33 protein-coding genes and 4 pseudogenes (2 of these 37 running past the window's edge) are annotated in these 57,671 nt (G+C 32.0%); 20 read left to right on the top strand and 17 right to left on the bottom strand.

Annotated features, from left to right (window positions below):
* The 5 genes and pseudogenes from H526_RS30440 to H526_RS30435 all read right to left on the bottom strand — a co-directional run.
* A pseudogene (locus H526_RS30440) lies at positions 1-62 on the bottom strand (IS1595 family transposase); its annotated part reaches 365 nt to the left of the window's first position; the annotation flags it as partial.
* Between the two features lie 304 nt (positions 63-366).
* Positions 367-1,350 carry a type I phosphomannose isomerase catalytic subunit gene (locus H526_RS0127865; protein ID WP_027395936.1) on the bottom strand — a complete coding sequence of 328 codons (984 nt, stop codon included), beginning with the start codon at positions 1,348-1,350 and terminating at the stop codon, positions 367-369.
* Between the two features lie 527 nt (positions 1,351-1,877).
* Positions 1,878-3,065: a glycoside hydrolase family 130 protein gene (locus H526_RS0127860; RefSeq protein ID WP_027395935.1), complete on the bottom strand. Its 1,188-nt coding sequence runs from the start codon at positions 3,063-3,065 to the stop codon at positions 1,878-1,880.
* A gap of 12 nt (positions 3,066-3,077) precedes the next feature.
* Positions 3,078-4,472 (bottom strand): MFS transporter, encoded by a 1,395-nt coding sequence (locus tag H526_RS0127855; RefSeq protein ID WP_027395934.1) that lies wholly within the window; start codon positions 4,470-4,472, stop codon positions 3,078-3,080.
* Between the two features lie 34 nt (positions 4,473-4,506).
* Positions 4,507-5,655, bottom strand: a complete 1,149-nt coding sequence (locus H526_RS30435; RefSeq protein ID WP_051336404.1) for a glycoside hydrolase family 26 protein — start codon at positions 5,653-5,655, stop codon at positions 4,507-4,509.
* A gap of 536 nt (positions 5,656-6,191) precedes the next feature.
* Here H526_RS30435 and H526_RS0127845 point away from each other — a divergent pair.
* The 4 genes from H526_RS0127845 (at position 6,192) to H526_RS31370 (ending at position 15,605) form a co-directional block, all read left to right on the top strand.
* Positions 6,192-9,392, top strand: a complete 3,201-nt coding sequence (locus H526_RS0127845) for a SusC/RagA family TonB-linked outer membrane protein (RefSeq protein WP_027395933.1) — start codon at positions 6,192-6,194, stop codon at positions 9,390-9,392.
* 17 nt (positions 9,393-9,409) lie between these two features.
* On the top strand, positions 9,410-10,984 hold the full coding sequence (locus tag H526_RS0127840) for a RagB/SusD family nutrient uptake outer membrane protein (RefSeq protein WP_027395932.1): 1,575 nt from the start codon (positions 9,410-9,412) through the stop codon (positions 10,982-10,984).
* An 11-nt stretch (positions 10,985-10,995) separates the two neighbouring features.
* Entirely contained in the window at positions 10,996-12,051 is a 1,056-nt protein-coding gene (locus tag H526_RS30430; RefSeq protein WP_035086871.1) for an IPT/TIG domain-containing protein, read from the top strand.
* A 296-nt stretch (positions 12,052-12,347) separates the two neighbouring features.
* Positions 12,348-15,605 (top strand): right-handed parallel beta-helix repeat-containing protein, encoded by a 3,258-nt coding sequence (locus H526_RS31370; RefSeq protein WP_051336403.1) that lies wholly within the window; start codon positions 12,348-12,350, stop codon positions 15,603-15,605.
* 690 nt (positions 15,606-16,295) lie between these two features.
* Here the strand turns inward: H526_RS31370 and H526_RS0127825 are convergent.
* From H526_RS0127825 to H526_RS30420, 4 genes are all read right to left on the bottom strand, one after another.
* On the bottom strand, positions 16,296-16,634 hold the full coding sequence (locus H526_RS0127825) for a hypothetical protein (RefSeq protein WP_027395931.1): 339 nt from the start codon (positions 16,632-16,634) through the stop codon (positions 16,296-16,298).
* Between the two features lie 61 nt (positions 16,635-16,695).
* Positions 16,696-17,109 carry a hypothetical protein gene (locus tag H526_RS0127820; RefSeq protein ID WP_155839803.1) on the bottom strand — a complete coding sequence of 138 codons (414 nt, stop codon included), beginning with the start codon at positions 17,107-17,109 and terminating at the stop codon, positions 16,696-16,698.
* 59 nt (positions 17,110-17,168) lie between these two features.
* Positions 17,169-17,438 carry a hypothetical protein gene (locus H526_RS0127815; protein ID WP_162144519.1) on the bottom strand — a complete coding sequence of 90 codons (270 nt, stop codon included), beginning with the start codon at positions 17,436-17,438 and terminating at the stop codon, positions 17,169-17,171.
* Between the two features lie 35 nt (positions 17,439-17,473).
* Positions 17,474-17,680, bottom strand: a complete 207-nt coding sequence (locus tag H526_RS30420) for a hypothetical protein (RefSeq protein WP_027395928.1) — start codon at positions 17,678-17,680, stop codon at positions 17,474-17,476.
* Between the two features lie 346 nt (positions 17,681-18,026).
* On the opposite strand from H526_RS30420, the gene H526_RS32060 reads away from it, so the two are divergent.
* Together H526_RS32060 and H526_RS31365 are read left to right on the top strand one after the other, a co-directional pair.
* Positions 18,027-18,200: a hypothetical protein gene (locus H526_RS32060; protein ID WP_155839801.1), complete on the top strand. Its 174-nt coding sequence runs from the start codon at positions 18,027-18,029 to the stop codon at positions 18,198-18,200.
* Between the two features lie 231 nt (positions 18,201-18,431).
* Complete coding sequence (locus tag H526_RS31365) at positions 18,432-19,010, top strand: hypothetical protein (protein ID WP_155839800.1); 579 nt, start codon at positions 18,432-18,434, stop codon at positions 19,008-19,010.
* A gap of 356 nt (positions 19,011-19,366) precedes the next feature.
* On the opposite strand, the gene H526_RS0127800 is transcribed toward H526_RS31365, so the two are convergent.
* Positions 19,367-20,248, bottom strand: coding sequence for an AraC family transcriptional regulator (locus H526_RS0127800; protein WP_027395927.1), 882 nt, complete (start codon positions 20,246-20,248; stop codon positions 19,367-19,369).
* A gap of 146 nt (positions 20,249-20,394) precedes the next feature.
* On the opposite strand from H526_RS0127800, the gene H526_RS0127795 reads away from it, so the two are divergent.
* Together H526_RS0127795 and H526_RS0127790 are read left to right on the top strand one after the other, a co-directional pair.
* On the top strand, positions 20,395-21,858 hold the full coding sequence (locus tag H526_RS0127795) for a T9SS type A sorting domain-containing protein (protein ID WP_027395926.1): 1,464 nt from the start codon (positions 20,395-20,397) through the stop codon (positions 21,856-21,858).
* Positions 21,859-22,073: 215 nt separating this feature from the next.
* Positions 22,074-23,252, top strand: a complete 1,179-nt coding sequence (locus H526_RS0127790; RefSeq protein ID WP_027395925.1) for an AGE family epimerase/isomerase — start codon at positions 22,074-22,076, stop codon at positions 23,250-23,252.
* Positions 23,253-23,495: 243 nt separating this feature from the next.
* Here the strand turns inward: H526_RS0127790 and H526_RS30410 are convergent.
* Positions 23,496-24,230, bottom strand: a pseudogene (locus H526_RS30410) (IS982 family transposase); the annotation flags it as partial.
* Between the two features lie 690 nt (positions 24,231-24,920).
* On the opposite strand from H526_RS30410, the pseudogene tnpA reads away from it, so the two are divergent.
* Both tnpA and H526_RS0127780 read left to right on the top strand, forming a co-directional pair.
* Positions 24,921-25,371 (top strand): annotated as a pseudogene (gene tnpA, locus H526_RS31590) (IS200/IS605 family transposase).
* A gap of 506 nt (positions 25,372-25,877) precedes the next feature.
* Positions 25,878-27,200 (top strand): right-handed parallel beta-helix repeat-containing protein, encoded by a 1,323-nt coding sequence (locus tag H526_RS0127780; RefSeq protein WP_027395924.1) that lies wholly within the window; start codon positions 25,878-25,880, stop codon positions 27,198-27,200.
* Between the two features lie 500 nt (positions 27,201-27,700).
* Here the strand turns inward: H526_RS0127780 and H526_RS0127770 are convergent, their stop codons facing one another.
* The 3 genes from H526_RS0127770 to H526_RS0127760 form a co-directional block, all read right to left on the bottom strand.
* Positions 27,701-28,804 (bottom strand): hypothetical protein, encoded by a 1,104-nt coding sequence (locus H526_RS0127770; protein WP_027395923.1) that lies wholly within the window; start codon positions 28,802-28,804, stop codon positions 27,701-27,703.
* A 475-nt stretch (positions 28,805-29,279) separates the two neighbouring features.
* Positions 29,280-32,732, bottom strand: a complete 3,453-nt coding sequence (locus tag H526_RS30405; protein WP_051336400.1) for an Ig-like domain-containing protein — start codon at positions 32,730-32,732, stop codon at positions 29,280-29,282.
* Positions 32,733-33,059: 327 nt separating this feature from the next.
* Positions 33,060-33,722 (bottom strand): hypothetical protein, encoded by a 663-nt coding sequence (locus H526_RS0127760; protein ID WP_027395922.1) that lies wholly within the window; start codon positions 33,720-33,722, stop codon positions 33,060-33,062.
* Positions 33,723-34,733: 1,011 nt separating this feature from the next.
* Between H526_RS0127760 and H526_RS0127755 the strand changes: the two genes are divergently transcribed.
* From H526_RS0127755 to H526_RS32700, 9 genes and pseudogenes are all read left to right on the top strand, one after another.
* Positions 34,734-36,410 (top strand): tetratricopeptide repeat protein, encoded by a 1,677-nt coding sequence (locus H526_RS0127755; protein WP_081415726.1) that lies wholly within the window; start codon positions 34,734-34,736, stop codon positions 36,408-36,410.
* A 1,490-nt stretch (positions 36,411-37,900) separates the two neighbouring features.
* Positions 37,901-38,596, top strand: a complete 696-nt coding sequence (locus H526_RS0127750) for a hypothetical protein (RefSeq protein WP_155839799.1) — start codon at positions 37,901-37,903, stop codon at positions 38,594-38,596.
* A gap of 26 nt (positions 38,597-38,622) precedes the next feature.
* Positions 38,623-39,330: a hypothetical protein gene (locus tag H526_RS0127745; RefSeq protein ID WP_027395919.1), complete on the top strand. Its 708-nt coding sequence runs from the start codon at positions 38,623-38,625 to the stop codon at positions 39,328-39,330.
* A gap of 30 nt (positions 39,331-39,360) precedes the next feature.
* The gene (locus H526_RS0127740; RefSeq protein ID WP_035086867.1) at positions 39,361-40,053 is read left to right on the top strand and encodes a hypothetical protein; all 693 of its coding nucleotides are present in this window, start codon (positions 39,361-39,363) and stop codon (positions 40,051-40,053) included.
* A gap of 1,121 nt (positions 40,054-41,174) precedes the next feature.
* Positions 41,175-43,589 carry a T9SS type A sorting domain-containing protein gene (locus tag H526_RS0127735; protein WP_027395917.1) on the top strand — a complete coding sequence of 805 codons (2,415 nt, stop codon included), beginning with the start codon at positions 41,175-41,177 and terminating at the stop codon, positions 43,587-43,589.
* Positions 43,590-44,035: 446 nt separating this feature from the next.
* A complete protein-coding gene (locus tag H526_RS0127730) occupies positions 44,036-45,280 on the top strand; it encodes a helix-turn-helix transcriptional regulator (protein WP_027395916.1) in 1,245 nt (414 codons plus the stop codon).
* A 147-nt stretch (positions 45,281-45,427) separates the two neighbouring features.
* Positions 45,428-48,412, top strand: coding sequence for a glycosyl hydrolase (locus H526_RS0127725; protein WP_081415725.1), 2,985 nt, complete (start codon positions 45,428-45,430; stop codon positions 48,410-48,412).
* A gap of 145 nt (positions 48,413-48,557) precedes the next feature.
* Positions 48,558-48,836: a transposase gene (locus tag H526_RS32705; RefSeq protein ID WP_211237864.1), complete on the top strand. Its 279-nt coding sequence runs from the start codon at positions 48,558-48,560 to the stop codon at positions 48,834-48,836.
* Positions 48,829-49,041 (top strand): annotated as a pseudogene (locus tag H526_RS32700) (hypothetical protein); the annotation flags it as partial. The gene H526_RS32705 and the pseudogene H526_RS32700, both read left to right, overlap by 8 nt.
* Here H526_RS32700 and H526_RS30400 read toward each other — a convergent pair.
* Positions 49,015-50,427, bottom strand: coding sequence for a hypothetical protein (locus H526_RS30400; RefSeq protein ID WP_051336399.1), 1,413 nt, complete (start codon positions 50,425-50,427; stop codon positions 49,015-49,017). The pseudogene H526_RS32700 and the gene H526_RS30400 sit on opposite strands and share 27 nt — an antisense overlap.
* A gap of 184 nt (positions 50,428-50,611) precedes the next feature.
* On the opposite strand from H526_RS30400, the gene H526_RS30395 reads away from it, so the two are divergent.
* A complete protein-coding gene (locus H526_RS30395; protein WP_051336398.1) occupies positions 50,612-51,496 on the top strand; it encodes a hypothetical protein in 885 nt (294 codons plus the stop codon).
* A gap of 95 nt (positions 51,497-51,591) precedes the next feature.
* Here the strand turns inward: H526_RS30395 and H526_RS0127710 are convergent, their stop codons facing one another.
* Both H526_RS0127710 and H526_RS0127700 read right to left on the bottom strand, forming a co-directional pair.
* A complete protein-coding gene (locus tag H526_RS0127710) occupies positions 51,592-53,901 on the bottom strand; it encodes an RICIN domain-containing protein (RefSeq protein ID WP_027395914.1) in 2,310 nt (769 codons plus the stop codon).
* Between the two features lie 1,215 nt (positions 53,902-55,116).
* Positions 55,117-57,671, bottom strand: the 3' portion of a protein-coding gene (locus H526_RS0127700) for a CBM35 domain-containing protein (protein WP_027395913.1). 1,150 nt of this gene lie beyond the right edge of the window; only the last 2,555 of its 3,705 coding nucleotides appear in the window; the start codon falls outside the window, past its right edge — the gene reads right to left on this strand; its stop codon occupies positions 55,117-55,119.

The raw sequence follows: 57,671 nt of genomic DNA, 5'->3' as shown, positions 1-57,671 counted from the left end.
TCAGTATCACTTTTGAACCGATCAGAGAACTCTAGAAGGTTTTGGCCCTTGAAAACATCCATAAATAAAGTATTTTAGTGACTTAAAGATATGTATTTAAATACTGACCTCTAAAAATTTATTTTCATGGCTCCCTTTTTATAATTTAAAACGCTTTTCCGAATACGTCTTTATCTTTCGTTAATTTTTAATATCCCGAAGGAAATTACTTTCATTAACCATATTTAATCGATTTGAATTTTGTTAAATCCCTTTTAATACTGAAACATTTGAATGCAAAAATGGTTAATCAAGTTCAATTAAATGGTTCTAGATTTTAGAATTTTAAAGATTCTTGAACAATATATTTAACTATTAGTTAACATGTTACAAAGTTACTTGGATTAGAACAACTTTCTTCGAGGTAATTTTTACTTTGTTGATTGTGGCTGGTAACAAAATAGTTTCTCCTGTTTTCAAATCGTATTCAATTTTATTATATTCTAATTTTAATTTTCCGCCTACACATATGTAGATGACAAAAGAATCAATGTCAGATAGATCAAGAACTAATTCTTTATTAATTCTCAAAATATGACTTTTAAAGTATGGGGAATGTACTAGGGGACTATGAGTATTATTTAGTATATTATAATTTGTTTTATGTTTTTTCTGAAAAGTATAATCCATAGCATCAAGTGCTAATTCAGTGTGTAATTCTCTTTTTTTTCCTAGTTTAGAATCTATTCGGTTGTAGTCATAAATGCGATAGGTTATGTCTGAAGTTTGTTGAATTTCTGCTAATAATACTCCGGATCCAATTGCATGAATTTTTCCCGTTGGAATGTAAAAAGTATCTCCCTTCTTTACTTTCTCCTTATTAAGAATTTCTAAAAGGGAATTATTTCTTAAATGATTAGAATAAGTATTTTGATCAACTTCTTTGTTAAATCCAATAATTATATTAGCATCATCGTCTGCTTGCATTATATACCACATTTCATTTTTTCCAAAAGAATTATGTCTTTCTTTTGCTAACAGATTATTAGGATGAACTTGAATAGATAATGGTTCTCGTGCATCTATAAATTTTATTAAAAGAGGAAACTCTTCTTTAAACTTATCATAAACTTCTTTGCCTAGTAATCTCTCTTTGTATTTTTTTGATAATTGCTTAATAGTGAATCCTTTAAATTTCCCATTGGCTACGACTGTCTGACTTTCTTTTATATCAGATATTTCCCAGGATTCTCCAATGTTCATTTCAGTATATTGTTTGTTCAATACATTTTTCAATTTTTCTCCACCCCACATTCTATATTTGAAAATTGGACAAAACTTAATAGGATATAACTCGTCTTTATTATTCATCTATTCAATTTTATATTATCAAGAAAATGTTTCTATTGAAGAGACTAATGGGTTTAATCTTTCAAATTATTTGTATTATCTCCTCATTAAAATTTTAGTTTATGTTCTTCTATTAATTTGGCTGTTAAAGACAAAATATTCTTAAGCACTCACTGATTTATACATCAATTTTCCTAAAGATTCGATGTTGCCTGATTCGACTAATAGGAGTAGAGTTAAATTTTTTGACCAAACTCTTATTAAAGATTTTAGTAATTCACTTATTGATAAAAGGAACGAACCTAAACGAGGTACGAATATTAGGCTCCTTGTTTTGAATTTCAGTAGCGATTGCACTCAAATATTTACTTTATTTATAAACGAATTACTAGCAAATTTATTCCTTACCATCACATCGGCAATTTTAAATATTTTAATATTTATTTTTAGTTCATTAGGACTAATACATAAGGAAAGGTAAAGTATTTTGGCAACCCAATTATTTTAAAATTAAAAATATTCTTAGTTTTTGTAGGAAATAGAAAAATCTAATATAGCCCCTGATTGTGTCTTATTAACTTATGAATCGTTTTAACTGATTCTGAGCTGCTATGCGCATCTGCTGGTGTGTTTTTACAGTAATCTAATAATTTATCTATTGATGAGACTGCTACGTGCATCCTTACGTCAGAGGAAGCATAATAAATAAAAACGGTTCCATCTGGATCTTCAATCCATCCGTTACAAAATAAAACGTTACCTACATCTCCAATAATCTCTTCATCATTTGGAGCCATAAAATATCCGCCAGGGCAATATTTTATTTTAGTAATATCCTTTAAATCAGTAATAAACACATATAGTACATACCTTAATCCCGCTGCAGTATTTCGAACCCCATGAGCCATATGTATCCATCCATCTCTAGTTTTAAGTGGAGCAGGACCTAAACCATTTTTAAGTTCATATACGGTATGAAATTTTTTATTAAATATGACATTTTCTTTTTCTATAATTGGATTTTCCATTGAATCAGTATACCCTATGCCAATTCCACCTCCCGCTCCAGTTGTTATAAATCCGTCTTGGGGCCTTGTATATAGACAGTATTTCCCATTGATAAACTCAGGATGAAGTACCACATTTCTTTGTTGATTAGAAGGAGTTATTAAGTCAGGTAATCTTTCCCAGTTTATTAAGTCTTTTGTGCGAGCTAGTCCTGCACTTGCAATTGCACTAGATACATCTCCCGCTGGAGCACTAGGGTCCTTTCTTTCAGCACAAAATACACCATATATCCAACCATCTTCGTGAGATACTAATCTCATATCATATATATTAGTTGTTGGATTGTTTGTTTCTGGAATAATTAAAGGTTTATCCCAAAATGAAAAATTATCAATTCCATTTGGACTTTCTGCAATTGCGAAAAAGGATTTTCTATCAAATCCTTCCACTCTAACACATAAAATGTATTTGTCACCCCATTTAATTGCTCCAGCATTAAAGGTAGCGTTGACACCAATGCGCTCTAATCCCATAGGATTAGTATTCTCGTTTAAATCATATCTCCAATGTAATGGAGTATGCGCAGCAGTTATTATAGGCTTTTCATATCTTTCGAATACTCCATTGTTGTTTTCTATTGGTCTGTTTTTCTGTTCAATTAATTCTTTATGCGTTTTAAATAATTCTTCAAAAGTTTTAGAGAATGGTTTTTCTATTTTGTTAATCATTTTAAATACTTTTTAATTGTCGTTTTTCCTTCTCGCTATTAACTCAGTATTAATTTGTCGAACAAATTTGTCATCTAATTTGTAAAAAAATATGAAAATAGCAGATAGCAATGCTCCTGCCGCAGGTATAAAGCTTAGCATCATTCTTATTCCTGTAGTGGCAGATTCTGTTTGCGAAGTATTGGCTTCAAATCCATAATAAGCCAACATCCAGCCAGTTAGAGCCCCTCCAAGAGTCCATCCCATTTTTTGCGACATAGATGATGATGAGAATATCAAACCAGTAGCTCTTCTGCCAGTCTTCCATTCTGAGAAATCTGCTATATCAGCGTACATTGACCAGAGTAAGGGGAAGATGATTCCAGCGCTAATACTAATTAATGATTGGAATAAGAATATTAATATTAAATCACTTTCCTCAAACCAAAAGAAGATACAGCTCATTGTTGTGGCAAAAACCATTGAAAGTAGGAATGTGTTTTTTTTTCCTATTTTATCAGATAAAGGTTTAGCTAAAAGAACTCCGATGATGTTAAATGCTTGCCCTAAAACTAAATAAAGTGTACTATAATTTATAGCGACTTCGATTATGGAAAGCTTAAATGCTTCTTGATTGTTAAAATAATATTTAAAATAATAAATAGCAGATCCATCTCTCAATGAATTAAAAATCAACGAAGATACTCCTGCACCTAATAGGATAAACCACGGTTTATTGTTTGCTAGGTTTTTTAAATCTGTTTTTAAAGAATTTTTCTGTTCTTTAGGAGGTTTTACTCTTTCTTTGGTGTAATAAAAAGTAAGATAGAAAAGAACAGCTGCGATAACTCCATACACTATCAAGGTATATTGCCACCCTTTTTGAGTATCATCAACTCCAGAAGCAGTTTTACTAAAAAAGCTAACTAATGGTTCGGCAAGAGCTAATACAAGAATGCTTCCAGCAAAAGCGAATACAAATCGGAAAGTAGCTAATGATGTTCTATCTTTTAGATCAGAAGTCATAACTCCTAATAAAGATGCATACGGAACATTAACGGTTGTATAAACGATCATCATTAAAGCGTATGTGATGTAAGCGTAAATGAGTTTTCCCGAAGTGCTTAAATCTGGTGTGGTAAAGGTTAGTATTCCAATAATAGCAAAAGGGATCGCCATCCACATGAGGTAGGGTCTAAATTTACCCCATTTTGTATTAGTTCTATCGGCAATAATTCCCATAATAGGATCATTGATACCGTCAAAAACTCTTGTAACTAAAAACATTGTACCTACCATAGCAGCAGAAATCCCAAAAACGTCTGTATAAAAGAAAAGTAGATACATTGAAAATATCTTCCAAAACATAGATGATGCAAAATCACCTAATCCGTAAGCGGCCTTTTCTTTAAATTTTAATTTATGCATTTTTGTTTATAATATTTGTTCTTAAAATGAATATTTATTTTATTTTCTTTAAATCGTTTAAGAAAAGTACGTGAGGTAATTTTTGATACTGAATGAAATTTGAACTAGTCTTTTGATTCTTATAAGGCACATAAAAATGACTTTTACGAGCGTTTCTCCATAGTAAAACCCAAGATATTCCTGAATCTTTAATATTCTTGTCAAGAACATTTGTCCACCAATCATCACTGCTGTTTAGACCGTCTAATCCTGCTTCAGAAAGTGCGTATGGCATGTTTTTTTCGTTACCTATCTTTTTTAGGATAGCTAAATCTTTCTTTAAAGTATTCGCATAATCTTCGTCAGAGGAATATTGGTAGAGGTCAATACCTAATAAATCCACATATTTGTCTCCAGGGTAATAGTCTAAAAACTGCTGACCTTTGTTTAATAGATTGGGAGAGTACATAAATAAGACGTTGTGTACATTATATTCTTTTATTAATAATGTTACAGTTTCTCTCCATAATCTTTTGTACTCATCAGGCGTACAACTTTTGTTACCCCACCAGAACCACCAGCCATTCATTTCATGAAAGGGACGAAATACTACTGGTACATCTTTACCTAAAAATTTATTTAATTGCTTTAGATATTTAGCAACGTTTTTTAGGTATTCCTCTTTGTACTTAGAATGTAATATCCCTCCTTTAAGAATGTCTTTCACGGTAGATGTTGTGTCCCAACTGCTTTTATTGGTTTTAGGATTATTTGGGTGCCAACTTAAAGTGATAATTCCATTGTCTTTGTGGGCCTTGAGTATCAATTTTTTCATTAATTTAAAGTCGACCGTATCTAAATTATGAGGTTGTTTAGTTTCTATATGACCAATGTCGAAACCATATACACCGGGAAAATCACCAGCAACTAGATTCACATCACTTTTATATATGGAGCCATTATTTTTCCAACCTATACCATACGCGGTAGCATCTTGATGACCAAAAGCATACCCTTTTTTAGTTATACTTTTTATCTTATTATATAAGGTATGAACTTGACTTTTAGCATTTGAATCTACAAGTAATAAATGGGACTGAGATAAATTATTAACAGATTTGCACGAACAAAAAAATAATAACACAGAAAGATAAAAAATGGGAAGTAAGTAATTGTCAAAGTGAATTTTTTTTGTATAAATCATAAAATTTTGCAGATAATATAATTTTGATTTTTTTTGAACAATTCTCAAATAAAATTATGGGAACGTCATCGTATGTTAGTTGAAAACAAATATAAATTCAGAATAATCAAATTGTTAATATTATTTTATCAATTCCTAATTAAATTTCTATTAAGACTCTTAGACTATCTCTAAATCAGAACATTCGCTAAATTTCTTATATGCCTTAAGGTCTAATATAGGTTTTATTCCATTTGTAAATTTACTCTTACAATTTGATGCGAAAAAAAGGTTTTTGTTCCGAGACAACATCACTAGTTTTTTAAGAGGTTTTCGAATTTAGGAATATTGGCATAAAACTCTTTGAATAATTAATATTTATCATAATAAATAGTATAAAAGTTTTTTTTCGATAATGATTTAGGAATAATATCACCAAATGATGAAATAGTATTAAGGAATAATTAACGTGAATACTAAATTAGCATTTAGAAAACTATGAAGTTTTTTTTAATTCTGTATCGTTATAAGGTTTAAAATTAATTTAAAATATTAATATGAAGGAAAACAACTCGAAATTTATCTATAATCGCAAGGGAAGTGTTTTTTTGTTTTGTATTTGTGTGTTGTGTTTTGTTATGCAATCTTTTTCACAAAAAACGGTAACAGGGCAAGTCTTACATCCGTCAGGTGAACCTATACCTGGAGTAAATATCATTGTAAAAGGAACAAATATTGGAGCATCTACGGATTTTGATGGGAATTATGAAATTATTGTCGAAGAGAATAATATCTTACTTTTTAGTTATATTGGTTTTAATGATTTGGAGGAACGAGTTGAGAAACGAAAGGTAATTAATGTAGTTTTAGAAGAGGATGCAGAGGGGTTAGAACAGGTGGTTTTGATAGGTTATGGTTCTCAGCGAAAATTAGACGTTAATGGTTCGATTTCCACAATAAAAATAAAGGATATAGCAGATGTACCACAGCCTACGGTTGATCAGTTATTGCAGGGAAGAGCTGCAGGTGTTACTGTTACTCAAAATTCAGGAAAACCTGGTGGGGCTATATCGGTTAAAATCAGGGGGCTAACATCGATAACAGGTAGTAATGAACCGTTGTATGTTATTGATGGTGTTCCAATATCTGGGGATTCACGTAATTCTAGTACTAGTGGAAGAACAGATGCTTCGGCTTTTGGAGGTAACGGTCAAACAGGGTCAAGTCCTTTAGCTCTTTTGAATCCTGGAGATATTGAATCAATTGATATATTAAAGGATGCTTCAGCTACTGCTATATATGGATCTCGAGGTGCTAACGGAGTTGTAATAATAAAGACAAAAAATGGAAAGAAAGGTAATATAGGTAATGAGGATAGTAAATTTAATTTTAGTACATTTTTGACTTTACAAGAACCACAAAAATTATTAGATGTAATGGATCTTCCAACTTATGCGGTTCTTCAGAATGAATTATCTGACGCATATCAAGTGCCAAGAAGACCACAGTTAGCTAATCCTAACTTATTGGGAGCTGGAACTGATTGGCAGGATGCGGTTTTTCAACAGTCAGTAATGAAAAATTATCAGTTATCTTATTCTGGAAATACTGATAAAATGAACTATCTTATATCAGGAGCATACTTAGAACAAGAAGGGACAGTAATTGGTTCTGGTTTTGATAGAGTTACTTTTAGAGTAAATGTAGAGGGTAATGTAAAAAGTTGGCTTAGAGTAGGTGCAAATATAACTGCTGGTAGAACCGATGAAAAAATTACTCTTAACGGAGATAGGAACGGTGTTGTTAGTTTGTCTTTATTACAAGCTCCAGAAGTAGCTGTAAGAAATGCTGATGGAACTTTTGCAGGACCTCCTTCTGATCCTTCCGCGAACGAAGGAAGTATTAATCCAGTTGCTTTGGCTTTAAGTATAACTAATAAATTGAGGAAGCATTCTGCTTTAGGTAATATATTTACAGAGTTTGATATTACAAATGATTTAAAGTTTAGAAACGAAATAGGTGGAAATTTTGATTTTTTCACAAATTCTATTTTTACTCCTACGTATGAATGGGGGCGTTTTATTAATAATAATGCAACACTCCAAGAAAAGCGAGCGGAAAATCGTTTTTGGATTGTAAAGAATTATTTGAGTTTTAATAAAACATTAAATGAAATACACAATTTGTCTCTATTGTTAGGACAAGAAGCTCAAGAGTCTTCTTGGAATGGTACGCAAGTTACTGGTCAAGGTTTTGTTAATAATAATGTCCAAACCTTGAATAATGCAGGTGAAATTGTAAGTTCAGATTCTTATAAAAATAGTACTACTCTAAATTCTTACTATGGTAGAGCAATTTATTCCTTGATGGGTAAATATGGTTTAACAGCTACGTTTCGTGCTGACGGTTCTTCTAAATTTGATGGTTTAGGGAACAATAAATGGGGCTATTTCCCTTCTTTTTCTGCGTCTTGGAAAGTATACCAAGAGCCTTGGATGGAGAATGTAAATTATGTTGTTGATGATTTAAAGTTAAGAGTTGGATATGGCGTTGTTGGAAATCAGGATATACCAAATTATTTATATGGTTCCAGTCTGGACGATGTTCCTACGGGTTTAGGTTTAGGCTTTTTAGTACGAAACATTCCAAACCCAGATTTAAAATGGGAAGAAACTAGGCAGACCAACATAGGCCTGGATTTTACAGTTTTTGATAGTAAATTAAATGCAACTATCGACGTTTATAATAAAGATTCGAAAGATTTTTTGTTCCAGCTTCCTTTACCTATTTATGTTACGGGTCCTTCTGGTGATGAAGCTGATTTGGGAGGTATTAGAGCTCCTTTTGTTAATTTAGGAAGTATGAATAACAGAGGAATCGATGTTAGTTTAGCTTTTTCAACCGATCCATCGAGGAAATTTTCCTGGAATACTAGTTTAAACTTTTCGCATTACAAGAATGAAGTCACAGACTTAAATCAAAATAGTCTGGAAATTATTCGAAGTGTAAATACTTCTTTTTTATCTACACCAGTTACAAGAACAGTAGAAGGGGAGGCAATAGGTCAATTTTGGGGGTATAAAGTAAAAGGTTTATTTAGAAGTCAAGATGATCTTACTGGTGCACCAGTTCAGTTTGGAATTCCTTTTTCCGATAGTTTGGGGGATAATTATCTAGGAGATGTTCAATATGAAGATCTTAATGGAGATAGTATTATAAATGAGGAAGATAGAACGTTTATAGGTAACCCTCATCCTGACTTTACTTTTGGGTTTAATAATAATTTTAGATATCAGAATTTTGACCTAAGTATTTTTCTTCAAGGTTCCTATGGAAATGATATTTTGAATTTAACAAGAAGAGAATCCACGTCGTTGGCAAGATTATTTACGAATCAATTGACAGAAGCGCAAGATTTTTATACATCTGATAATATTGATGCGGAATTTCCTAGACCACGAAGAGGAGATGATAATCAGAATTTATTTATTTCGGATCGATATGTTGAAGATGGTTCTTACTTACGAATTCAAAATGTGACTATTGGTTATAGTTTATCTGATGATCTTATAAGAACACTTGGAATTCGTAAATTCAGAGTATACGGAACTATTAACAATTTGTATACTTTCACGGATTATACAGGTTACGATCCGGAGATAGGTTCTTTTAATGGAGATGCTTTACAAATGGGGATAGATAGGGGTAGATACCCAAGTGCGAGAACATTTACTTTTGGTGTTAACGCAGAATTTTAATTTTAAATAATATTTTTATGAAATTTTTAAATATAATAACGGTAGTGCTGCTTATTGTTACTTCAATGGTTTTCATGAATTCTTGCAGTACTGATGAGTTTTTGGATCGCCCTCCTGAAGATTCGATTACTTTGGACAATTTTTTTTCTAATGAGGAGGAGCTGGTAGCTGCTACTAATGCTTTGTATAGTGTTCCTTGGTTTAATTTTAATAATAAAGCTTTTTGGTCTATTTCGGAATTACTTTCAGGAAATGCTAGAACGTTTTCGGGAGATATAGTAAATTATGGTAATTTTTCCATTACTGGTGATAATTCGGTTTTATCCGACGGATGGGAATCTTTATGGGGTGTTGTTGCTCAGAGTAATGCGATTATCAATTTTTTACCGGATAGAGTTTCTCCCTCTATTTCTCAGGAGGTCGTCAACAATACATTAGGCGAAGCCCATTTTATGAGAGCAGTCGCTTACTTTTATTTGGTAAGAACATGGGGAGCAGTTCCAATTATTGAAAATAATTTGGATTTAGCGAATAATCCTATAGTAAATACTAATCAGGTATTAGACATTTATCAGTTTATCGAAATGGATTTACAATTTGCAATAGATAATTGTTACCAAAAAGTAAGAGGAAGTAATTATGAGGATAATGGTCACGTTTCTAGCGGATCTGCTAGAGCGTTTAAGGCTAAGATCCATTTATATCAACAAGAATATGGCGAAGCTAGGATAGAGGCTGAAACAGTTATTAACAGCGGTGAGTTTAAATTATATGGACAGGATATCCCTGGTACTACTTATGCTGATCTTTTTCTTACAGTTAATAATAATAATGAAGAATCTGTTTTTGCATTACAATGGGAGCCCAATCGTTATGGAACAGGAAATTCAATGCAGGCATCTTTTGCATTAAATTCTACAATTACTGGAACAGGAGATGGTTTTTCAGTTATTGGACCTACGATTGATTTACAATCTGCATATGAGATTGGAGATCTTCGTAGACAACCAACAATTATGTTGGCAGGAGATGTTTATCCCAATATTTTATCAACTTCAGGTGGTTTTACGGTACCTGACGATGTTAATGTTCAGAATACTAGAGCAGCTATTAAGAAGTATGTTGTTGGTACGCCAGAGGATAATGATGGTGAAGGAATAAGTCAAGGGACGGCTAATAATACTTATATTATGAGGTACGCAGAAGTTTTGTTGATTCATGCTGAAGCTATTTTAGCAGGAGGAGCATCCACTTCCGATCCGGCTGCACTAAATTCATTTAATAGTGTTAGAACAAGAGCTGGTTTAGGCAGTTTCCCGTCAATCACTTTTGATGATATTTTAAAGGAAAGAAGAATAGAGTTGGCTATTGAAGGTGATTATTGGTTTGATCTAGGAAGAATTGATCGATCTAAAGCTATTGATATTATAAGTAATCAAGAACGAGGAACATTTAGTAATGATGATCCTAATGTTATTTTTTCTGAAAATTATACACCATCAATAGATGATTTTATATTAGCATATCCTGCGAGTGACGTTGCAATAAATCCATTATTATTGGAACCACCAGTTCCATATGATTTTAATTAAAAAAAAGAGCTATGAAAAGATATTTAATCTTAACTGAAGAAAGGTTTACTCTGGTAAATAAGTTGTTTTTACTAATTGTAATTTTGTTTTTAACTTCCTGTGAAGGTGATGATTCAAGGGAGCTTTTTTCAAATGAACCGCCAATACTTATGGAAGTAAGTTTAGTTGAAACTAGCGAACTAGTATCTTCTGGTTTTAGAAATAGCTTTTATGCAATTCGCGGACAAAATTTGGGGTCTACTAGAGAGGTCTTATTTAATGGCGAACCCGCGTTTGTAAATCCTTCATTTGTAACCGAATCGACAATAGTCATTTCAATACCGGAAAATGCACCTTATGGAGTTTCTGATAGCATATTAGAAGTTGTAACTAATTTTGGAACAGCTACATTACCTTTTTCTATTAATCAACCAAAGCCTGAGATTAATTCGATTTTTCCTTTGGCTGCAGGTGCAGGTGAAGAGGTTACCATAAACGGCGATATATTTGATGGTCTTTTGTCTGTTAAGTTCGGTGATGTTGATGCAGAGATTGTTTCTTTTTCAAGTACTGAAATTAAAGTATTGGTACCAGAAAATATAGTGCAAGCTAAAATCTTCGTTGAAACTCCTGGTGGTGTAACAGAATCCGATGTAGCTTTTGGATTTAAATTTGTTATTTATGATGATTTTTTAGCTATTGGATGGTGGATTGGAGGATGGGGAGGATCGCAAGTTTTCGATAGCACTACTCAAGTAAGAAGAGGAGAATTTTCAATTGAAAGGATTACCGATAGTTTTTCCGGATTTCAGATAGGTAATGGAGGTGCTCCGTTACAGATATCAGATTTTACAGCAATAAAAGTATCATTGTATTATAATGGAGTAGGAGGTACTGATGTTAAAATAGTTGTTAATGAAAAATTTGATGATGGAAAGATAGTAACATTACAAGGTGGAGAATGGTTAGATTTTACATTTACATTGGAAGAATTAGGAATTATTGATGGAACTATGGATCAGTTCATTATTCAGGAGTTTAGTGGTTCGAGCGTTACTATTTATATTGACGATATAGGTATGATATAAAATGTTTATATAAAAAAGAAAGTTGTGTGATAGTTGTTTTAAATTGTTTTTAGAAGGATGTTTTTGTTAATCACAAGAAATTACCCGGTTTAACTTAATCGGGTGAGTCCTTCTTTATCAGTTGGATCAACCCTTTTCAAGAATTTTATTGGAAAAAAAGAGGCTTTTTAGATCTCAAATCGTTGTTCGATTTAACGAATTCTAGCATAATACCTGCGGTTAATAGAACAAGTAATACAGAAATAGGCAGTGATGTTATATTTTGAAATTGAATTAAACCAACTCAACAATTAACAATGAAAAATAATCAAACTTTTAAAATTTTTTTTCGAAAATGTATATGGATACTCTTATTCATATTTGTGTCTTCTTTACATGCGAAAAATATTTATGTAGCAAAAAACGGAAATGATTCAAATTCCGGAACACAATCAAGTCCATATAAGACAATTGGAAAAGCATCTGCAGTAGCACAAGCTGGTGATGTTATTATTATTGGACAAGGAACCTATGAAGAAATTGTTAGACCAGCTAGATCTGGTAGTGCGGGTCAACCGATAACATATATTGCTAAAAATGGAGAAAAAGTAATTATTTCTGCTATGCAAGCTTTAAGCGGTTGGCAGAAAGATAATGGAACAATTTACAAGATAAAAGTAGATTGGGATTTAGGTCAGGAAAATTTTGTGTTAAATGGTAACACGGCTATGGATCTTGCTAGGTGGCCTAATAACACAGATGGTACACCTTTTACGTTGAATTCTCGCAGAAACGATGGAGGTAGTGGAGGTAATGTTGTTAATGGTGCATTTTTGACATCATCCCAAATCCCTAATATTAATTGGTCAGGTGGAACTGTATTTTTTTATGGAGATAAACCTGGGTCTGGATGGATTGCTTGGAAAGCACTTATTAATAGTAGTTCTCCCGGAAGAGTGAATTTCAAACTAGATAAAAATCCAAACTGGATACGTACGTTTCATGCCCCAAAAGATAAAGGAGATTTTTATTTGGAAGGAGTAAAAGGAGCATTGGATTATCAAAATGAATGGTGGTTTAATTCCCAAACCAAAGAATTATTTGTTCAAATGCCAAACGGTTCTGCACCGTCTAATGGAGCTGTGCAGATGAGAAGAAGAAAGGTAACTATTGATCTTTCTGGTAGAAGCTATGTACATATTAAAAATTTAGCTGTATTTGGGGGATCAATCGACATGCCTAGAAATTCGAATAACAATTTGATTTATGGAGTTTCTTCTTTTTATGGGAACCATATATTAGGTGTTCAAAAAGGATTTTCAGCCAATAAACAAAGTGTATTAATGGAGGGAAATAACAACGTAGTTGAACGTTGTGAAATAGCCTTTGGAGCAGCAAACGGTATTAAAGTAGGTGGAGATAAAAACAAGATTCTAAATTCTAGAATTCACGATTTTAATTACTTGGGATCTTATGACGCGCCAATAAATGCCAGAGGAGGTAAAAATACTTTGTTTAAGAACAATACTATTTTTAGAGGAGGAAGAGATGGGATTCAATTTTTTAATAATAATAGTGAATTTTCTTATAATGATATTTATAAGGCAAATTTGATTAATGATGATTGTGCCCTATTATACACTGTAGGAGGTCCTCATAATGGTAAGATTCATCATAATTGGTTTCATGATAATGAAGGTAGAGGAAAATTACGAAAAGCAGCTGGGATTTATCTTGATAATGATGCAGAAGCTTTTTCGGTTCATCACAATGTGGTGTGGAATGTAGAATGGACCGGAGTTCAGATCAACTGGAATGGTAAAGACATTGATGTCTTTAATAATACTTTGGTAAAGGCTAAAGGTGGAGCAATGGGAGCTTGGCATAAGGAAGGAACAGCTTTTTCAAATGTGAAAGTATGGAACAATATTGCTGATGTTAGAACTGAGGATGACCCTTCTACACAAGAGGATGAAGGTACTTTCGAAAGAGATGCGGATAAACAAAATAATGTAATTACTCAATCAGGGTATACGAATTATAATGGTAATAAATTTACACTAAGATCTAATTCTCCTGCTGTAAACGCTGGTAGAAGAATATCGGGTATAACTGATGGTTTTGTTGGATCAGCACCAGATGCAGGTGCATATGAATTTGGAGGAGAAAATTGGGTACCAGGAATTAACTGGAATCCCGTTTTAGGTCCTGCAGGTACTGGTTGTTACGGACTACCTGGTGAGGATTGTAATGATACTACTATTCCTGATGAGATAGCATTTGTAAATGCAGCAACATCAATTCAACCTCAAACCTCATATGAGTTTGATATTAAATATAGTGCACAAACAAACAGAGAAATTGTTGTTGAGTTCTGGTCAGGAACGAATTGGCTTGCTCAAAAAATGGTGTCAGTAGAAAAAGGATCTCGGAATGTAACTATTACTGTTGATCTTCCTGTAGCCCCAGCGGTTGGTACAGGCTATGCTTATAAAGCACATATTAGGCCTGTTGGTAGTAGCTGGCAAGAAGCTTTGGATAGAGATCAAATCAATAATGTAAGTGTAGAGGAACAATTACTTGAAGATAAAATTTCTTTTAGTAATGCTCCTACAAGTATTGTACAAGCAAACTCATATCAAATAGATGTAAATTATGAAGCATCTACGAATAGAGAAATCATAGTAGAATTTTGGTCAGCTACCAATTGGATCGCTCAGCAAAATGTTACTGTTTCTGCAGGAAAAGGAATAAAATCAGTTACTGTAAACCTTCCCAATGCTCCACAATCTGGTTCGGGATATATTTATAAAACTCATATTCGACCATTAAATACTTCTTGGCAAGAAGCAATTGATAGAGATCAGATTGATAATGTAACTGTCACTGGGGCATTTACACAACTCATAATAAATGGTTCATATCAAATAGAGTCTACGCAATCTAATCAAAGATTGTTATCAAGAGCTAATGAACAACATAGTTCGATTATGAGTAGTCCATATCCTTATAATGACCAAGTATGGGTTTTTAATCATAAAGGAGATAATGTGTACACCATAAGAAACTTGGGAACTAATAGATTTTTAGAAGTTCCTTATGCACGTTGCGGTAACGGAGAAAACGTTGCTACTTGGACAGGTTCGGAAGGTAATCATCAGAAATGGAAAGTAATTAGGAATGGTAGTAATTCATTTAGTTTAAAACCGATGCATTGCATATCAAGTGCATTAGATAGAGCTGCTGGTGCTATTGATGCTAATGTTCACATTTGGGGTTTTAATTCTGAAAACAACAATCAGAAATGGAAAATTGTTTCATTAGGTAATCGAGAAAAGCCAGAAGAAGTAAAATCAGAAATTCTATCAGTGTATCCTAACCCTTCATCTAATTCTATAATAATTCAAGGAGTGGAAGAGAACGATGTTCTAACTATATATGACCTAATGGGCAAGGTTATTAAGCGAACTAAATTAACCACTAATAATGAATCATTGATTATTTCAGATATGGCATCTGGGCTTTATATTTTATCAGTATTTGGTAAGGATAAAGTACAGTTCGTCAAAGATTGATGGAAAAGACATAAATAAAAAAGGAGGTTTGAAAATTTTATCTAAGTTTTTGAATTTTTACGTTCGACGTTAATTAGACTTTTCCAGCTATGAGGTTAGTAGACATATTCATAAAACAGTAAACCCCTTGTAAATAGTATGATTTCTTTGTAAATTAAGTTGAATAAAACCCCGAAAACAGCTATCAGGAGCAAAAAACGGGGTTTTACTTTTCATTGATTATGAAATTACATAGAATAAGTTAGTTTCAGCATCATTTTTCATTTTTATCTGTTGAAGAAAATTTTGATTGATTTTATGCTCGTTTCTTACAGAGTTATTTAGGTAAAATTTATATCGCTATCTGGGGTTCTCTTGTCGAAATTTTGAAGCTTAAAGAGCAGCAATCGGGTTTTGAAATGTTATTTAGTCTCTAGGAGAAAACTCGATTATTTTGATTTTTTAGCTTATCAATTTTTAGTATTAGTGTCAACACCTAATTGATTTTCGTTTTTTTTGGTTCTATACTGGTTTTAATTTAGAAAATCGTGTTTTCTCTTAATTTTAGTACTTTTAGGCATAGGTATCCTGTCTTTACTTGTTAGTTAGCTGTTTATATAATCAAGCAGCAACCTTATAGGCTTCTCTTGGCTCTTTCTTTAAGCGTTTCCGCTCTTGTTTTATTAATTCCCTTCTTATTCTTTTGAGATTCTATGCGGTGATCCCTATACTGACATACCGTTTAAACCCGTGATATTCCTTATCAGGACAGCGGTCCAGTCCACAATGCTCCAGTTCATTGATATTGGATTCTACTGCGCTATACTTATTTTTGAGCGTTTTGAAAGCAGGATCGGTTTCTTCTATGGTTTCCGCTTTAGTACGTTTTCCTTTCTTAGGCATCACCACCAGTGCTACCTTTTGCTTAAGGTATTGTTTGTTATCTGAATGATAGTATCCTTTGTCAAAACTCCAACTTTGTATTTTGTATTTGCAAAGTAAATCAGCAGCTGTTTGGATCACAATTTGGGAATCTGATTCATTTTCCATCACTCGATGATCGATAATCAGTGCATATTGATCCGTAGTGATAGATATTTTTGACCCAGTTTTACATTGGGGCGACTTTTACCTTTGTTAATCCACTCAGTGTAGTCTTCAAAGATGGAAAACATTTTTTCCCGTGAGGGATTTGCTCGCCTTGTAATAATCGACGATCTACTAAATCTATATGTTTGTCTAATAATTCAGTAAAACGCTCTAATTCTAACCCTAATGCTAATGTTTGTAGATCATCAGCAATCAAATTTATATGGGTAGTGTGATTTTTTTTACTTAAAACTCGTGCTTTATCAAGATAATCCTCTATTGTTCTTTTGACACGTTGTTCTTTGTTTTTACCTCCAGGGGCACTTGCTTTACCCAAAGCACGGCAACGATTTTTGAGCGCCCGCTTCCAGTCCTTAGTTTTTCCCCAGCCTGATAGGTTGGGGCAACGCTCTGTAATCTTCTCTATAGTGTCCAAAGCTTTACGGCCACAATCCCATAACAAGTTGTAATCGGTAGGAAAATGAACGGTACTCTCTAAAACATAACTATCCCTTTTGACAAATAATGCTGCCGCTTCTTTTTTTTAAACACTTCTTTATGACCAAATTCAACGATCACATCATTGATTTGGTTTAGAGTCTGATCATCCAGTAAACGAACATTATCCACAATATGATCATAACTGAAATCAATAAAGGTATCTGAATAAAAATCAGTATTGTTTTCTATACCAAGGAGTTGACGTAAACCATTATGAGAAGAAACCATCTCATCTAAACGATCATAATCAATTCCTAAAGCCAAACGAAACTGAGCTAAAACAAAAATTTGCCACAAATTTAGTCCAAAACGACCTGTAGCTTTTTTACCGCTAAGCAGTTTTGTTCTAAAATATAAAAAATCTTCTCATTATAAATTGGGGTAGTATAAATTAATAATAGGGGTTTAATCAAGGCAGGGATATCATCCCGACTTTTTACCCGTACAGGAGTTTCTGCAATAGGTTTTACTCCTAATTCCATTTGTTGCTCGAACCGTTTACGCATCTGTCTATAAAATTGATTAACAAAAATAAAATACTTCGAATCTAAATCACATGAAGCCAATAAAAGCGTCTTTAAAACTAATTTAACACCTTTATAGCTAAAACATTCAAATACTAAATCTCTTGTTAAACCAAAAATAACAACAAATCTTTTGGATTACTGCGGGTACTATTTAGCACAAAAGAGGGGATAGGCTCAATGATTATAAAGCATTATGCCTGTTGTTCAGATAAAAAACTCATCGAACAACTTAATTCTAATATTGATTATCAATTTTTCTGCGATATTCATTTAGGATTGAAATCGTCTGACCAATTTTAAAATAGTAAGTCAGATTCGTTGTGAATTGGCAGGCAAACTAGATATAGACACCTTAGAAAAAGATTTATTTGCACATTGTAAGTCTTATATAGATAGTAAAAATCAAATTACTGTAGATGCCACTTGTCATGAGAGTGAACTTCGTTATCCTACAGTACAAAAATTACTTTGGGAAGCGGTAGATTGGTTGTATGGATAACTTAAGAAAACCTATAAAATTGTGTGAGTAAAAATGGTTCGTTCCAAATATATTAAATGGAAAAAGCGCTATATTAGATTTAGTAAAATGTGTCATAAAACTACTAAAAAGCGAAAGCCATTTACTAGAGCTTTGTTGCATTTATTCTAGGATGGTTTAACACCCCGAGGCTTGCCTCGCTAGTAAATGTTTGAAGTTTGAAAACGTGTTCCTTTAAAATGCTCCATGGGCTTGCCCCGAAGAAATTTATTAAAGAAGCTTAACGACTTTGAAAAATGGCTTCGTAATTCTCACAAAATCGTCTTTACTGTTGATTATTATCGCAGGGTGGCAACCATTGAAAAAATACTCGAACAGCAAAAATCTTACTTTAAAACAGGGATATCTCCTAAAAATAGAATTGTTAGTATTGTTAAGGATTATATCAGACCCATTATAAGGGTAAAGCAAGTAAAACCTGTAGAATTTGGAGCTGAAGTAAATAAACTACAGATTGGTGGCATCAATTTTATAGAACATTTAAGCTTTAACGCTTTTAACGAAGGTACACGGCTACAAAGCACCGTGCATAAGACACAATCACTTACCAAAACCAAGCTTAAGATATTAGGAGCAGTTGCTATTTATGCCACTAATAAAAATAGAAATTTTGTTACTAAACATTACATTCAAACAGATTTTAAACGCAAAGAAAAACTTCCAAAAAATTATAAAGAAGAAAAACAACTAAAAGCTATAATTACCAAAGAAAGAGCGACTCGTTTAGAAGGTAGTTTTTGTAAAGAAAAATTACCACCTCAAAAAGATTAACTCTAAAACAAAGGCTACAGAAAAGCTCTGGATCTTCTACGGTATACATACAACAAATGCACTAGAAATAGGCTGACGAATACAAAACAATCAAGCATAAATAGTAGCCTAAATTCAAAGAAACACAAAAAAAAAATACTAGGGATAACTATGTCTTGTTTACTCTGAAAACATCAAATCTTCGGCTAAACAGCCAAAAAACAGAAAATCCAAAATCTGAATTTATCAAATCTTGGATTTTTTGTAAATAGAACTTCTCGATAAACCTATTTTCTGAATACGCTTTGGTAAACTGTTTTAGTAAAGCAGTAAAACGTTCTCCTAAGTAATTTTGAAAATTTCACACATTAATAAAATTATAATACACGTTTAATACCTTCGAAATTATGTTTATATTCCGTTGGTGTTAATCCTTTGGTCGATTTAAACACCCGGTTAAAATTAGATACGTTATTAAATCCACAATTGTAAGCAATTTCTGCAATCGACTCGTCTTTTTCTATAAGCCATTGTGAAGCAAAGCCTATTCTAATATCATTTAAATACTCAATAAATGTTTTACCTGTTCTTTTTTTGATAAACCTACTGAATGATACCTCTGTCATATTTACAAGAGTTGCTAAATCTTTTACTTTAAGCTTTTTGCTAAAGTTTTCTTGGAGATACTCATATATTATTTTTATGTTATCACTATTGTGAAAATCTTTTTTAATCGATGAATAGGCAGATAGCTTAGTTTGGCCTTCCGAAATTGATAATAGATGTAAAATTGAAATAAATTTCAAAAAATAATCTAATCCTTTAAGTTTAGAAAGTTTATTAATTTTTGGATATATTTTCTTTGCAGTGGATTTGGTAAATAAAATTCCACAGGAGGATTGAATAAGCATTTCCTTTATTGGTTTCATAATGGCCCTACTCAGCAATTTATTATCGAATAGATCATTATGAAATTGTAAAGTGATTTCATGAATTTTTGATTCAGTACAATTATTAAGCATCCAACCATGAAATAAATTTGGACCAACAAGTACAAGTTCGTAATTGTCAATTTCTGCGATATGATCACCTACCACTCTTTGAATTCCTTTTCCATTAAAAATAAAGTTAAGTTCATATTCTGGATGGAAATGTATGGGAAAAGTAAAATCGCTTTTTGTTCTATCAAAGATCAAAAAACAATCTTTAGAAGTTAATGGAGTAATTTCTCTATGGACGTTTTGAGTTAAAGATTTCATTAGTAGAAAAAGGGTTATAATTTGATAAAATACTGTTAAGAATTATTGGTATTAAAAATTAATTTTGATCGACCCTAGATTTAGATAAGTAGGTTTAGGTTTTATAATCCCTAAATTAAAAAAAAAATCTAAATAATTTAAAAAAAATGAAAACTAAAAACACAAGATTTCTGTCGTTACTATTACTAACATTTTCCTGCATTTTATCTGCTCAAAACCTAGGAAAAAGAGAATGGCACAATCACGAGAATTACAAACAAGAAATAATTGAAAATATTAAAGCTTCTCCTTCTTTAATTAATAAAAAACTATCTTTTGGCTCACTAAAAAGGTCTGAAAAGGAATTAGGTAAGAGAAATAGTTTTCCGAACTTTGAAATAGTTAATGGAGTAAATATTGCCTGGGTAAATTACGGAAGAGATATTGGACTAGAACAAAACGGGACTAAATACCATCCGAATTTGGAACAATTCGGAAATATTATGGATAAAGTAGCGGAAAGTGGAGGCAATGTTATTCGATGGTGGTTTCATACTAACGGTTCAACCAGCCCTGTTTTTGATGATAATGACTCGTTTGTGGCGGATAATCCAGATTTCTTTGCAACAGATTTAAAGTCTATTTTGGACCTAGCTGTCGAGAAAAATGTGCAGATCCAAATATGCTTATGGTCCTTTGATATGTTAAAAGGAGGACAGTGGAATGTTAATTCCGCTAGGAATAAGAATATCCTTGTTTCAGAAGCCCATTTACAAGCCTACTTGGATAAATGTCTAATACCTTTGGTAAGTGAAGTTGGTAATCATCCTGGACTATATGCTTGGGAAGTTTTTAATGAGCCAGAAGGGATGACAACGGAGTATGCAAGTCATTGGCCAGATTTTACAGATAAAGTTTCAATTGTGGATATACAATGGTCTGTAAATAAAATAGCTGGAGCGATTAGAAATGCACAACCTGATGTTAAAATTACAAATGGAGCTTTAGGTTTTACTTCTATGGTAGATAATGATAGTAATGGATATTATAATAATTATACAGACGAAAGATTAATCGAAAAGGGAGGTGAACTCAATGGATATTTAGATTTTTATAATATCCATTTTTATAATTGGGCTGGTACTGAAGGCTCTCCATTTCATCAAAATTTTTCAGATCAGAATTTGAATAAACCTACTGTTGTTGCAGAGTATTATCCACAGGATACCTTTGGGGTAAATGCATCTGATTTAGGTATTGAGTTAATAAATAGGGGGTGGCACGGTTCATTGGTATGGTCTTGGACTGATAGAGGATGGGGACCTATGCAGCCCGTTGTACAAAATCTCTCAGATCATATGTTATTGTCAGTTGATGATTTAGATGATTTGGATAAGTTAATTATTTACCCAAATCCAGTAAAAAATAAATTAATTCTATCTAATTTGCCTTCTAATCTTAGGCGAATTAGAATTTACGATATGTTAGGTAGTGAGGTGATTAATAATTCTTTAGAGGTGTCTGTTAATAGAATTAGGTTAGATTTTTCAATGTTCCAAAGTGGGGTATATTTGGTTTGCTTAGAAACAGAAAGCAGCAGAAGTATTAATACAAGAATAGTAAAATATTAAATAATAATAGTTTCATCGTCAAGAAGAATCAGTTTAGAATTTATAATTATTTGTTTTTTTGTTTAGCTTATGTTATTGGTTTTGAATTAGATGATAAATTTTTTGTTAATTAGTTTTTGCCCTCTTTTTTTGCCAAAGGTGTCGAGTCCTCTTGTTTACAAGAGGGTTCTCCACTTTATTAAGTTTAAGAATAGTATTTAAAAACATAGGAATTAATGGATAAAAAGAAATATTTAAAAAAATCTTTGGAAAATGAATTAGAGAATATTTTACATTATTGGAAAACTAATGCAGTAGACTATGATAATGGTGGATTTATAGGTCATATTGATTATCCTAACTTAAAAAGAACAGAAAATAACAAAGGAATAATATTGAATGCAAGAATTTTATGGACATTTTCTGCGGCTTCAAATTTTTATAAAGATCGTAGGTATATAGATTTATGTAGAAGGAGTTATAATTATCTTGTAAATTTTTTTAGAGATATTAAGAATGGTGGTGTTTTTTGGGAGTTAGATTACAAAGGGAACGTTGTTAATAGGAGAAAGCAGGTTTATGCACAATCTTTTGTGATCTATGCTTTGTCGGAATATTATGTCTTGACACAGAATGAATTTGCCAAAAACTGGGCGATAGAAATTTTTGATTTTATAGAAAGCAAAGCATACGATAGTGTGAATGAAGGATATCTAGAAGCCTTTAATGACGATTGGAGTGTCGTAAAGGATATGCGCTTAAGTGAGAAGGATGTTAATGAGCCTAAAACAATGAACACTCATTTACATCTCTTAGAAGCATATACTATATTATATAAAATATATAACAGCCCAAAGCTTAAAAAAGCATTAAAAGCATTAATCGACTTGTTTCTAAATAAATTTCTGTCAGAAACAGGTCACTTACATCTTTTTTTTAACGAAAAGTGGGATTTAAAAAGTTCTATTTATTCCTATGGACACGATATAGAAACCGCTTGGCTATTAATGGAAGCAGCTAATGTAATAGGTGATTCTAGTTTAAGGGACAAGGTAAATCAGAGGGCACAACATATAGCCGATATTTTTATTGATGAGGCTATAGATTCTGATGGAGGAGTGGCGAATGAAATTAATTGGAAAACTGGTGAAATAGATCATGATAGGCATTGGTGGCAGCAGGCTGAGGCAATTGTTGGGCTTTATAAAATGTATCAATTAACTAGTGATGAAAAATATATTAATGCAGCTTTATCTATTTGGGAATTTATTAAAAATAATATAATAGATCATAAGAATGGAGAGTGGTTTTGGTTGGTTGATAAAGATGGTAATTTTAATGATAAAAATGAAAAAGTAGGGATGTGGAAGTGTCCATATCACAATAGTAGAGTTTGTATTCAGGTCAATCTATAATTTCTTTGTTAATTTGACTGTATAGTAAATCATTTTTATGGAACTTTTCGTTTCGGGTCTATTACATTATTGAAATATAGTTTTAAAAACGTTTTTTTAATATAATAGGATTAAATGTTGAAGTAAATTTCCAGTTTGATTAAAGAGATTATTCTTTGAGAAATTTTTATCCCTAGATCTTATCCCAATTGAAAATACCTAATATGCTGCCTAATAAAGCTATTACTTAGATCGAACTCACGTTATAATAGCTCTTTTTCTAAGGATTACCTTATCCATAAAGTCCATAGCTTTCTTCTTCATATTTTTACGCACCTTTGTTATAAGATGTATTCCATCTACGAATAATCTATCGAATAAATCTTTACCAATATAGCCTTTGTCACCAAAAATCTTTCCGAATATCTTATCGTGAAATTTCTTTTGTTTAAGTGGAAACCTATCATCTACATTGGCTGGAGTAAACATGAAATCAACTATTTCACCTTTATCATTGCAAACTAGATGAAGTTTAAACCCAAAGTACCATCCCATTGTTCCGTAACTTTTTTTGGCAATATCCTTAAAGACTTGATGTTGTTTTTCTCTTTTGTAATGACATACTTTTAAAGGTGTTGAATCAATAAAAGAAATGCCTGTACAATCACCTAAACAGTTTAACTTCATAAAAACAGCCAAGGGTTGGGTTACCTTTTTTTGGAGCTCTACAAATCGATTATAAGAAACACAATCGGGGAACATATCAGTCATATATTTACATACGTGATTTAAGTAAAAATGTTTAAGATTTCTATAAGACTTTAAGTGAAATATGATCAGTATGGTCATAACTTCACTATCGTTCATTTTAAACTTTCTATTGCGTTTTTTTATAGTCGAACCATCAGAAATACTATTTTTAGATATAATAGCGTCATATTCTTTAGAAAAATCATCTAATTTACAGAAAATTTCAATAGTTTTAAGTTCAGAAATCATAAGCAGAATGTTTTTAATTCATTAAAATTCAACACTTTAATTTACTAAATATTCTGCTTTTTCTTTGGTTTAATTCTGAGTTTTTTACGTCGAACTCACGTATTAAAAAGAAAATATAAGTGAAAGAATTGTGGATTTATGAAGTGAAACTGTACTAAAAAAGGTTTGCATTCACAGTGGAATCTTCTTTAAGGTAGAGCTTTATAATCGTTACATAGGCTTAATTACAACCGCTTTATCAGATCCCATTTTAATTAAAAGGAAAAATTTACTTTTTTCGAGTAGATCTATCTTTTCAATTTCTGAGTAGTAAATAATTTTATCTTTTGATAAAAAATATTGACGTTAAGCAATTATTTAGAAAAGCTGCAGTATAACGTATAAATAACATCTCTCACAGTCACTCGAAAATTGAATATATTGAGCAGGGAAGTTTTTTTTTAAAAAAAAACTAATCTCAGGATTAAAAGTTTATACTTTTTTCGCTACAAACCATATGTAAGTATTGACAATTCGAAAAGAATTGAATAACTATAATGTAGAACTAATTTTGTATTAATTATAAGCTAATCCTTTTTGTGACAATGGACTGGTTTTTCCAAGATATTTTTATTCTATGAGGGTTTAAAATCCGAGGCTTTTCTGGCGCGAAAAAAAATAGTAATCTTGAGAGTGAGCTCAAGTTCCTAGATACACAAAAGTCATAACGTTTCTTTGTTGCTATATCATTTGGTTGGCTCTACAAAATATCGTCGTTTCGTTTTAAGTCTAAAGATTGATCGAATTTTGAAGCGAACTCCTCTAGCTATATATAACATAGGTATGAGATTAATTTTTTAGAAATAGGATCATACAAGCATCACATTCATTTTTTTACTTCAAAGTTTCTCAACCCAAGGTCCAACTAAAATAACTAGGACAATTAAAATTATAACAGCCAAAGTGATTTTTTCTCAAGCTCTCTCAAGCTCCTGAAGTTAAAAGAGCTCTTTGGGGCGGTTCATTTTGGGGCAGTCGTTTTTATATAAATACAGTTGGTCTGCATCGTAATGAAAAAATAATAGCTCAATATGTCAAAAATCAAGGAAAAGAAAATGAATATGAAATCTTACTTGGAAATGATCAATTGAATTTATTCTAATGTAATGTCTCAGGGCTTGCCCTGAGGATTATTTACTAGTAGGTTTCTGAATATTCTTAATTTATAATTTCTTTTATTACTTGCTGTAATGACATTTGCTGAGACTAAACTTTCATTTAGTTGGTTAGTCTATTTTTTATGAATCGTAATTAGCTCTCATGTTATCATTCTATTTTGTACTATGGATTCTACAGCCTCCACTTTTATTTTAAAAACCTGAAATTTTAGAGCTAAACAGTCTATTAAAATATTAAAGTTTTTAGTTTTCTATTAGGGTTCACTTTTGCTTATAAAATGTAATCTTGATCCCCAATTAACATCTTTAGGGGGAGCATATTTTAAAATTAATACGGTAAAAACGTAATGAATTGATAGTGTAAGTCTTGAGTCTTTAAAAGTAGGTTAAATTAAACTGTAGACTAACATTTTACTAACCTTAGACGGTCATTAAATTTTCTTTCAATTGATAATTTTGTAGGAATTATTAATCAACTAAAAATTAAATTATGAGAAATTTTAGAATTTTACTTTTAATCATTACATCAGTTCTTATAGTCAATTGTGAGAAAGAAGATGACAGTTTTATTAATGACCCTTTTATAGAGAAGTCACATTCAGTATCAGAAGGTAGGTTGATCACAATTGATACTACAAAGAGAATTTATATCTCTCTTCCGGAAGCAGTCAATCAAGCCAGAGCGGGTGACACGGTCTACATACCAAAGGGGATTTTTTTTACTTCTGATGCTGTGATTCTTCCATCGGATAAGCCAGGAATTGTAATTAAAGGAGCTGGAATGAACAAAACAGTGATTAAGTTGGATAAGAATATAAATGGTGGTGGTGTGGTGATTACAGGTTCTGATAATACAACTTTTCAAGATTTTGAAGTTAATGCTAATAATATCAGAGCAAATAGGATTGCGGCAGTTACAACAAATGGGAAGAGTGGTGTGAAAGCACTTAGAATGCGTTTTAAAAATGCAATGTTTGGTTTTGGGACACCTAACAATGGAATCTATGTAAGCCCAATTACAAATAATTCGCAAGGCACAGGATTGACGATCGAAGGATTAATTGTAAGAGATAGTGAATTTAATAATTGCACCTTAGGAATTGCTTTTAATAGATTTTATGGAAGACAGCCAATTATAAAAATGACTGGAATAGAAATCACAAACAATGTTTTTGTAGGCGATATGGAGGTAGGTATAACTATGGATGCAGGTAACGATGGTTCTGATGGAGCTGAAAATCGTAGAAATCATCCTAGTGCTGAAGTAGCTAAAAATGTGGTTACCAATCTACAAGGTATAACGATCAGTAAGAATATTTTTGATAAAGCGACGAAATATAATGTAGCGCTAGCCAAGGTGAAAAATGTGATAATAAAAAAAAATGTTATGTTTGGTACAACAGGAGGGGCTTACACAGAAAATATTAATATAGAGCATGAAGCTTCAAACGTTCATCTTCTCAATAACATATTGATTAATGACGGAGAGAAAAGTAGCCATATTTCGATTATTAGTTTCAGAGATCATACTTTTCTTGGAAAAGTACCATTGTTTGAAAATGGTTGCCAAGATATCTACGTAAGAAATAATACTTTAATAGGGCCAGTTAGATCCTCTATTGCTGGAGAACAAGCTACCAATATATTTATTACTGAGAATGATTTTCTCAGTACTGAGGCTTCTAGCGGGAAATATATTAATTTTTGGAAACCTCAAAATTCTTTAGAAAAAGGTAATATAAATATAGTGCAATGGGGCAATACAGAAGGCAACGATCTGATACCAGATTCAAGTGTACAGATTATTGAGTAAAGTATGAGTATCAGATTAGTAATCCATATGGGTTCTGCAGAAAACTGTATGATAAAGCTATTGGATGTAAAAAATTGAATAATATTCATTTGGATTATGAGATTCACACTAATTTTTTTGTTTTATTAGTTCCAGTAACTTGTATGTCTGCTTAAAATGAAGCATCTTATACTAAAATGCAGGTTGAAAATAAATTAAATTTATTGATAGATTCTGATGACTTAGACGATAAGATGCTTCTAAATTTATATAGAAGATCTCTGGTTTTAAATAGTAGATCATTTCAAATACCACTAACTAAGGAGCTTTCTGAATTTTTTTTTTCGATTCCAGAATGTCGTTTTAATCTTTAAAAGAAGATCTAATATGGAGTGCTATATCTATAATGTTTACTAGTTTGGGAAAGCGGAAGTGACAGTAAGAATAATCACAGCAAAACCGTTTTATCAAAATCATATAAAACTAACACTAAGTTTATAATTCAATTATACTATGATTTTTTATAGTGGAATCTTAATTCCTGAGATAAAATAATCTGGATTATCAGTTCCAAAAGCCATAAATATATATAAGGAGTTGTTTTTAATTACAGGTGATGCAAATGCTCCTAAATGGTCCCAAGCCCAGTCATAGACAGGGTATTTATTATATAAATTCATTGGATTAACTAATAGAGGACTTCGTGGGTCGTGTTTCCAAGTACCATTCTGTAAAGTCATTAAACCGTATTGCCGATTAATCGATGTTAGGTAATCAGAAGATCTTTCTTCTCCAGCAATTAATATATAAAGCTCGTTATTAAATTTGATATAAGTAGCATCATCTGATTTCCCTCTGAGATACCCTGTACTATTACTACCTTTCTGAATCATAACTGAAGAAATTATCGATCCGCCTGTATCTAACACATCAAATAAATCAGACGTAACAATTTCGTGAACCTCTCTTTCAATTTGATTAGAAAATCTTCTATGTAACAATATTCTATAGGTGTCATTAAATTTTGTGATAGCTAAAGGGAAACTATTCTGATCAGGACCATTCCATCCTGAGATCATTATTTGTGAAGGTTGTTTGATAATATTCAAGTTCTCATCGATAATCATATAGGCAGATGTATAATTTCCGTTAGGCTGCTGAACACCTAATAGAACCAAAAATTTTCCATCTTCTAATGGTAGCGGGTTATCAGTAGAGAAAACATTGCCACTAGTTTTTGCGAAAGGAATCGTTTCTGTACTTAATAATTTATTATTTTGAAATGTCCAATCTTCTAAATTTCTACTAGTAGCATAATAAATACTTTTTTTCTCGTGTGCGCCAAAAACAACAGGAGTTAATAATACATAAGAATGATCTTCTTTTTTTAGAATTCCACCAGGTTGTATATAATTAAAATTACCTTCTATTACCGAAGAAGGATAAGGTTCAAATAATGGGCGGTTATTAATGATGCTATAATTTATAAATGGATTAAAGAACTCTATAGTAGCACCAATTGTAAAATTAGGGTTTCCTGAATAAGTATTTCCTAAAGAGATCCAACGACTATTACTATCAACATCATTAATCTCTACTACGGTCGAGGCTTGGCTACCTTGCACTATAAACCAACTCTCATCATTACTTCCTTGTATAAGTAACTGATCTATTTTTTTATAATTTGTTTTGATTCTATTATTGTTCTGATCGTATTGGATGATTTTTATAGGGTTATTTCTTTTAATATTGTTACAATGATCAGAGATTAAAGCATTAGCAAAAACTTGATTTAAACTATTTTCTATAAAATTTTCTTCCGCACAGTTTATTGTTTCTTCATTCGGATTTTCAATAATAACTTCAATTTCTTCCGAATCATCATTATTACATGAAAAAACTATAAAAAGGAAAAAAAGGGAGGACTCTATTCATAAGTAAAATAAGACTTATTAGAATATAAGTTTGATAACTGTAAGTTATATATCAGGTTATTTATTAAAAAGAAGTTAGTATTGCAGCCAACTTCTTTTTAATAACACTCAATAAGAACCATTGAGAGCAAACCTATATTAGTTATAACGTAAAATATTGTATTTTTTATTTTATTATTAAATTGAAAGATTTTTTAGATTCAGACACTCCTTCTTCTAGTATTATTAGGTAGGTTCCTGTAGGTAAGTTATTGATAGGTATTTTATCATTTGACTGTATTTTTTTAATTCGTAACTTTTGTCCTACTTGGTTATAAATAGTGGCAATAACTATTTTATCCTTTAATCCGTTGAAAGAAATATGATCTTTACTCGGGTTGGGATACATTACAACATTTGCGAGTTCATTTGTAAGGTCATTTGTAGATAAAGTAGAATTAACTATTTTTAAGGGTTGTACAGAAATATTTGGAGAATCCCCATTGCTTGAACTAAATGAAGCAAATAAAAAGTAAAATTCACCATTTTGTAATTCGGCAGATGGTACTATTGGGTCACTATCAGTAGGAAGGTCTTCTAAATTAATGTTTAGAGAAACTTGCGATGATCCTGATTCGGTATCTAATACAGTATCGTCAATTACAATATCGAAATCACGAATTAGATCAAATGTAGACGTTAGGTGACGCAAAAAGTATCTAATCCCACCATTATTTCCGGCAATTACAGTATTTCCTGTTCCAGCGTGATAATTTACTAATACATCTATAACTCCCCCAATTTCATATTCTGTATTGATGTAAATCTCTCTATTGTCTAATTGTAAGCTAGGAGCTACTAAATCAATAATATTTACTGTAACTTCATCTTTAATGATTTGATTGTTGACTAGTTTTGCGGAAATAGTTGCTGTGCCAGGTCCTTCAGCAGTTATTGTTCCATTTTGATTCACAGTTGCTATTGTAGTATCACTACTTGACCAAACTACAGATTTATCATCAGCATCCTCGGGAAGTACGGTCGCAATTACCGTAGCATTATTACCTTCTATTAAATCAATACTTTCGGTATTTAAAGTTATCGATTCAGCGTCTATCGGAAAAAACGGAACCACGCTAATAGCTGCGGTAGCTGTGATAGATGTATTTGCTGTGCTAATAACAGTAATAGTAGTGTTTTGGCCCTCTAGAATTCCGGAAAGTATACCGTTTTGATCTATGGTGGCGATAGATGTGTCAGCGGAGTTCCAAGTGACATTACGATTAGCGAAGTCGGGTTCAAAATCTAAATTTAATTGAATAGTTGTGCCTACACGCACTTCAATAGGATTAGGTACAATTGTTATACCTGTAGGATCTAATAAATTGGTGTCAAAAATTTGATTTGCATCCTCATTATTAAACTCAGCGATTTCTCCATTTCGCCAACGTACGGTTATATTACTAATTAAATCTTCAGTACCTAAACCAAAATGAATCATGTTAAGTAAACTCTGTGAATAGACAGAACCAGATGATTCGACTCTTCTAAAATGAGACATTCCACTAGCTGTAGTAAGCGTAACTTCGGCAGAGATTGGATCAACATTGTTGATGGGGGAATATCCAATCTTTACTATAGCATAATTACCATTATCATTTTTTTGATTTTCAAACAAATGCCAAGTACCTCCTTGATCATCTCCGTTTAAAATATCTACATCTCCATCGAGATCATAATCAAAAGCTTGTCCCATATCACCATGAGCTTGAGTTTCTCTAACTGTTGCATTGTGATTTGTGGTAATTTCGAAATTTCCTTGACCATTATTTAGTAAAATGTAATCAGAAATTCGATTTCTTAAATATCCATATCTATGAATAAATATGTCTTGAAAGCCATCATTATTGAGATCGCCAGCAGTGGCACCCCAATGATTTCCCCCTTTTGGAATATTCCATTGATCAGAAACATCAACAAAACTAATCGTTCCTGCGCTAGTATCTAGATCATTTCTGAGTAGGATATCATCTACATTTCTATTTTGTGCAGGAGGAGTAGCAGAAACATAATTACTAACATTGTCTACAGTAAAACCTATATTAAAAGAAATATCTCCATTTCTTACAGTTCTTAACCTCCATTGACCATTTCCTAAATATCCTATATAGAGCCCGTTAGTGGTGGTGGTGGAGGGAAATCCATCTGCAGTAGTTTCGGTTACTTGTATGTCAGGTATCGTCAGCGGATCGTTACCGATATTTAGATTTCCTATTGCTACGGTCATAGAACTTCCTAAGAAAACTGGAAAGTTATCTGGAAATTGATTTCTTCTAGCAAACTCTAAATTAGAAATGTCTAATTCGCTTGTTTCTGCTTCAAAATCTATAGTTAATACTCCTTCACTTCCAGTTGTTCTTCCGTCTAAAACTTTTCGAATTGGGTCATAATCTATAGAAGTATTGTTAGATAATTCAAAAACTTCTTTACCTCTCGTAAGGTATAAATCTAAATCGCCATCATTATCTATATCCAAATTTAAGGCACTGAGGTTAAACTTACCTGCAAATGCTGTGCCTTCTAACCAGTTGTTAGTAACGTTTTCGAATGTGAAATTTCCATTACCTTTCCAAATAGCTAAAGGGTCAATGAAAACTACGTCATCTATGCTATCTTTATTTAAATCGGTAATCAATACTCTTGAACCTTTTTCATTTTCTAATCCTGAAATATTTACTTGATTAAATGTTCCGTCTCCATTATTGGAATAGAAAATATGTTGCGCTCCTGAACCTCCGTTTATTCCCGGAGCATTAAATAATGCGAGGTCCAGATCTCCATCTAGATCGAAGTCAACCCATTTAGGAGAACGTCCTCTTGCTCCAGATGTAATTCCAACATCAGCATCACTTCTAATAAGATTTCCATTTTCGTTTTTATAGAATAACGGTGGTTTTGGATTGGTTCCGTTCCCTCCACCTAAAGCAATTATGACATCAAGATCTCCATCATTATCAAAATCTCCAGCAGCAGAACCATGAAGGTCCATCAACGCAAACTGAGAAAGTTCAGTTTCATTTGTAACATTTCCACTAGCATTGCCAAAATATAACTTACTAGGAGATTCTCTATCATTATGGTTATTAAGAACCATGTCATAATTTCCATCATTATTAAAATCCGCTATAGATGGACCTCCATACTTATCACCCGGTTCTACAATTAAACCTACGGAATTACTAACATTTTTATAATCAGGGATGATTACATTATCGAAATCAGTAATTGATAATGAATTAATTGTAACACTTTCATTATTAGCGTAGAATTGCAATTCTACATCTCCTAACGAAAGAAAATTGGTTATAAAATTAAGAGATTGTATTCTATTCGAGGGGATGTCTATATTATCAATCAAACGTTGACCTGCTGCCTCCAAGGTTAAATTAGCATAATTACCAGATATACTAACTTCCATTGAAACTCTTTTTAGTAAGTTTCCAGTTACTGTATAATTTAATAAACTCGGAGATTCTGGCGAAACAATAATTGGTGATGTTATCACTTGTCCAAAAGTTGCAAAGGAGAAACATATAAGATAAGAAAATATTAAAACTTTTATTCCTAATTGTTTATTCATGTTTTCATATATTTTTGTAAGATTAGAAAAACAATGATAGATTAATTAATTGTCTTTACTGGCAATCTACACTAGATAAAAAATAGACAATAGCAGTAAAACACTTATGGAGAAGGGCTTTTTTTGAGTTTATATCTGTTACCTCTTCTTAGTTGATTTTTAAAACTATCGATTAATAATAGCTTAAATAATTAATATGAAATTGAAAGATCTAAACCATTAATTTGAAAAACATCAGGTCAAAGAAACCTAAGTTCTTAAGGCTTCTTTGACTCTGGTGAAGTTTATAAGAGAGATGCGTAATACTTTACTCAATATTGCGAGGAATTACCTGCCACCGCCATCTACGTACCAAGAACTTATTTTGTCGTTCCAATTCCCTTTTCTTAAGTTTTTCCAAGTTCTTCTACAACCAAAAGGGTTCACCACAGCATTAGTAGACCTACCTCCTAAGTTATAATCTTCACTGCAATTAACAAAAGTCCATAATGGGCCTCCTGTGTTGCCTGTTGCTTTATCAATTTCATCAATTACAATAGAGGATATTTTATCGTTAAAAGACCTAGGGACATTAGCAGAATATTTACCTTTAGATTTGGAAATTCCGTGTTTTCTAACCTGAAACCATCTACCTCTAAAATTTTCGTTTTCATAAAATCTTATTTTAAAACCCCAAGTGTAGGGATTAAAATCATTTTTACAATTAGAGGAAGCTTTATCCTCTAGAATTCCATCGTATTCTAAAGCTTCATTTTCTGAATCGAAAACATGAATTATTTCGTCATTGTTAATGATTAAGTATGAATTCTCCAGTACATTAGGATGTCGTTCGTTCATTTGTTTCTCGGTTAACGTGATTCCTTTGTAGTGATATAGCTCGGATTTTTCATATCCAATTGCTGTATCGGTAAGATTGTCTTTATCGCAAGAATTGAACATGAATAGGAGAAAAAGTAATCCCAATAATTTGGTTAAATCAATAGTTTTCATTTTTGTTAAATTTTAAAATTAATTTTAATATTTAACAAATTTCGCATATAAAGTTTTTTGAAGTACAATAAAATAGGTTAGTTAAAGGTTAATGAAGTTCCTTAACACGTTAGTTTAATGTTAGTTTTTTAATTGTTGGTAGGGTTATTTCCCTTTTATCTGTTCTTTATTATGTAATAAAGTTTTTGAATTGAATAGGTTTATATAAAAGTGATTTACATTTTTTCAACATCCAAAAAATCGATTTTGGATGTTGGATTACAAAACTTAAGGTGTTAAAAATTAATTACTAGAGTGTAAAATGTTAGACAAGAATACAGTAGAAATGTGAATAACGCATACTTGTCAGAGATTAAAAGAGTTTTTCTTAAAAAGTTCTGTTGGGTGAGATTTTTATTGAGATACGTTATAAGTTTAAAACGACTATATAATGGGATAGACTACCAATAAAGCCACTTTTTAAGCAAACTCTGTTAACTTGGTATGCTGTTTATAATCATTCAGGAAATGGTGTTAACGGGTTTGTTAAAATACTGTTGGGTTCAAATTCTCAAATTCATTAGGATAGGGTTTAGACCTTTCTATTGTAGATTTGTACGGATGTAGTACACTTCCGATAATAGGTGTGCTGGTTTTTTGGTATCTTGGAATAAAAAGCGATCAACCATAACATGTTTTTATCTTGTTGGTAGATAGGGTTTTAGTGTTTGTTAGGCGTGAGCCAGTAGCAAGAAAGCATACGAATCTTCATAATATTGAAGTACAAATTCAAGTAGTTAAAGCAGCTCTATAGAAATGTGATATTCTTATTGATGTATGGATAGTTTTCGTTCATTATTTAATCGATATGACTTGATGATTGATGATTTGAGAGAATTTAATTATATCGTTTTTAGCTTAATTGTTATCAAGAAAAATAAGAAAAATAAATTTATGAAAGTTTAAATCGCTTTATTTTTACACAAAGCACCGACAAGAAATTACAATTAATTATAATTTAATACAATCCCCATGAAAATCCCCATCCTAACACTATTATTAATGAACTTAATGATTTCTTCATATGGACAAAATTCTATCAAGCATTACACGGCGCAACAAATAGAGGCTACATTTGATTCTATGGCTTTTACTAAAAATTTTGATAAACAGATTTTAGTTGATTTGTATAAAAAGTCAGAAAACGCCAGTAAATATAAAATGCAAACAAAAATTAGCTTTGAACTTTCTAAAATCTATATGAAGGAAGTTGTTTTGGATAGTGCATTATATTACACTAACATGGCTGAATATTTAACTAGTACATATGGTGTTAAAGAAAAAAAAGAAGAAGAGTTATTATTACAGAAAAGTCGTATTCTAATACGGACTGGATTATATACATTTGCATTAAAAAACTTACAAAAAGCATATGATTTAAGCTTATCAAAAGATGAGGTTGTACTTGCAAATGAAATTCTTATGGATATAGGTGTTTGTTATAGTTTTCTCAAGAAATATCGTCAAGCACGCGCTATGTTCTTATCTTACTTAAACAGTGATCTCAAGAAAAAAAGACTTATTAAAGTGTATAATATGATAGCTGTCACTTATACTGAGGAAAACAATTTGGATAGTGCTATATCATTTTATAAAAAAGCACTTGACATAGCAATAAAAGATAATAACATTGTAGAACAAGCAGGTTTACATCTCAATATAGCTATTATGTATATGCTAGGTAAACAATTTAATAAAGCTCTAGAGTACTGTGTAACTGCCGAGAACAAAATAGCTAATCATACCGGTGATTATTTCCAGATTCCTAATTTTATCAATTTAACTAAAGGACAATCATATCTTGGTTTAAAAGAATATACCAAAGCTGAATGTTACCTTCTTGATGCGTTTTCAGTTGTAGAAAATCAGCAGGTTAAAATAGAAATATGTGAAAACCTGGTAGAACTATATAGTAAAATAGAAGATTCTGAGAAGGTGATTTTATATTACGAAAAGTTGACCGGAGTATTAAAAAAAACCAAGGAAATTAGAATTAAAGAATTTATTACATTGATTGATCGCCAGCAAGAATTAATTGATCAAGAATATAGAAACCAGCAATTAAATTCAGATAATATTTTAATAAAGGCACAAAATCTAAAACAAAATATATTAATTATCTCTCTGACGCTAATCCTTATTATCAGTTTCATTAGTCTCTATTTTTCGTATAAATATATCCAAGGAAAAAAAATAATTGATTCACTAAGGGAAAAAGAAGAAAAATTACTCAAAGAACAAATTATTCTCAGAGAAAATGAAATTGGAGCAACTGCTATTGCTATATCAAAAAGGATAACGATATTGAATGAGGTAAAAAGGGATTTGCGTAATAATGAAGAGCTCAATAAAGTGGAAGATAAAATACAAGATCTTATTAACTCTGCAATAGATGTCAGGGCAATCACAGATCGTATTGAATCTCAATTTCCAGATTTTACATCCATATTAAAAACCAATTATTCGGAGTTGTCAATTTCTGAAATTCGCTACTGTTTACTTACAAAATTGAATATGAGTATAAAAGAGACAGCTAATATTCTTAATGTTTCTCCTAATACGGTAAAAGTGACTCGTAGTAAATTAAAAAAGAAAATGAATATTCCTTCCGAAATTCCTCTCAAAGACTATTTAGAACAAATTTTATAATTAGCGACTTCGTGGTAAATTAACGAGGTGTTTGCTGAGCAATAATTTTTGATTTCTAAACGAACTTAGGAGCATTGAAGCGTGATCTATATCATCCCTTTTGTATTTGCGTGGTTTTTGTTCCATTGTGGAATTATTTATTTAAAAAAACTATACAAATTAACTCGCTCAAAAAAAATACTTAAAGCGCTCCGTAGTAATAACCATAAACTATAGAGCTTTAGCTTCTTTTTTTAAGTTTAAAGGAATAAGTATTTGTCTCGAAATTCGAAAAGAGTTTTAATATTACTCAACTCAAGTCAGGAATATTATAGGGGGAACTTATTTGTCAGAGCCTGTATGATCTTTAGGTTATTGTGTGAAAGATACGTGTATTATCTCATTTCAATGGATTTATCTGAATGAAGTGAAATTAAGAGTGTGAACAAGGATTTTTCTTAGAGTTTGTTTTAATTCTAATTTTCTTTGTAGATACTCAAGAATGTTTTCTATAAAAATGAGAGAAATAATTAAAAATATCAATGGGGATTTAAGGTATTTTATAAATACAACTTAAATAAATATTAAGAAATAAAGGAAGGTATGATTGTAAAGAGAAGTTTGATGTTTTTGGAATAGTAAAAGAAGTAAATAAAGTCTCATAAAGTTAATCAGTAATCAAAAGAATGTTCTTTTTGGGATGTTATATTCATTAGTATTCAATTAACCAATGCCAATTATTACAGCGAATGACAGCTGAAATTTACTATAATTAATATTATTAAAAGTTTATAAATATGACAGTTTTTTTGTTTAAAGATCAAATCATATTTCCTAGCAGTTTAACGCAAATTTAAAAAAATTAATAAAGCACTGTAACCACGGATAATTTAATAAAGAATAAGGAAAAAGCGTTTTTTTTTTAGAAGTCATTGTTAGTCAATGAGATTAGATCGTCATAATTATTTTATAAGAAGCGATGAAAATCGAACTGCTTTTGCGGCCCCTGCAAATTAACTTACTTATTAATATTTTTTCAGGAACTTCTGAAAAGACTTTTTGATTGCAGATTCCTGTTGTGTTGATTTTCTGTTGACGGCCTTCAGTTGTTTAGAAATGAAATGGTTATCAGGAATTTAGGACTCTAAAATTTTATCAAAGTATAAGGGTTTATATGTGTTTTTGTTTTAGCCTAAGCTTATTTTCTAAGTAGAGGTAATGGAAAGCTTACTTTAAAAAGGGATAATCAACAATTTTGATCTAATATGGGAATCTAGATACTTGATGATGTTTTACATCTATTCATGCATATATATTGATAAAGGAGTTTTGATAATTTCTTTTTGTGCTAAAAACATATAAAACTTACTTCTGACTAACTTAGATTGATTATAGTAATACTTTAAATAAACCTTTTAATTAAGCAAGCTAACTTTTTACTAACCTCTAGTGTTTGATTTTTAACAGTAGAGGTTCTCATATTTGCAAATATATTAATAAAACTTAATAATATGAAACAAATTAGAATTTCGAGAGTACTGCTACTTTTATGTATGAGTGCTTTTATGTTTTCTTGTTCTAAAGAAGAAGTGATAGAGGATCACTCAGAGCAGGATAAAATCGAACAATTAGCTGATCGGTTATCAAAAGATCAGCGATTTATTAAGGCAAATACATCAAAACTAATTTTGGAGTTTTTGATCGAAGATGTTAAAAAGGGGTTATCGGACCCTAAAAAAGAGAATTATGATGATTCCTATCGCGAAGCAATTAGCAATAATGATTTAAAAACCATTAGTGAATTGTTAAATATTTCTGATTCGGCATTTAACAATTTAGCTCAGGATTATTTAAAATCCAGTGCGGCAATCATTGCAGATTTTCCTGAAATTGCTAAACTCAATGATGATGAATTAAAAAATATTGAGAAAAAAGCAGTGTCAAGAGAAGAAGCGGCAGACAGAATGAATGAGCAGTTTGCATTGGATATCAGATTATATAGGCCTGAAAGAGGTATTCAAAAAGTAAGCAATTGCACAGTTACTTTAATGATATGTGTGGCTGTTAGTATTTCAGGGGGTGGTATAATAGCTACAAGTTGCACAGGTATAGCACCTCCTTTACAACCATTATGTTTTGCGTCTGGAGCGGCAGCAGCAGGCGCTTCTACAGTTGAGTGTATAGATGATTTCATAGATTGTGTATAGATATCTAGAACGAAAATTAAATAATAATGAAAACGTTAAAAAATAAACAAATGATTATTCTGAAACATATTTTAAACTATTCTGCGGTAATTCTATTACTTACTTTTCTTACCTCTTGTGAGAATGATTTAGAATCCGAAAATCAAGAAACGATTGGCGAAGAAGTAACGGGTGACCCTGAAATTATAATTATTGAAGGTAAAGAGTATTCTTTAGCACAAGTACTCAATGACACAGAACTTTCAAAAATTTACGAAGACCCAATGGGAGGTATTTCTTATCTTAATGAAGACAAAATTTACGTTTTGGAAATTTTTAATACAAAAGAAAGTGCCGATAAAGCTCTTAATGACTTTAATAAGCAAGCGAAGAAGAATAGTAAAGCTAACAAAGACTTTGGGCATTGGGCTGTGGTATTATTTGATAGTGGGAATTACAGGGGTCAATACTGGGCAACTAGTGGAATGCATAGACTTTCAGAGAATAAAAAAGGTGTAGCAAATAGAAATGTTCCAGGTTATTTCAATGATAAAGCTGCTTCTCTTATAATAGTATCTTCAAATCATGATGGTAAAAATTCTAGAACCCAGCTTATTACCTATCGTCATTATCATCAGAGAGGGCAACAGTTACATAGTTGGGTACGAGGTAAGGATCATTACCGTGGAAGGTCGAGTTTAGGAAGGGAAAATGATAAAATTTCATCCATTAGGGTAGTAATGGAGAATAAGTAGATAATTATAACAAATTTTAAACCAATGATTATGCATAAAACAAGAAAATTTTTATTTTTATTTTTGATAATGGCTACATTATACTCCTGCTCAAAAGAGGAGGTAGATATACCTTCTAAAGATTCTGATATCGATATATTGGCCGATCAATTATCATCAGACCAGCGTCTAATAGATGTATTTGCCTCAAAAAAAGTAATCGAGTTTTTGGTTTTCGATGCTCAGAAAGATTTGTTAGAATCTGATAAGACAGTATTTCTTTCTGTATATGAAGAAGCGTTGTACTCAAATGATTTTATGAAAATCGCTACTCTACTAAATACTAAAGAATCAGTGATTAAAGAATTTTTCTTTGACTATGTAAGTAATACCAAAGCACTAGCAGTGGATTTTCCTCAAATCCCAAACTTATCCAACAAAGAATCATTGGATCTTGATAGTTTGGTATTATCTAAGGATTACGTAAAAGCTGCAATTGAAGATAAATATTTGACACTTATAGATACTATGACACTCTCTTATAGTAAAAAATCAGATGTCAGATGTGCCCTTAGGTATATCATTTGTACAATCAAAGTTGGAGGTCTTTCAATTTCAGGAGCACTCTTGTGTTCGGCAGTAGCTCCAGAATGGGTGATTGCGTGTGTAGGGTTTGCTGAGGCTGGAGCTGTAGGTAGTTTTGCCCAATGCACACAAAACTTTCTTGGATGTATAAAAAAATAAATAATTTAATATTTTAAAGAGTAAATAAACTTTAAGCCGGAAGAAAAGAATTGGCTATCAATACGAAAGATAGCAACCTTGGGGCGGTGTAGAAGAATTAAGTGATAATCAGTATCGCAATTATAAAAAATTAGAAGCGGTATCGGTTTACGGTTTTAAGTATTATGTTGTAAGAAGCGAAAAAAAGGAGTATTTCTTTATTTCGCTTCTTAATTTAGGTTAATAAAATTGGTAGAATAGTGATTGAGAAAATGGAGGGTAAAAGAGAATAGTTATTTTATTATGCTTCTATATATTGTTTTTATAATGTAGTTAACCTCTGTAGTACTTGATAAAGCTTTGTATTTTATTGCTAGTATCAAAATACACTATAAGGATGAACTACTAATTATGAGAAATAAAAAAGCCTGGAAAAGATAGATAAAAGAAATTATTAAGGATTTACTTAAAGATAAGTGCGCAATCAGAGTATCTTAGATAATAAGCTTTGGTGTTTTTGTGTCAAATTCATGGGTTGGTTAAACTGGGTATCTTTTTTAAAATAAAGTATTAAATAGCATCGTATTTTAGCATGTTTTTGTAAATCTTCAGATCGAATTTGAATTTTTCAGGAAATTCTTTTTAACTCTTCAGAAGAGTTATGTAATTGAGTAAACAGTGAATTTGGTGCAATACACTTAGTCTAGAAGAAGCGTTTAGAATTACTTTGTCAATTAAAATAAATCACTAATTCATTTACTTTTTATTTACTATAAAATAATTTGTATCTATACCATTGTGATAGGCTCAGATAAAAACTTACCTGTATTTAGAAAGTTTTTCTGTGTGATTATTTGGTCACAAGTTGGTTTATTAATATCAGAAAAATCCTTTTTTTTTTTCTATAAATACTATATCTGGTGTTTTGCAATTCTTTTGTTGGTTTATAAATCTTAATTTATTAACAATTCGTTAAAGATATGCCTTGTTTAAATCAACTGATCGGTGCTTGGCTATAGTTCTTTTTTTTGGTTAGTTTTTGATAAAAAATCATTATCAAGATGCAATGAGGTTCACTAATTTTATTATTAATATTATAATCAAATCAATACTTAAATAAACCTATATTTTAACCTATTATTATGAAAAAAAAAATATCACTTATTTTATTACTTATATTTTGTACTGTTATAAATGCGCAGAGATCTAACAAGCTTTGGGACAATGGAAAGGACTACAAAAAAAAATATATGGAGGATGTTACAACAACTTTACGCGCAAAAAATGTCGGTGCTTCCTTCAGTCAGTTTAATAAAAATATTAAAATCAATACTCCAAAGTTTTCTAAGGCTTTATCCGAGAATGATCTCTCCGTTAATGGCTTAAATATTGCTTGGGTCAAATTCGGCCGAGATATTGGAGTAAACCCTTTTGACGGGAGTTCTTTTAGACCAGATTTAGCTGCTTTTGAAGAGATAATGAACTTCGTGCAATTTAATGGAGGTAATGTAGTAAGATGGTGGTATCATACTAACGGGTCTACTAACCCCGTCTACGATAGTGATCAGATGGTTACGAATAATCCTGACTTTTTTCACGAGGATGTACTCGAAATCTTGGATTTAGCAGAATCCAAAGGCTTAAAAGTTCAAATATGTCTGTGGTCTTTTGATATGTTAAAAGATCAATGGGCAGTTGATGCAGAGGCAAATAGAAAGTTGCTCACAGAAGATCGTTACAGAGATGCTTATATCCAAAATGCACTTCTGCCATTAGTCAACAGTGTAGGAGATCATCCTGGTTTATTCGCTTGGGAAATTTTTAATGAACCAGAGGGTATGACGAAAAGGTATGCAGCACATTGGAAAAATTTTAAGGAAAAGGTAGAGATGCCGTTTATTCAACAATTTATTAACAAAACTGCTGGAGCTATTAGAAGAGCACAACCTGAAGTTAAAATTACTAACGGTGCGTTAGGTTTGCTAACTAATATGGAGGATGCTGAGAAAGGTTTCTGGAATGCGTACTCTGATGCTAATTTAATTAATGCAGGTGGTGATGACGAAGGTTATTTAGATTTCTACAATGTTCATTATTATAAGTGGCAGGGGTTTAAAGGGTCTCCCTTTCATAATATTTTAGATGTAAATAAGATAGATAAAGAAACGGTGATAGGGGAATACTATCCTGATGACATTGTATTTAATGATGATGACTTGGCTAATGATTCTGGTTTATCACCAAGTGATATACCAATTACAAGAGCAGAAGATCTTGGTTTAGAACTTTCTGAAAATTCTTGGTCGGGATCCATAGTGTGGTCGTGGACTGACAGATCTCAATTGGATGATAGAGATAATATGAAAAAGATTTTAAAAAGTTTAGAGAAGGATTCTTCTGGTGAGGTTGAAGGGATTATTACTGACGGAACTTACTATATTAATTCATTAATCAAACCTCAGCGATTAGTGGCACCTAAAGCAGCGAACAATAATGCTCAATTAAATAACGCGTTAGATTACAATGATCAAAAATGGGTTTTTAAACATCTCGGCGAAAATGTTTATACTATTTTTAATCTAGGAACTAAAAGGTTTTTGGCATTAGATGAAGAGTCTGGTTGTATCGTTGAGAAGACTAATGTATCTACGATACTATCTGGATCAGAGGCTAATACGAAGTGGGAAGTTTTAGATCGTGGAGAAAATATAGTAAGCTTTAGGAACCTAAATTACCAATGCGACACGGAGGAAGCGCCCTTGGCAGTTTTAGGCAATCCTGAAACGAACCAAGAAAATGCAAATATTCGCCTTGTTAATTATGATCCCAACAATCAACGCCAGAAATGGAAAATAGAACTAGTGTCAGAAGATCGAGTAGGTGAAGCGCCCATAGGCGAGACTATTTGGCTTAGAACAGATAGAAGTAACGTTGAGTACGTTAGTGCTGTTCAAAGTGTCCTCAACGCTCCTTTAAGAGCTAATTCTACAGAATTAGGGCTCAATGAGCAGTTCAAAGTTGAAGATGCGGGGAATGGGAATATATACTTAAAGTCTGTGGCGAACAATAAATATATCCAGGTTAGATATGATAATAATAGTGAATTAGAAGCTAAATCTATCACCAAAATGGGTTGGGAGACTTTTACTTGGGAAAGTTTAGGAGAAGGTAAAGTTGCTTTCAAAACTTTCAATGATAAATATGTTCGCGCGCAGCTAAGTTTAGATTCAAATCAATTGAGTGCGATATCAAATATAGGTAATGAAGGTTGGGATGTTTTTAGATGGGGGGTTGTAATTCCAGTAGAGGAGTCTGTAAATAAACTCAATAGCATCGATGCTAATTTTGCAGCATATCCGAATCCTGTGAGCTTATCGGAAAAAATCACTTTAGAAGGTAGTCGGCAAGGAGATATCGTGGAAGTTTATGATGTTTTTGGAAACTTACAATCTCAACAAATAATAGATGATAAAAACCAAATTCGTATAATTAATCTGAAGAAAGGCATTTACTATCTAAAAATTGAATCTAAAAATATCAAGATTGTAATAAAATAGATGTTGTTTTATTACAATTCTTTTTTTAGTTGAATGAGACATATCAAAACTTGTACAGACATAGAACGGAACAGAGTTTCCTTTTGTAAATTAATAAATATTATTTATTTCGATAGTTTCCTGGTATATTATTCTAATCGTGATTTTTCTTATAATGATTAAGAATATGGGATATGCTAAGAAAACTAGCTTTTAGTTTAATTCTGTGTCTATTCGAACTGTATTTGATAGTGCTGTAAACGGGAATATATTGACTTTAGCTTCTGAGTTTCGGCTTATAATTTCTGTCAATCTATTCCTGTTATTATTTAATAAAATTAGCAGTTTTCATTCTTTTAATTTTTGTTAATGAGAATGTTAAGACTACCTCTAATCGAATGTCTTTTTATAAATCGGTAAATTAACTTGAATGGTCGTCACAAACTTATCGATAAACACCAGAAAATATGTGCCATCAAGTATTCAGAATTTATTTTGTTTTTTCCGTGATTTCTTTTTTCAGCTTTGGTTTCATATGGCATTATAATTACAAAGTAGGGGCTGTTACAAAAAAATATATTGAAGCATCTATTAAAAAGGCTTTTCCTGAAATTTATGGTGATATTAAGAATGACAAAGTTGCATTAAGCTTTATAAAAGAAAGTGATCCTTTCAAATATTCTAAATTAGAAAGAAGGGTGCTTTGTGAATCCAATAGTAGATTTTACGATGGTTGTTCTCTGTTTAATCAAAATTTAATATCAATTCCCACTAATCATAATGAAATGGGTTTTATAGAAAAGAATGTCTCTGGGCAAGGCTATCTGAACACACCAAAAAGCAAGTTTTGGGGAGAAAGATTCTACTATAGTGACATTAAAGCGTCCAAGAAAATAGAGAGTAGAATTTATTTCTGTATTCAGTACTATGCTAGTTTATGGTTAGGCAGGATGACTAATAATTACAGTTTATATTACAATTTCCCTGTGAAAAGAAAAGATGACCATACTAAAATAAGGGAAGAAGTAATCAACAAATTTGACACGCTATTTTTTTGGTATAGAGATCTTAATAAAAGTTTGGTGATTATTGCTATTTTTTTTGTAATAATTTGTTTAGTTGTATTGGTAAGAACTAAGCGTAATAAAAAAAAAGAAGAATTACAGGAACTCCTAAATCAAAAAGAGTTAGAATTCCAAAAGGTCGAGTTTGAAATGCATCAGTTACATTTTTTTCTAGAACGGGTTGAAGAGGATAATATAAAACTAAGACAATATAGAGAAGGTATAAGTAAAGAATTAGCTTTATCTACTCTTCAGATGACACAAGTGTATAATTCTATAGAAGAGGTAAAAGCGCTTTTGAATGATATAGTTAAGGAAGCCGATGGAGAACAAAGAAAAAAGTTGAAGAGTGTGTTTAAGATATTGAATGGTGAATTTGCTATGGAAGGGAGTTGGGAACGATTCGAAATACACTTTAATCAAATCAATAATAATTTCTTAGATAAGATTAAAGAACAATATCCAGCTCTGAATCATCGAGAAATGAGAGTATGTGCCTATTTGAAGCTTAATTTGTCAAGTAAAGAAATTGCTCCATTGATGGGTATTTCTTATCGAGGGGTTGAATCCTTGAGGTTTAGAATTAGAAAGAAGATAAATCTAGACTCTTCAATAAATCTGACAGAATACATCATAAATTTCAAGTAATATAATTTTTGCGTAGTAAGAGTGTATTGGCACAAGTTGCAGTTGTATAGGTGAGTTGATATATTTTTAGTTGTGAAAAGTAAATTTCGATTTTTTAAAACAACTAATAAATATTTATTTTTTAACGAATTTTAAAACCAACTTAATATGAATCTAAAACCTTTGTTATTCTTGCTCCTAATTTTTATGCCAGGTGTTACAGAAAACTCAGTTGCTCAGACGATACTGGGAAAATTTGCGCCAATTAGTGGTAAAACTATGTTATTTATCGGTCAGGATCTTGGATCCATCGACGGATATGTCAATTCAGGTAAATTTCCGACTCCGGCCGGTGTAACAATGTACACCGATATCTATTCTATGGCTGGATTAAATACTACTATAAATTATGGTGCTGGAGATATTGGACTACAAGCTGCCTTAGATCGTTATCCTAATTCTGCATTATCTGTTGGTTTATGGATGGTCGAAGAAGCTGATGGTGAGGGGGAGGTCCATCCTAATGGTTTAATTGAAATCGTAAATGGTTTTCACGATAACGAGTTAATCAAATTCAGAGATTTTGCTAAAAGAAATGCTCCCAGACCAATTTTTCTGCGTATTGGTTATGAATTTGATGGCCCTTGGAATGGATATAATCCGACAAGATATATTGCTGCGTATAAATATATTGTAGACTTTCTGAATGCTCAAGGAGTTACTAATGTAGCTTATGTATGGCAATCAGCTACGTGGGGGGAAAATACCGGTAATATAATTGATTCGTATTATCCGGGAGATAACTACGTAGATTATGTCGGTCTTTCGTTTTTCTTTTTTAACGAAAATTTCAATGGCGATAATCTTGAGTATATTCTAAATTTTGCCAGAAATAAAGATAAACCCGTTATGATGGCGGAAGTTTCTGCTCAGTATTACGAATTTGATCAAGGAACTTTTCATCCGTTTGATAGGCCAGGAAGCCCTCAGTCACTTGGTGGTAAAGGTATCTGGGATCAATATTTCGCTGACCAACTTATTCCATTTATTGATAATAATCTTGACGTAATAAGGGCAGTAGCTTATATCAATGCAGACTGGCAATCACAGCCTTTATGGAAATGGCCTGATGCCAATGCAGGATTTTGGGGAGATACTAGAATAGAAAAAAATAATACGATCTCCACTAATTGGAGTAACTATATAGATAACGGAAACTTTCTTCACGGGGGATCTAATCTACTAAATGATTTGGGGGTCGTTAACAATCCTACGTGCAATGATGGAATCCAAAATCAGGGAGAAACGGGTATTGACTGTGGTGGGTTTAATTGCGCTCCCTGTGATACTTCAGGACTATGTATAGGGTCAGACATACCATCGGTAACTGTTAGTATAACCAACGAAACCTCACAAGGGGCAAATGACGGAAGTATTAAATTTGATTTTCCTAATACTGCAGGTAGAACCAATATTGAATTTAGTATCAATAATGGTAGTAATTATCCTTACAACGTAGCAGATAATTCTGGATCCACTAAAGTAAGTAATCTTTCTCCTGGTAATTATGATCTTTGGGTACGATGGGGTAATAATGAATGTCCGCAAGACTTAGGCGGTATTACGATAGCTTCAGGAAGCAATGGAGATAAGGATATAACTGCCAAACTATTACCTCCCAACAAGAAAATTTTATTAACAATAGGGCAAGACCTTAAAACCTTACATGACTATCAACAAGGGGGCATTAATTCTAAAGGATTTCCTGAAATGGGCGGTACTGCAACGTATATAGCATTTTATAGTTTGCTATCATCTCAATTTCCACAATATGGTGGACTAGGAGAAACAACTAATGGGAGTATTGCAAGAAATGGTGATGGATCCACTATAGATGTGGACTGGGGAGCAGGCCCTTTAAATAGCCGTAGTACAATACTGGGATATGAGAATTCAAGCCTGTCTATTGGGCTTAGCATGACTGAAGGAGAAAATACAGCTAACGGAGTGAATTATTGGTGTCAGGGTTGTCTCGATCAAATAGGACAAGGAAAATGGGATAATGAAATTAAAAGATTGGCAGTATTCTTCAAAAAATACTCCAATAAAGCTATATATTTAAGAATAGCATATGAATTTGATGGAAACTGGAACGTAGGATACGAAGTCAGAGCTAATTATATTAACGCTTATAGAAGAATTGTTGATGTACTAAGGGCAGAAGGAGTAACTAATGTAGCATTTGTATGGCAATCCTCTGCTTCACCAGTTGATGATATTCTGGATATAAGATTTGGAGAAGGAGACTTTGGAGATATTTCCAGCTGGTACCCTGGTGACAGTTATGTAGACTGGGTAGGATTATCTTGGTTTATAACGGCGGATGAAAATAGCAATATGGAACCTAGAATTCCTACACAACGAGACAAAGCAAATGAAGTGGTTCAATTTGCAAGAAGCAGAAACAAACCTGTATATATTGCAGAATCAACTCCTCAAGGGTATGACCTTCTGAATCTAAATAACTGTAATATTTCTGAAGTTTGGGATGGAACTGCAGCATCAAGCTGTCAGTCAAAAACAGCATCTCAAATTTGGAATGAATGGTATGCTTCATTTTTCGAATATATATATGTTAACAAAGATGTTATCAGACAGGTTCATTATATCAATACCAATTGGGAGGATGATACTGCCTTGTTCGGGCAAGGTAATATAGAGAATGGGTACTGGGGAAGAGCTGGTGTTCAAATTAACAACACCATCGCTAATAAATGGAAAAATGAAATAAACAAATCCGTATGGCTCCATGGAAGCAATTCTTTAAATAGTACTTTATTGAATTCTAGATCTTCTGAAAAAGCAAATCAATCCTTAGGAGAAAATGTATCGATCATAACTTCAAAACCAAAGATCTCACCAAATCCTAGCAACGACTATATCTATATCCACACAGATAATAACCAGCAAATAAATGCGGTTTATATTTTAGATATTAATGGTAGGAGAATTAATTCAATTCCAAAACCTATCTTTAAAACTTCGGGTGATAATATGATTGATATAAGGCATTTGCAGCAAGGAACGTACTTTGTAACTATAAAAATCAATCAAACGACCTATATTGAAAGACTTTTGATTAATCGACTGTAATTTTGTGTAATTTGATAATGGATATTAAAAAAGCTTGATAAAGAATTTTATCAAGCTTTTCTGTTCTTCTAGGAGGGTTTAATATCCTGATGTTTGCCTCTCACGAAAAACAATGGTAATCTTGAGCGTGAGCTCAAGCTCCTAGATGCACAAAAGTCACAACGTTTCTTTGTTGCTATATCATTTGTTTTGCTCTACAAAACATAGTCGTTCCGTTTTAAGTCCAAAGGATGATCAAATTTTGAAACGAACTTATCTAGCCATATATGATAGGTGCGAGATTAATCTTTTAGAAATAAGATCTGACAAGGATCACGTGCATTTTTTACTTCAAAGTGTCCTAATCTATGGTTCAACTAAAATAGCTAGGACGATTGAAAGTATAACAGCTAGAGAGATTTTTTTTTCAAGTTCCAGGAGTTAAAAGAGCTCTTTGGGGAGGTTCATTTTGGGGTAGTGGTTTTTATATAACTACAGTTGGTTGGCATAGTAATGAAAAAATAATAGCTCAATTTGTCAAAAATCAAGGAAAAGAAAAGGAATATGAAGTCTTACATAAAAATGATCAATTGAATTTATTAGTAAATATCTTACCATATAAATTATGCTTTAAATTCCTTATTCCTTAGGAATTTTATTAAATGATCATATATGGGTTCAAAAACTTTACTTTTAATATTTTCTGCATCCTGAGGGTAATAAACTTTGTTAACCTGATATCTAGCAGCTCCTTTTAGATGGAACATATGTAGCATTTTGAACTGTACTACTTCAAGGATATTCTTTCCTAAACCATTACATTTGAAAATTCCTGAATTGTTAGGGAGGGAAGCTAAAATGTTTCTTACCTCAATATTGTCATTTGATAAATCGTCTAAAATTTGCAGAAAAACGAGATCTTCTAAAGTTCCTGCACCAAGACTCCATCGTAATTTTGGCTTTTCCTTTTTGGCTAGAGTACTTAGTGAAAAAGCTTCTTCCATATCGATCCCAGTCTTTGCGAATAAATTTTTTAGAGGGTTAATTGAATTTAGGTCATATTTATGATATAGTTTTCTCCTCTCCATATCACTTAAGAGTCCGTTAAACATATAATCATAGCCCAAAAGTAAGAAAGTTTCTCTAAGCTCCTCATAAAGTTTTGGTTTATAATGTTTCATTCTTAAAAAGATGCCTCTTGCGGTAGCTGTTCCTATGTGCATATTAGAAACTAATAATTCGGCTCCAAAATTATTGTTAGCTATTTTTCTTACTCCACCTGAGGTTAATTTTTCATTTTCCCATTCTAAAAAATTAAATCGATCTGAGCCTCCATTACCCTTTTGTATTTCATTCATGCGCATCGCATGCCTAAAGGATAATGCTTCTCCATTAGGTCCAGAAGCTTCATTGTCTCCAAATACTCCAGGCCAGTCCATATTTGTTCCCCAAGTAGGCCTAGGGTTTTCACCATGACAGCTAATACAAGATTTAGGGTTTCTGTGCAGTACTGGTTTTTCTGAAGTAAAATCAAATTGAGAAAATTCCCAATTTCCATTGTCGATATTTAATTCAGCACAATCCAAAAGCTCATATTTTGGATCATTAGATTTCGTGCTAATGTTCATTAATAAATGTCCGTCAGGTCCAAAAAGTACTATCCTAGGATATTGTAATGAAGACTGGCCATCCCCTTTGGTTATTTCTACTAATGAAAAATTATTCTTATAATGATCAGGTAGAGAATTTAACAATTGAGTTATCGTAGTTATATTATTTTCTTTTATATAGTTATGTAGACCCTGTATGGTCATTTCAGGTTTACCAACATTTGCCTTAGGATTGAGATTATTTAATTGTATAATTACATCATTCACTGTTTTCGGACAAATAAAATCGCCTACCTGTGTTCCTCCTAATTTCTGGTAAATTATCGTGTCGGTAATGTGGGTATACTTAGTAGAAATTTGTTTTTTTTTTCCGCAACTTATTATTAATAGCATAATAAACCCGAGACTACTAATTTTTTTTTTCATATTGATTTTTAAATTGTGAAGTAAAAAAAAAGCTTTTTAATTAAAAATTAAGGTTCAACGATTAAACTAATAGGTATGCGTGGTAGAAACGTGTTAGGTAAGTGGTATAAAATATGGTAATATTTAAGTATTATTTTATACTATATGATCTTTACAAACTTAAACCAATTTAAATTTTTTAATTATGAGATTTCTTTTAGTATTTACAATTATTAGTATGCTTTTATTTTCAAGTTGCGAAAATGAGAGTATTAATGAAACAGGTGATTCAGTATCTAAAATTATTGTCAATGGAAAGTCAACTTGTCCTGATGATTATTCCTTTGAAGCTTGTGGAAGATGTTGGATAGATTCCGGCCAAGCTGTATCAGGAGGATGTAATTCTACTACAGATAGCAATGACAACGATGATAATGAGGATGATTCCGATAATGATACTATTTGTGGTGACTTTATTTATAATCCTGGTAATAAAGCTTGTGTTACCTATGTAGGTAATGGTAATGCTGGATGTTTAAATAGTGATAAGCTTTTTGTTAGTGTAAAAGGCGTAGTAAGTAACCCGTGTAATACTAGAGAAGCTGTCCTAGACATTGAAAGAAATTTAGGTATCAATATTGATGATCAGTTTGTTGAATTATGTGGTTATCAGGGTAATGTTCCTCCGATAAATCCATCAATGACGAAAAGCGATTTCATTATTTATATGAAAAAATTGTTCGAAGGAATTAGTGTGGGTGGTAAAACAGGAAATCAATATGCTGTAGATTTTGCTAATTTATTAGACACTAATAATGATGGTTTATTAACAAGAAACGAGGCTAGTCAAGCAAAAGGTTCTGATCCGAGACAAGTTTTGAATTTAGAACCAATTTTCACTATTAATGGTGGTTTGGCTACTGATGATGTTTTGGCATATGTTGGCTTATATTTAGGAGATGGCGCATTGGATAAATATGCTGGAGATTTACCCCAAGTAGTTCAGGATAACATGGCTAAGTTTACTAGAACGTGGCAACCAGGAATTAATGCATCTTCGAAGAGATATAATGCAGTAAGCGGTAATTAGAGCGATATTTATGAGTTAGCTATTATATATTATTCGTATATGAAAAGCAGAGGTGATGAGTTTAAAAGATTCAGCCTCTGCTTTTATCATTTTATTTACTTTTTAAGAAATATTTTTTTCTTTTTACCCAGTACTGATATATTGTAATATCCAGGTTTTAGGTTTGAGACATCTAAATTTTCAGTTTCAGTGTTAGTTTTTCGGTTAAGAATTTTGCGACCCAATAGGTCGTAAATAAATATATTACTTCCTATTTCTAGTCCTTCAATTTTTAGGTTGCTTACAGTTGGATTAGGATATATTTTTAAATCAGTATTTGATTTTTGATTAAATATTTTGTTTTCATTATTGTAGAACTGAATTTTCCATTTTTGGTTATTATTAGTATTAATGTAATTCCATAGATGGATATTAGCATTAGTAGCCCCACCGTCTCTATCTAGGGCTCTGGATAGGCAACTCATTGGTTTCAGAGAGTATGTTTCGTCACCCCGATAGATAATTTTCCATTTTGTGTTTTCACCTGATGCGGATAATGAGGAATAAACGTTAACTTTATTATTACATTCTCCATTCTTTACTTGTAAGTATCTTTTAGTTCCTTTGTTAAGAATGGTGTATACATTATTACCTAGGTGTTTAAATACCCATCTTTGATCATTATAATTTCCTGGGTTATTCATCTGGGTATTATAACTCGCCCATTTTGGTGCTATCAGGCGTTGCGAATTAACTGATGATTTTAAATAGTAAGTACCATCTTTAATTAATCCATTATTATTCGTTGTTGTAGAAGGCAGGTTAATACTGACGTGATCAATATCTGTATATCCCCAATGGGCGATGATTGTAATTGTATTATCTCCTTCATTTAAATATAAGTCCAATGAATCTTCTCTCCAGTCATTTGATGCCGAAAATAAGAAGTCTACCGCATTGTTACTGGCGCTGGACTTAACATATTGATTTTTGTTACCGTAACTTGAGTTGCCATTAAAGGATCGGTGTGTGATTGTTAATTTATAGTTACCATTAGATGGAACATTATTGATTGCGAAAGTAATTGTAGAAGGCGAAGAACCCAATTGCACATATTTTCCGCTACTAGCAGAAGTGTTATTTTTAATAGAAGTGCTTCCGGATAAATTAGCTAGTTCTGCTTCTAAGGTGGTGTTTTGATCATCAGAGCCATCTCCACCTGAAGAATGATTGCTAATACTACTAATTATTGAAGCCATATTAGTTTTATCCCTAGATGACGATCTATCTGTCCAGGACCATACAAGAGATCCGGCCCATGAATTATCCATTAATTTTGTTCCAAGGTCTTTAGTGTTAATAGCAGGAACTCCCGATAGTATAAGATCATCTGGATAATATTCACCAACCACGGTTGCCTTATCAATTTTACCAGAATCAAAAGGGTTATGAAAAGGTGATCCTGCTACCTTGGCCCATTTATAATAATGAATATTGTAAAAGTCCAAATAACCATCTTGATCACCTCCTGCATTAGTGAGGTTGACATTTGTATAGGCATTCCAAAAACCTTTGTTCGAATCTTCCATATTTGTAAGTAATCCAAGCGCCCCATTGGTGATTTTAACATTCGGCTGCGCTCTTCTAATTGCACCAGCGGTTTTGTTAATAAAAGTTTGGATAACAGGCATTTCTACCTTTTGTAAGAACCCTTCCCAATGTCCAGCGTATTCTGTTGTCATGCCCTCTGGTTCATTAAATATCTCCCAAGCATATAGTCCAGGATGATTGCCAATAGCATTAACAAGAGGAGTAAGCGCGTTGTTTATATAAGCAGTAGTAAATGTTTCTTCGGTAAGTAGTTTTTTATTTGCCGCAGCATCGACGCCCCATTGATCTTTTAACATATCAAAAGACCAAAGGCAAATTTGTACTTTTAAGCCTTTGGATTCTGCTAAATCCAAGATTTCGAGTACATCATCGTGAAAAAATTGGGGATTCTGAATTACCTTTTGATTGGAAAATGCGGGATTAGTAGAGCCATTGGTATGATACCACCATCTAACTATATTACCACCGTTTTGAACAACAAAATCCATAACTTCGGAAAATTTTGTTAGGTCAGGTCTATAATTTCCTCCACTAAAAGGATCTACACCGACATCACGCCCAAAATTAACCCATGCAATGTTTATTCCATTAACCACTGGATTTATGGATAAGGTCTTTGTTGTTTTTTGAGCGGGAATTTTAAAATTTTGATTTTGTTTAGTAAAATAATCACTAATATTCTTAGTCTTTAATGTTTTTGCAACATCTACTTTATAGTTTTTTTTGTATCCATCTCCATTGTTCCAAGGTATTTCAGAACGTTGAGCAGAAATAACAAAACTAAATAAAATTAGAATCAGGGGAATTTTTTTCATAATATATCAGGTTAATTAGTCAAAAATTAAAATTAATCTTTAAAAAAATGTTAAAAAAATAAATAATTTATAATGCAATTTAGTTAGTGTTAATAAATTGTTATAATGTTATTTTGTCAAAAAATTAGTGGATTCTATCATTTACAACTTTTTATAGTTAATTAAAAGTTAAAATTTTAAATTATGAATACTACAAGTTATATCAGATTATTTTTGATAATGTAGTTTCTTATAGAGTTTTGTCAGGAACTTGGTTATAAGAGTAAACACTTTTTTATGGATAATTTTTAAAAATTATAGGGGAATCCCGTAGTTGTACGACCTTTGTGAAAAAAGATTAGATCGTTATATTGTTTTGTTGATTACTTATTTTAATATGGTTAAGCATGAAATTAGAAACAATGTTGTTCGTTTTTATCTTGAAGAAAAGATAGTTGTACCGAAGAGTTTTTGTCTTAGATTATGATCTCTAACTGTTTTCTTAAAGAAGTTACTATTCAAGATTTTTCAATTAGATGAAAGGGTTAGTATTTACCTATGAAGCGCCTTCCTTGGTTAAACAAAAACTTGTACTGGAAGTTTTTAAGATATTTGGATTAAACAACGATGGGAAACTATAGTCAGTGAAAATAAACAAATCAAACTAGCTAAACTAGAGCTATTGGTATTCAATCCTCACAGTTTTTCTAATGGGGATAATAGAAAAAAAGCTCCTAGTGATAAGTAGAAATTTGTTTTATACAGTACCTAATAAATGGGCTCAAAATCAATATCTAAGATATCATTTAGCTAATATCCAAATATCTAAAAGCAGATGATTTAGTAGAACGGTTAGGAAAGATATTCAATATTACAAACTCGATACAAATGGCTTACGTCAAATTAGCATACTGTGATAGAGAAGTTAAACGAACAAGGTTTAAAGCATTTAATACAATAACTATAAATTACAGATCAATCTTGAATTATTTCATTAACCTGAGTGCAAATGCTTCAGCTGCACCTTTTAATTCTAAAATAAAGCCTCTAGAGTACAATTCAGAGATATTAAAAATGTAGAATTCTCCCTTTTTTAGGTAATTTAGAATGTTTACATAAACAGGACAATAAGTTTGATCTTGCTTTAGATGTTAAAAAAAAACCTGCGATATAAAAATCGCAGGTTTGCTAAAAATTCAAAATTAAGAAAGACACTTTTTAATTTTTTATACTATATTATTTTTTAATAAATGATTTCCTATCTTTTCCTAAGACATATATATTATAATATCCAGATTTTAGTTCTGAAATGTCTAAGGTTTCACTTATTGAAGTCGCTTTAGTTTTTAGTACAGTCTTGCCTAGTAAATCGTAGATGTATATTAAATCTCCAGTTTCTATTTGGTTAATTGTTAGTTTATTATCAGCTGGAATCGGATATACAATTATACTATTTTGATTGTTTGCTTCTCTGTTAATAATCTGTGTATTTAACGAAATGTAATCGATGTGCATATAGCCCCAGTTAGCAGTTAACGTTAGTGTATTATTACCTTCTTTTAGATTTACTTCGATAGTCTTTGTTTGCCATTGATCTCCAGAACCTGTAAAGGTTAATTCTCCAATGTAGGCGGTATTTACGTTTAACCATTGTTTTTTAGTGCCAAAAGGAACTTTGTGTTTTATACCGATTTGATAAGTTCCTTTTGAGGGAGCTTTAATATCCCAAGTTATTTTTCCTCTGTTACCTTGCATAAATACATATTCTTCGCCACTCGTTGATGTATCTGATACTATATTTACTCCATTTAGGTTAGCTTTTTCTGCTTCATATATATTAGTTACGGGAATAGATACGTCTTCTTTTTTGATATCTATAGCAATTTGATCTGTAGAGCTTAACCCTTGATCATCTGTAACGGTAAGAGTAATGTTGTGATATCCAATAGGTAAATCAACATCTGATTGTCGCCCATCAGCTATTTGATTTCCATCTTTAGTCCAAATGTATGTCGCGATTATACCATCAGGGTCAGAACTGAAAGAACCATCGAGTGTTATTGTTTCCGTTCCATTTGCATCTAAATCTACAATAGATTGGTCAGCACCCGCATCAGCGATTGGATTTTTTTGTACTCCGATATCTATGTTAGGAGTTGTAATTATTGGAGCTCCAGAATGTGTATTCCAGTAATTTCTTAATGAGTTAGCTGCTGCTTCGTTATACCAATTAGAATATTCATTAATTCCGATTAAATCATATGGTGCTCCTCCAAACCATAGAAGAAAAGAATTGTAGTTGGTGTTATTTTTTCCCACGTAGTTAATGATACCATCAATACCAATAGCAGCTTGTCTTTTTTGTTCCGTATCGTTTAAAAGTAAACTTCCGCTTCCAGCATTTTGCCACGCGTCTGCATCCCAAACGTTCGGTGCTGTTAGTCCTCTAATACCCATACCATATTCACCAATATGTAATGCTGGTAAATCTTCTGCAGCTATCCCTAATTCATTTATAAGTATCTCATAGATGAAATTTTCGCCATGTAGATCTAAAGCATTTTCAACATTTTTTGGAGTTGTTGAAGCAGTATCAGCCGCATAAATATCCATGGGCATGTATTGTGAAATACTCACCTCGTCTAGTCCAGCAATATATTGACCAATACGTAAAAGGGTTTCATAAGTTACCCCGTCTCTATCAAGGAACTGTACATCTGGGTTTAATCGCTGATTTGGCTCTATTCTGTCCATATATTCAGCATGGTTAGGTAAACGAAGTAAATATTCTATATGGTGACAGTAATTATGAGACAGAACTATATGTTCAGCGATATCACTGTATGTAGTCTGTAGAAGGTTTTTTACTTCATTTTGCAAAGTTACCCAGGACTCAGGATAGTTTAATGTAGAATCCATTAATTCCGCACCTAAATCAAATCTTATTGGTGTAATTGGAGTTCCTTGTTCTCTTATAGCTTCAGCTAACATTTGTAATCCGGGTAAAATAATGGTTTCCTTATATTTGATAGTTGGATTTATTGGGTCTAATAGGTTAAACTTACCTCTCCAATCCTGACCTCCCGGGATTGTATTTAAGTTATCTCGTTCAGATCCTTCTGGCATCGCAAATTTAATAGGATCCAAATGCGGGCGATAATTTATATAATATTGGCGAGCAATAAGTTCTTTAATGATAGCCTTTTGAGTATCTATTGTAGGAGTTTTGGTAGTCCCATTTAGAGTTGTGACTATTCCTTCTTCGTAGGTATTAATGAAATAAGTTGGGTTTAGGGAAATGTACTCTACCCCCCAAGAGTCCAGCTGATCAATGTATGATTGATAGTTAGCGAAATGTGATTCATCCCAACTAGTCCAAAGGAGACCTATTTTAGAAGGATTGTCGGTGTTAGTATTTTCTTCTTTAATTATAATATTAACGGTATCTCTGGAAGTGTCACCAGTATTATCTGTTACGGTTAACTCGATAGAATGAGAACCTAAATTTAGTGTCACGTTGGTTTCAGCTCCCGAGGCAATTTCATTACCATTTTCTTTCCAAACATAAGAAACTATAGACCCATCAGAATCGCTGCTTTCAGATGCGTTTAAAACGACATTTTCGGATCCATTACCGTCACTATCCATAATTGTTTGGTCATTCCCAGCATTAGCAATTGGGGTACTATTATTTTGAGCAAAATCACTCATTATAACTGACATATTATATCTTTTAATATCGGATGTTCTATCTGTCCATGACCATATGAGAGATCCCGCCCAAGAATTTT

The sequence above is a fragment of the Aquimarina latercula DSM 2041 genome, assembly GCF_000430645.1.
Lineage (GTDB): Bacteria > Bacteroidota > Bacteroidia > Flavobacteriales > Flavobacteriaceae > Aquimarina > Aquimarina latercula.
This window is presented reverse-complemented; position numbering and strand designations above follow the sequence as displayed.

Excerpts from the sequence above, each read along its gene's own strand:
- H526_RS0127865 (WP_027395936.1), bottom strand. The coding sequence starts at position 1,350 with ATGAATAATAAAGACGAGTTATATCCTATTAAGTTTTGTCCAATTTTC.
- H526_RS0127860 (WP_027395935.1), bottom strand. The coding sequence starts at position 3,065 with ATGATTAACAAAATAGAAAAACCATTCTCTAAAACTTTTGAAGAATTA.
- H526_RS0127855 (WP_027395934.1), bottom strand. The coding sequence starts at position 4,472 with ATGCATAAATTAAAATTTAAAGAAAAGGCCGCTTACGGATTAGGTGAT.
- H526_RS30435 (WP_051336404.1), bottom strand. The coding sequence starts at position 5,655 with ATGATTTATACAAAAAAAATTCACTTTGACAATTACTTACTTCCCATT.
- H526_RS0127845 (WP_027395933.1), top strand. The coding sequence starts at position 6,192 with ATGAAGGAAAACAACTCGAAATTTATCTATAATCGCAAGGGAAGTGTT.
- H526_RS0127840 (WP_027395932.1), top strand. The coding sequence starts at position 9,410 with ATGAAATTTTTAAATATAATAACGGTAGTGCTGCTTATTGTTACTTCA.
- H526_RS30430 (WP_035086871.1), top strand. The coding sequence starts at position 10,996 with ATGAAAAGATATTTAATCTTAACTGAAGAAAGGTTTACTCTGGTAAAT.
- H526_RS31370 (WP_051336403.1), top strand. The coding sequence starts at position 12,348 with ATGAAAAATAATCAAACTTTTAAAATTTTTTTTCGAAAATGTATATGG.
- H526_RS0127825 (WP_027395931.1), bottom strand. The coding sequence starts at position 16,634 with ATGGAAAATGAATCAGATTCCCAAATTGTGATCCAAACAGCTGCTGAT.
- H526_RS30420 (WP_027395928.1), bottom strand. The coding sequence starts at position 17,680 with ATGCGTAAACGGTTCGAGCAACAAATGGAATTAGGAGTAAAACCTATT.
- H526_RS0127800 (WP_027395927.1), bottom strand. The coding sequence starts at position 20,248 with ATGAAATCTTTAACTCAAAACGTCCATAGAGAAATTACTCCATTAACT.
- H526_RS0127795 (WP_027395926.1), top strand. The coding sequence starts at position 20,395 with ATGAAAACTAAAAACACAAGATTTCTGTCGTTACTATTACTAACATTT.
- H526_RS0127790 (WP_027395925.1), top strand. The coding sequence starts at position 22,074 with ATGGATAAAAAGAAATATTTAAAAAAATCTTTGGAAAATGAATTAGAG.
- H526_RS0127780 (WP_027395924.1), top strand. The coding sequence starts at position 25,878 with ATGAGAAATTTTAGAATTTTACTTTTAATCATTACATCAGTTCTTATA.
- H526_RS30405 (WP_051336400.1), bottom strand. The coding sequence starts at position 32,732 with ATGAATAAACAATTAGGAATAAAAGTTTTAATATTTTCTTATCTTATA.
- H526_RS0127760 (WP_027395922.1), bottom strand. The coding sequence starts at position 33,722 with ATGAAAACTATTGATTTAACCAAATTATTGGGATTACTTTTTCTCCTA.
- H526_RS0127755 (WP_081415726.1), top strand. The coding sequence starts at position 34,734 with ATGAAAATCCCCATCCTAACACTATTATTAATGAACTTAATGATTTCT.
- H526_RS0127750 (WP_155839799.1), top strand. The coding sequence starts at position 37,901 with ATGAAACAAATTAGAATTTCGAGAGTACTGCTACTTTTATGTATGAGT.
- H526_RS0127745 (WP_027395919.1), top strand. The coding sequence starts at position 38,623 with ATGAAAACGTTAAAAAATAAACAAATGATTATTCTGAAACATATTTTA.
- H526_RS0127740 (WP_035086867.1), top strand. The coding sequence starts at position 39,361 with ATGCATAAAACAAGAAAATTTTTATTTTTATTTTTGATAATGGCTACA.
- H526_RS0127735 (WP_027395917.1), top strand. The coding sequence starts at position 41,175 with ATGAAAAAAAAAATATCACTTATTTTATTACTTATATTTTGTACTGTT.
- H526_RS0127730 (WP_027395916.1), top strand. The coding sequence starts at position 44,036 with ATGTGCCATCAAGTATTCAGAATTTATTTTGTTTTTTCCGTGATTTCT.
- H526_RS0127725 (WP_081415725.1), top strand. The coding sequence starts at position 45,428 with ATGAATCTAAAACCTTTGTTATTCTTGCTCCTAATTTTTATGCCAGGT.
- H526_RS32705 (WP_211237864.1), top strand. The coding sequence starts at position 48,558 with ATGCACAAAAGTCACAACGTTTCTTTGTTGCTATATCATTTGTTTTGC.
- H526_RS30400 (WP_051336399.1), bottom strand. The coding sequence starts at position 50,427 with ATGAAAAAAAAAATTAGTAGTCTCGGGTTTATTATGCTATTAATAATA.
- H526_RS30395 (WP_051336398.1), top strand. The coding sequence starts at position 50,612 with ATGAGATTTCTTTTAGTATTTACAATTATTAGTATGCTTTTATTTTCA.
- H526_RS0127710 (WP_027395914.1), bottom strand. The coding sequence starts at position 53,901 with ATGAAAAAAATTCCCCTGATTCTAATTTTATTTAGTTTTGTTATTTCT.